This window comes from Ruegeria sp. AB11 (assembly GCF_056536325.1).
Genome location: NZ_JBQFJO010000002.1, coordinates 687,327 through 744,592 on the forward strand (window position 1 = coordinate 687,327; position 57,266 = coordinate 744,592).

At 54.7% G+C, this 57,266-nt stretch carries 51 protein-coding genes (2 of these 51 cut by a window edge); 25 read left to right on the forward strand and 26 right to left on the reverse strand.

What is annotated here, in order from left to right:
- Positions 1–961, reverse strand: the 5' portion of a protein-coding gene (locus tag ACR3EJ_RS22680) for a UDP-glucose dehydrogenase family protein (protein WP_170475271.1). 362 nt of this gene lie to the left of the window's left edge; only the first 961 of its 1,323 coding nucleotides appear in the window; its start codon is at positions 959–961; the stop codon falls past the left edge of the window.
- A 355-nt stretch (positions 962–1,316) separates the two neighbouring features.
- Positions 1,317–2,198, reverse strand: a complete 882-nt coding sequence (locus tag ACR3EJ_RS22685; protein WP_170544001.1) for a LysR substrate-binding domain-containing protein — start codon at positions 2,196–2,198, stop codon at positions 1,317–1,319.
- Positions 2,199–2,387: 189 nt separating this feature from the next.
- Here ACR3EJ_RS22685 and ACR3EJ_RS22690 point away from each other — a divergent pair, with 189 nt between their 5' ends.
- The 4 genes from ACR3EJ_RS22690 to ACR3EJ_RS22705 are packed head-to-tail and all read left to right on the forward strand — an operon-like array spanning position 2,388 to position 8,701.
- Positions 2,388–4,841 carry a GcvT family protein gene (locus tag ACR3EJ_RS22690; RefSeq protein ID WP_170544003.1) on the forward strand — a complete coding sequence of 818 codons (2,454 nt, stop codon included), beginning with the start codon at positions 2,388–2,390 and terminating at the stop codon, positions 4,839–4,841.
- Between the two features lie 15 nt (positions 4,842–4,856).
- Positions 4,857–6,377: a trimethylamine methyltransferase family protein gene (locus tag ACR3EJ_RS22695; RefSeq protein WP_170544005.1), complete on the forward strand. Its 1,521-nt coding sequence runs from the start codon at positions 4,857–4,859 to the stop codon at positions 6,375–6,377.
- Positions 6,378–6,437: 60 nt separating this feature from the next.
- Positions 6,438–7,451, forward strand: a complete 1,014-nt coding sequence (locus ACR3EJ_RS22700; protein WP_170544007.1) for an Ldh family oxidoreductase — start codon at positions 6,438–6,440, stop codon at positions 7,449–7,451.
- A gap of 11 nt (positions 7,452–7,462) precedes the next feature.
- The gene (locus ACR3EJ_RS22705) at positions 7,463–8,701 is read left to right on the forward strand and encodes an NAD(P)/FAD-dependent oxidoreductase (protein WP_170544009.1); all 1,239 of its coding nucleotides are present in this window, start codon (positions 7,463–7,465) and stop codon (positions 8,699–8,701) included.
- On the opposite strand, the gene ACR3EJ_RS22710 is transcribed toward ACR3EJ_RS22705, so the two are convergent.
- Genes ACR3EJ_RS22710 through ACR3EJ_RS22720 form a run of 3 tightly spaced genes read right to left on the reverse strand, consistent with a single transcriptional unit; the run spans position 8,682 to position 11,260 of the window.
- Positions 8,682–10,070 (reverse strand): MATE family efflux transporter, encoded by a 1,389-nt coding sequence (locus ACR3EJ_RS22710; protein WP_170544011.1) that lies wholly within the window; start codon positions 10,068–10,070, stop codon positions 8,682–8,684. The genes ACR3EJ_RS22705 and ACR3EJ_RS22710 overlap by 20 nt on opposite strands.
- Before the next feature lie 12 nt (positions 10,071–10,082).
- Positions 10,083–10,670, reverse strand: a complete 588-nt coding sequence (locus ACR3EJ_RS22715; RefSeq protein WP_010441577.1) for a helix-turn-helix domain-containing protein — start codon at positions 10,668–10,670, stop codon at positions 10,083–10,085.
- An 11-nt stretch (positions 10,671–10,681) separates the two neighbouring features.
- Entirely contained in the window at positions 10,682–11,260 is a 579-nt protein-coding gene (locus ACR3EJ_RS22720; protein ID WP_010441576.1) for a carboxymuconolactone decarboxylase family protein, read from the reverse strand.
- 317 nt (positions 11,261–11,577) lie between these two features.
- On the opposite strand from ACR3EJ_RS22720, the gene ACR3EJ_RS22725 reads away from it, so the two are divergent.
- From ACR3EJ_RS22725 to ACR3EJ_RS22740, 4 genes are read left to right on the forward strand one after another with little or no spacing between them, the layout of a single operon-like run.
- Positions 11,578–12,324, forward strand: coding sequence for an amino acid ABC transporter ATP-binding protein (locus ACR3EJ_RS22725; protein ID WP_311201795.1), 747 nt, complete (start codon positions 11,578–11,580; stop codon positions 12,322–12,324).
- A gap of 1 nt (position 12,325) precedes the next feature.
- Complete coding sequence (locus ACR3EJ_RS22730) at positions 12,326–13,168, forward strand: amino acid ABC transporter permease (protein WP_170475255.1); 843 nt, start codon at positions 12,326–12,328, stop codon at positions 13,166–13,168.
- A gap of 36 nt (positions 13,169–13,204) precedes the next feature.
- Positions 13,205–14,038 carry a transporter substrate-binding domain-containing protein gene (locus ACR3EJ_RS22735; protein WP_010441573.1) on the forward strand — a complete coding sequence of 278 codons (834 nt, stop codon included), beginning with the start codon at positions 13,205–13,207 and terminating at the stop codon, positions 14,036–14,038.
- 54 nt (positions 14,039–14,092) lie between these two features.
- Complete coding sequence (locus ACR3EJ_RS22740) at positions 14,093–14,974, forward strand: amino acid ABC transporter permease (protein WP_170475251.1); 882 nt, start codon at positions 14,093–14,095, stop codon at positions 14,972–14,974.
- A gap of 7 nt (positions 14,975–14,981) precedes the next feature.
- Here the strand turns inward: ACR3EJ_RS22740 and ACR3EJ_RS22745 are convergent, their stop codons facing one another.
- The 3 genes from ACR3EJ_RS22745 to ACR3EJ_RS22755 form a co-directional block, all read right to left on the reverse strand.
- Positions 14,982–15,299 carry a non-heme iron oxygenase ferredoxin subunit gene (locus ACR3EJ_RS22745; protein WP_170544013.1) on the reverse strand — a complete coding sequence of 106 codons (318 nt, stop codon included), beginning with the start codon at positions 15,297–15,299 and terminating at the stop codon, positions 14,982–14,984.
- A gap of 3 nt (positions 15,300–15,302) precedes the next feature.
- A complete protein-coding gene (locus tag ACR3EJ_RS22750) occupies positions 15,303–16,247 on the reverse strand; it encodes a fatty acid desaturase family protein (RefSeq protein ID WP_170544015.1) in 945 nt (314 codons plus the stop codon).
- Positions 16,248–16,400: 153 nt separating this feature from the next.
- Positions 16,401–17,486 carry a hypothetical protein gene (locus ACR3EJ_RS22755; protein WP_170544017.1) on the reverse strand — a complete coding sequence of 362 codons (1,086 nt, stop codon included), beginning with the start codon at positions 17,484–17,486 and terminating at the stop codon, positions 16,401–16,403.
- Between the two features lie 95 nt (positions 17,487–17,581).
- Between ACR3EJ_RS22755 and ACR3EJ_RS22760 the strand changes: the two genes are divergently transcribed.
- Positions 17,582–18,511 carry a LysR substrate-binding domain-containing protein gene (locus ACR3EJ_RS22760; protein ID WP_170544019.1) on the forward strand — a complete coding sequence of 310 codons (930 nt, stop codon included), beginning with the start codon at positions 17,582–17,584 and terminating at the stop codon, positions 18,509–18,511.
- A gap of 95 nt (positions 18,512–18,606) precedes the next feature.
- Positions 18,607–19,656, forward strand: a complete 1,050-nt coding sequence (locus tag ACR3EJ_RS22765; RefSeq protein ID WP_170544021.1) for an aromatic ring-hydroxylating oxygenase subunit alpha — start codon at positions 18,607–18,609, stop codon at positions 19,654–19,656.
- Positions 19,657–19,691: 35 nt separating this feature from the next.
- Here ACR3EJ_RS22765 and ACR3EJ_RS22770 read toward each other — a convergent pair whose 3' ends face one another.
- Positions 19,692–20,480: a phytanoyl-CoA dioxygenase family protein gene (locus tag ACR3EJ_RS22770; protein ID WP_480423590.1), complete on the reverse strand. Its 789-nt coding sequence runs from the start codon at positions 20,478–20,480 to the stop codon at positions 19,692–19,694.
- 286 nt (positions 20,481–20,766) lie between these two features.
- On the opposite strand from ACR3EJ_RS22770, the gene ACR3EJ_RS22775 reads away from it, so the two are divergent.
- The 6 genes from ACR3EJ_RS22775 to ACR3EJ_RS22800 all read left to right on the forward strand — a co-directional run bounded on the left by ACR3EJ_RS22775 (position 20,767) and on the right by ACR3EJ_RS22800 (position 27,081).
- Complete coding sequence (locus ACR3EJ_RS22775; protein ID WP_170544023.1) at positions 20,767–22,017, forward strand: FAD-dependent oxidoreductase; 1,251 nt, start codon at positions 20,767–20,769, stop codon at positions 22,015–22,017.
- A 13-nt stretch (positions 22,018–22,030) separates the two neighbouring features.
- Positions 22,031–22,288: a sarcosine oxidase subunit delta gene (locus ACR3EJ_RS22780; protein ID WP_170544025.1), complete on the forward strand. Its 258-nt coding sequence runs from the start codon at positions 22,031–22,033 to the stop codon at positions 22,286–22,288.
- Positions 22,275–25,142, forward strand: a complete 2,868-nt coding sequence (locus tag ACR3EJ_RS22785) for a 2Fe-2S iron-sulfur cluster-binding protein (protein WP_170544028.1) — start codon at positions 22,275–22,277, stop codon at positions 25,140–25,142. The genes ACR3EJ_RS22780 and ACR3EJ_RS22785 overlap by 14 nt, the downstream gene beginning before the upstream one ends.
- A 1-nt stretch (position 25,143) precedes the next feature.
- Positions 25,144–25,641, forward strand: coding sequence for an aminomethyltransferase family protein (locus ACR3EJ_RS22790; RefSeq protein WP_170544030.1), 498 nt, complete (start codon positions 25,144–25,146; stop codon positions 25,639–25,641).
- Between the two features lie 13 nt (positions 25,642–25,654).
- Positions 25,655–26,068, forward strand: coding sequence for a RidA family protein (locus ACR3EJ_RS22795; protein WP_170475228.1), 414 nt, complete (start codon positions 25,655–25,657; stop codon positions 26,066–26,068).
- Positions 26,069–26,148: 80 nt separating this feature from the next.
- Positions 26,149–27,081, forward strand: coding sequence for an AEC family transporter (locus tag ACR3EJ_RS22800; protein ID WP_170475226.1), 933 nt, complete (start codon positions 26,149–26,151; stop codon positions 27,079–27,081).
- Between the two features lie 14 nt (positions 27,082–27,095).
- On the opposite strand, the gene ACR3EJ_RS22805 is transcribed toward ACR3EJ_RS22800, so the two are convergent.
- The 7 genes from ACR3EJ_RS22805 to ACR3EJ_RS22835 all read right to left on the reverse strand — a co-directional run bounded on the left by ACR3EJ_RS22805 (position 27,096) and on the right by ACR3EJ_RS22835 (position 34,936).
- The gene (locus tag ACR3EJ_RS22805; RefSeq protein WP_170544032.1) at positions 27,096–28,385 is read right to left on the reverse strand and encodes an amidase; all 1,290 of its coding nucleotides are present in this window, start codon (positions 28,383–28,385) and stop codon (positions 27,096–27,098) included.
- Entirely contained in the window at positions 28,382–29,575 is a 1,194-nt protein-coding gene (locus ACR3EJ_RS22810; RefSeq protein ID WP_170544034.1) for a YlbE family protein, read from the reverse strand. Before ACR3EJ_RS22810 ends, ACR3EJ_RS22805 begins: the two co-directional genes overlap by 4 nt.
- Positions 29,572–30,198 carry a hypothetical protein gene (locus ACR3EJ_RS22815; protein WP_170544036.1) on the reverse strand — a complete coding sequence of 209 codons (627 nt, stop codon included), beginning with the start codon at positions 30,196–30,198 and terminating at the stop codon, positions 29,572–29,574. Before ACR3EJ_RS22815 ends, ACR3EJ_RS22810 begins: the two co-directional genes overlap by 4 nt.
- Positions 30,198–30,830 (reverse strand): hypothetical protein, encoded by a 633-nt coding sequence (locus tag ACR3EJ_RS22820; protein WP_170544038.1) that lies wholly within the window; start codon positions 30,828–30,830, stop codon positions 30,198–30,200. The genes ACR3EJ_RS22815 and ACR3EJ_RS22820 overlap by 1 nt, the downstream gene beginning before the upstream one ends.
- Positions 30,827–32,209: a Rieske 2Fe-2S domain-containing protein gene (locus ACR3EJ_RS22825; protein ID WP_170544040.1), complete on the reverse strand. Its 1,383-nt coding sequence runs from the start codon at positions 32,207–32,209 to the stop codon at positions 30,827–30,829. The genes ACR3EJ_RS22820 and ACR3EJ_RS22825 overlap by 4 nt, the downstream gene beginning before the upstream one ends.
- A 243-nt stretch (positions 32,210–32,452) precedes the next feature.
- The gene (locus tag ACR3EJ_RS22830) at positions 32,453–33,913 is read right to left on the reverse strand and encodes an aldehyde dehydrogenase family protein (protein WP_170544042.1); all 1,461 of its coding nucleotides are present in this window, start codon (positions 33,911–33,913) and stop codon (positions 32,453–32,455) included.
- Positions 33,914–34,936, reverse strand: a complete 1,023-nt coding sequence (locus ACR3EJ_RS22835; RefSeq protein ID WP_170544044.1) for a succinylglutamate desuccinylase/aspartoacylase family protein — start codon at positions 34,934–34,936, stop codon at positions 33,914–33,916. It lies immediately after the preceding gene.
- 125 nt (positions 34,937–35,061) lie between these two features.
- On the opposite strand from ACR3EJ_RS22835, the gene ACR3EJ_RS22840 reads away from it, so the two are divergent.
- The 3 genes from ACR3EJ_RS22840 to ACR3EJ_RS22850 are packed head-to-tail and all read left to right on the forward strand — an operon-like array spanning position 35,062 to position 37,273.
- The gene (locus tag ACR3EJ_RS22840) at positions 35,062–36,156 is read left to right on the forward strand and encodes a pyridoxal phosphate-dependent aminotransferase (RefSeq protein ID WP_170544046.1); all 1,095 of its coding nucleotides are present in this window, start codon (positions 35,062–35,064) and stop codon (positions 36,154–36,156) included.
- Complete coding sequence (locus ACR3EJ_RS22845; protein ID WP_170544048.1) at positions 36,156–36,704, forward strand: decarboxylase; 549 nt, start codon at positions 36,156–36,158, stop codon at positions 36,702–36,704. The genes ACR3EJ_RS22840 and ACR3EJ_RS22845 overlap by 1 nt, the downstream gene beginning before the upstream one ends.
- The gene (locus ACR3EJ_RS22850; RefSeq protein WP_170544051.1) at positions 36,701–37,273 is read left to right on the forward strand and encodes a thiamine pyrophosphate-dependent enzyme; all 573 of its coding nucleotides are present in this window, start codon (positions 36,701–36,703) and stop codon (positions 37,271–37,273) included. Before ACR3EJ_RS22845 ends, ACR3EJ_RS22850 begins: the two co-directional genes overlap by 4 nt.
- Here ACR3EJ_RS22850 and ACR3EJ_RS22855 read toward each other — a convergent pair.
- The 5 genes from ACR3EJ_RS22855 to ACR3EJ_RS22875 all read right to left on the reverse strand — a co-directional run bounded on the left by ACR3EJ_RS22855 (position 37,260) and on the right by ACR3EJ_RS22875 (position 42,941).
- Positions 37,260–38,150, reverse strand: coding sequence for a LysR substrate-binding domain-containing protein (locus ACR3EJ_RS22855; RefSeq protein WP_170544053.1), 891 nt, complete (start codon positions 38,148–38,150; stop codon positions 37,260–37,262). The two genes, ACR3EJ_RS22850 and ACR3EJ_RS22855, sit on opposite strands and share 14 nt — an antisense overlap.
- 69 nt (positions 38,151–38,219) lie before the next feature.
- Positions 38,220–38,801: a helix-turn-helix domain-containing protein gene (locus ACR3EJ_RS22860; RefSeq protein ID WP_029621947.1), complete on the reverse strand. Its 582-nt coding sequence runs from the start codon at positions 38,799–38,801 to the stop codon at positions 38,220–38,222.
- Positions 38,802–38,974: 173 nt separating this feature from the next.
- Positions 38,975–39,754: a carnitinyl-CoA dehydratase gene (locus ACR3EJ_RS22865; RefSeq protein WP_170544055.1), complete on the reverse strand. Its 780-nt coding sequence runs from the start codon at positions 39,752–39,754 to the stop codon at positions 38,975–38,977.
- Between the two features lie 3 nt (positions 39,755–39,757).
- Positions 39,758–41,773, reverse strand: a complete 2,016-nt coding sequence (locus ACR3EJ_RS22870) for an acetate--CoA ligase family protein (protein ID WP_170544058.1) — start codon at positions 41,771–41,773, stop codon at positions 39,758–39,760.
- Positions 41,774–41,780: 7 nt separating this feature from the next.
- Positions 41,781–42,941 (reverse strand): acyl-CoA dehydrogenase family protein, encoded by a 1,161-nt coding sequence (locus tag ACR3EJ_RS22875; RefSeq protein WP_170544060.1) that lies wholly within the window; start codon positions 42,939–42,941, stop codon positions 41,781–41,783.
- A gap of 96 nt (positions 42,942–43,037) precedes the next feature.
- Here ACR3EJ_RS22875 and ACR3EJ_RS22880 point away from each other — a divergent pair, with 96 nt between their 5' ends.
- Positions 43,038–43,955, forward strand: a complete 918-nt coding sequence (locus ACR3EJ_RS22880; RefSeq protein ID WP_170544062.1) for a GlxA family transcriptional regulator — start codon at positions 43,038–43,040, stop codon at positions 43,953–43,955.
- 8 nt (positions 43,956–43,963) lie between these two features.
- Here the strand turns inward: ACR3EJ_RS22880 and ACR3EJ_RS22885 are convergent, their stop codons facing one another.
- Entirely contained in the window at positions 43,964–46,399 is a 2,436-nt protein-coding gene (locus ACR3EJ_RS22885) for a GcvT family protein (protein ID WP_170544064.1), read from the reverse strand.
- Positions 46,400–46,585: 186 nt separating this feature from the next.
- On the opposite strand from ACR3EJ_RS22885, the gene ACR3EJ_RS22890 reads away from it, so the two are divergent.
- On the forward strand, positions 46,586–48,103 hold the full coding sequence (locus tag ACR3EJ_RS22890) for a trimethylamine methyltransferase family protein (protein WP_170544066.1): 1,518 nt from the start codon (positions 46,586–46,588) through the stop codon (positions 48,101–48,103).
- Positions 48,104–48,118: 15 nt separating this feature from the next.
- Here ACR3EJ_RS22890 and ACR3EJ_RS22895 read toward each other — a convergent pair whose 3' ends face one another.
- Positions 48,119–49,093: a LysR family transcriptional regulator gene (locus tag ACR3EJ_RS22895; RefSeq protein WP_170544068.1), complete on the reverse strand. Its 975-nt coding sequence runs from the start codon at positions 49,091–49,093 to the stop codon at positions 48,119–48,121.
- 277 nt (positions 49,094–49,370) lie between these two features.
- Between ACR3EJ_RS22895 and ACR3EJ_RS22900 the strand changes: the two genes are divergently transcribed.
- Positions 49,371–51,059, forward strand: a complete 1,689-nt coding sequence (locus ACR3EJ_RS22900) for a Na/Pi cotransporter family protein (protein WP_170544070.1) — start codon at positions 49,371–49,373, stop codon at positions 51,057–51,059.
- Positions 51,060–51,128: 69 nt separating this feature from the next.
- Here ACR3EJ_RS22900 and ACR3EJ_RS22905 read toward each other — a convergent pair whose 3' ends face one another.
- On the reverse strand, positions 51,129–52,106 hold the full coding sequence (locus ACR3EJ_RS22905; protein ID WP_480423597.1) for a LysR family transcriptional regulator: 978 nt from the start codon (positions 52,104–52,106) through the stop codon (positions 51,129–51,131).
- A gap of 175 nt (positions 52,107–52,281) precedes the next feature.
- Between ACR3EJ_RS22905 and ACR3EJ_RS22910 the strand changes: the two genes are divergently transcribed.
- The 3 genes from ACR3EJ_RS22910 to ACR3EJ_RS22920 all read left to right on the forward strand — a co-directional run bounded on the left by ACR3EJ_RS22910 (position 52,282) and on the right by ACR3EJ_RS22920 (position 55,444).
- Positions 52,282–53,277, forward strand: coding sequence for a taurine ABC transporter substrate-binding protein (locus ACR3EJ_RS22910; protein ID WP_010441535.1), 996 nt, complete (start codon positions 52,282–52,284; stop codon positions 53,275–53,277).
- Between the two features lie 98 nt (positions 53,278–53,375).
- Complete coding sequence (locus ACR3EJ_RS22915) at positions 53,376–54,182, forward strand: taurine ABC transporter ATP-binding protein (protein WP_010441534.1); 807 nt, start codon at positions 53,376–53,378, stop codon at positions 54,180–54,182.
- Positions 54,179–55,444, forward strand: a complete 1,266-nt coding sequence (locus ACR3EJ_RS22920) for an ABC transporter permease subunit (RefSeq protein WP_170544074.1) — start codon at positions 54,179–54,181, stop codon at positions 55,442–55,444. The genes ACR3EJ_RS22915 and ACR3EJ_RS22920 overlap by 4 nt, the downstream gene beginning before the upstream one ends.
- Positions 55,445–56,060: 616 nt before the next feature.
- Here ACR3EJ_RS22920 and ACR3EJ_RS22925 read toward each other — a convergent pair.
- Both ACR3EJ_RS22925 and ACR3EJ_RS22930 read right to left on the reverse strand, forming a co-directional pair.
- The gene (locus ACR3EJ_RS22925; RefSeq protein WP_170544076.1) at positions 56,061–56,987 is read right to left on the reverse strand and encodes a carbohydrate kinase family protein; all 927 of its coding nucleotides are present in this window, start codon (positions 56,985–56,987) and stop codon (positions 56,061–56,063) included.
- Positions 56,988–57,025: 38 nt separating this feature from the next.
- Positions 57,026–57,266, reverse strand: partial view of a family 1 glycosylhydrolase gene (locus ACR3EJ_RS22930; RefSeq protein ID WP_170544078.1) — the 3' end only. Its footprint extends 1,616 nt past the window's final position; 241 of the gene's 1,857 nt are visible here — the last part of the coding sequence; the start codon falls outside the window, past its right edge — the gene reads right to left on this strand; the stop codon is at positions 57,026–57,028.

Genomic DNA, 57,266 nt, shown 5'->3' on the forward strand with positions numbered 1-57,266 from the left:
CACCCAGCACCGCAACCGTTTTGCCGTTGAAGTTGTCGTCGCAGGCTTCCCGGATCTTTTCGATCATCCGCTTCTTGACCTCGTCATTGACGCGGATGACGGTTTCGGTGATCTGCATTGGATGCGCGTGATCCTGCCCGATCCGTGCAAGTGCAGCGGTATCTTTCGGGAAACAAGAGCCACCATAGCCGGGCCCGGCGTGCAGGAATTTGTTGCCAATCCGTCCATCAAGACCGATGCCACGTGCGACCTCCTTAACATCGCCACCGGCACGTTCACACAGCCCCGCAATTTCGTTGATGAAGGTGATTTTTGTCGCCAGAAATGCGTTTGCGGCGTATTTGATCATCTCGGCACTTTCCAGATCGGTGGTCAGGATCGGGAAATCCCGCAGATAGAGTGGGCGATATATTTCCGCCATAACCTCTGCCGCGCGTTCGCTTTCGACGCCTACAACAACACGGTCAGGGCGCATAAAATCATCGATTGCTGCACCTTCGCGCAAGAATTCTGGGTTCGAAGCTACATCGAAACTCGCCTTGGGATTGGCAGCTGATACGACTGCATGAACCTTGCGATTGGTACCTACCGGGACAGTCGATTTGGTGACTACAACCGTATATTCAGTGATAGCTTGCGCGATCTCTTCGGCGGCAGCCATCACATAAGTCAGGTCAGCATGTCCATCGCCGCGTCGAGTTGGCGTGCCAACTGCGATGAACACAGCATCTGCTCCATCGACCGCTGATGTTAAGTCGGTGGTGAATGTCAGACGACCCGCAGCCACATTCTTGGCCATAAGTACATCGAGGCCTGGTTCATAAATCGGCACCTCACCGGCCTGAAGCATTTCGATCTTGCGCTCAGATTTATCGACGCAAACAACGTCGTGCCCGAAATCTGAAAAGCAAACTCCGGACACCAGGCCGACATATCCGGTACCAATCATAGCAATACGCATTAATCAAATTCCTTCTTTTTCCCCGCCAGCGGTGCGCTTCCGGTTGGAACCACACACTTAACCATTGCTCAGCGTATGGGCGCAGTACCGATATTGGTGTCCGGAACATTTCACCTGGATGCAACTCTTCGCGACGGAATATGCCCTTTAGGGGGGGATGTTCAAGTGAGTTTGTTTACTCTGACGGTCATGTCCAAACCATTGAATAAGAGCATTGGTTGTTTGTCCGGTGAAGAATGACCGATAAGTGACAATAGGGTTTTTGCTGCTGCCAATAAGGTTAGGGTGACCGACAACGATAGGTGATCGCTCAAAACAATCGGGGCATAAAGGTATCGCTCGGATCGCGGTGTTCTTAAATCGCCTCACCCAACCATTTGAATACGAGCTTTGCGCGGTCGGATGAGGTGTTGTGCAGTTTAACGTAAAAATCCAGTTGTGATGAAATGGTCTGCGGCAACAACTTAACGAGTTTGCCGGATGCGATTAGCTCCGAAGTCAAGCCCTCCCATCCCAAAACTGCCCCCATATCGTCCTGAGCGGCTTGAAGCGCAATCGTGTAATTGTTGACGCGGTGGGCGGAGTTCAAAGGGCCCTCATACCCCAGTTTTTGTGTCCACGCGCGCCAGTCAGTCCATCCGGTATCCGGGGCATCGAGATGAATGAGTGGAAGCCCCGCGATTTCGTCGACCCGCTCAATCGGGTTTTGTTCTGCAAACCGGGGGCTGCACAAGGCCATGATGTTGTCATGAAACAGAGTCTTGAAAATACCTGTTTCACGGCTGGAATCTCCGTAATGGATGCTCAAATCACACTTCGAAGAGTCGACGCCCAGATCTGTTACAACCTGTGTAACGGAAACATGTCCGTGTTGTTTCCAGAATTGGGCAAGGCGTGGCGTGAGCCAGAGTGAGCTTACCGCTGTTGTCGAGCGGATCGTCACTCCTTTTTTGTCGTATTGGCGCCGCAATTGCCCAAGGGCCTCGCTGATCCCTTCTAGGCTGCGTTGCAGTGAGACAAGTAGGTATGCCCCACTTTCAGTCAGTTCAACACCGCGATGATGGCGCACAAACAACCCGCATTGCAGTTCGTTCTCGAGCGCTTTGACCTGATGGCTGATCGCGGCCGGGGTGACATTGAGTTCTTCAGCCGCCGTCTTGAAGCTGACATGCCGGGCGGCTGCTTCGAAGCTGATCAGCGAACTAAGAGGTGGTAGATCGTAGGGACGGTTGGGCAAGATGTTTTGACCTGTGATGGATCTATTGCCTGATAAATTAAAGGAGATCGTCTGGCTATAGGCTTATTTCATCTAACTCAGAGTGAATCTTTTTGCAATTGTCGGCCAACGGTTCCCGATGAAAATGCTCCCCAACCGGTTTGCAATGCGATCCCTTGTTGGTCGTGCACAGTTTGAAGGAGTTGCGGAATGCAGTCACATGCAAAAGTCGTGGTTGTCGGAGGAGGTTGCGTAGGGGCGTCGATCCTTTACGGGCTGACAGAACATGGTTGCACAGATGCGGTCATGCTGGAACGTACAACACTAACCTCCGGCTCGACTTGGCATGCAGCGGGTCTGTTGGTGACCTTCGTGCGGTCGCACAATGTGTCGAAGATGACGATGGAAACCATCCGCATCTATACTGAGGTTGAAGAAAAGATGGGCAGCTCGGTCGGGTTGCGGAAGGTTGGTCAACTGCGGGTCGCCAATACTGAAAAGCGCTGGGACGAGTTCCAGTCTTATATCTCGATTGCCGAGGCGGCTGGCGTACCTTGCAAGCTACTGACCCCTGAAGAGATTGCCGAAGTCCATCCGTTGCTAAACCAGAGCCCGGACATTCGGGGTGGTATCCTGCACACCGAAGACGGGTACGTGAACCCGGCCGATATCACCATGGCGCTCGCCAAGCTGGCACGCGATGCAGGTGCCAAGGTTTACCAGAACACCGAGGCTCAGGCCTATGAAAAGCTGGACAACGGCCATTGGAAAGTGACCACCAGCCAGGGTGAAATAACCTGTGAACATCTGATCTTCGCCACTGGCAACTATGCCCGCGAAAACGCACGCCGTGTGGGGTTGGATCTGCCCTGTATTCCGATCGTTCACCAGTATTGGACCACCGAGACCGTACCGCTGCTGAAAGAGCGCCGGGCGGAGGGCCTGCCAGAATTCCCGATCCTGCGGGATGAAGATTACGGCGCTTATATGCGCGAAGATGTGGGCGGCATCCAGTTCGGGCCCTATGAATTCACCAAAGACCTCAAGCTATTTGCCGAAGACCGCGTGCCACCGGAATTTGGTGCTGATCTACTGCCCGAGGATTTCGACGCCGTGGAAACTCAGTGGGAACGCGCGATTGAAAGGGTGCCCACACTGGGCGAGGTTGGGATCAAAGCCAACACCCGCGGTCCATTTCAGATGACACCGGACGAGCTGCCTTTGGCCGGTCCGGCGCCGGGACATGAGAACCTCTGGCTGGCCGAAGGCATGCCCGGTGGCATTCTGTGGGGCGGGACGGTTGGCAACCGTCTGGCCAAGTGGATCGTCGATGGCGATCCGGGCATGGATATGTCGGAACTCGATCCGCGCAGGTTCTCGGATTATGCCTCCAAGCGCTGGACCATGGATAAGGTGCGCGAGACATGGGGCACCCATATGGATGCGCATGTGCCGGGCGAGGACTTCCCCGATGCGCGTCCTATGAAGACCGTCGGGTCATATGATCTGCTGACCGCACAAGGAGCAGTCTGGACCAGCTTCAATGGCTACGAATTCCCGCGCTGGTTCGCCAAATCACCCGAAGAAGCGATCCCCGAACACAGCTTCCGTCGCACCAATCATATGGAGCGGGTTCAGGAAGAGGTGCGAACTACACGTGAAGAAGCTGGTTTCATCGAAATGTCTCCGATGGCCAAATTCACCGTTCGCGGACCGGGGGCTGCACAGTGGTTAGACAGCATCATGGCCAACAAACTGCCAAAAGTGGGCCGCATGACCCTGTCGCTGATGCTGAACGACAAGGGCGGCATGGATGCGGAATACACCATCGTGCGCTATGCCGACGACGATTTCTACCTGATCTCAACACCGAACTGGCGGGCCTATAACTGGGACCAACTACAGCGCGCGCTGCCGCGCGACGGGTCTGTCGTGATCGAGGATATCTCAGAGCAGCTGGGCGTGATCGCACTAGCCGGGCCCAAGGCACGCGAAATCTTACAGCCGCTGACGGACAATGATCTGTCAAATGAAGCCTTCCCGTGGCTCTCGGCGCAGATGGGTGAGGTGGGCTATGCCAAAGGTGTGCACCTGCTGCGTGTCTCGTATACCGGAGAGCTTGGATGGGAACTGCATCACCCGGTTGGGTATAATCGCCACCTCGTTGATCTGCTGCTGAAGACCGGCGTGAAACCCTTCGGTCTTGAGGCGCTGGAATCGATGCGACTTGAGAAATCCTATCGCGCCATCAATCGCGAGATTTGCAAGGACCTGACACCCTATGAGGCCGATCTGGGCCGTTTCGTGGCGATGACAGAAAAGATCGGCGGGCAGGTGGCCGAACGTGACTTCATCGGCAAAGCCGCGCTGCAGAAGCAGCAGGCCGATGGCGGATACAACACGCTGGTCACACTGAAGCTGCCGTTCTGCGATACCTCGGTGATGTTCGACGAAGGCGTCTATGCCGATGGTAAGTTGATCGGGCGGGTCACCTCGGGCGGGTTCTCGTATTACTGCAACCACGACATTGCGATGGCACTGGTGCCACAGGACATGACGGCACCCGGCGCCAAAATGCAGGTGCTTATCCACAATGAAATGCGCGAGGCCGAAGTGATCGATACCTGCGCCGTTGATCCCACCAGCGCCCGCGCGCGCGCCTGATCCGGAGGAATTGAGATGGCAGAAGTCAAAGCACGCTCGGGCCGTGGCGGCGGACGTGCCGCGCGGGTCAAGGCTCGCACCAACCCGCCCCCCGTCTACCTGTCGACGCTCAACCGCAAGGTGGGACCAATTGATCTGCTTGGCCCCGAAGGCGTTGAGAAGATTCACAACGCCGCAATGACGATCCTTGAGACAACAGGCATTGAATTCCGTGACCCCGTCGCCTTAGCCGACTGGAAGAAGTACGGTGCGGATGTGCAGGGTGAACGGGTGCGTATCGGGCGCGAGATGCTGATGGACCTGATCTCGGCCGTTCCCCCAGAGTGGGGCTATGCTGCGCGCAACCCGGAACGCTCGCTTCGGGTGGGCAATCAGCATTCGGTCTTTGCCAACGCTTATGGTGCGCCGTTTGTCTACGGTCTGGATGGCGTGCGCCGCCCTTCGATGCTTGAGGATGCACATAATTTCTTCAAGCTCAGCCAAATGAGCCAGTCGATGATGGTGCCGGGTATTTTGCCGGTTGAGCCGCAGGATGTGCCCGTCCCGCAACGCCATCTAGAGTTGGTTCATGCCGCACTGACCTTGACGGACAAACCGATCAAAGGTTCGGTGCTGTCGGAACAGGCGGCACTGGATTCGGTTGAGATGACTCGCATCGTGTTTGGTGAGGAATTTGTCGACAACAATGTGGTAATGGCGGCCCTACTGAACTGCAACACACCGCTCGTCTGGGATGAGACCATGTTGCAAAGCTTGCGCGTCTATGCCGCTGCCAACCAGCCCTGCCTGCTGTCGCCCTTTGTCCTTGCCGGGGCAAGCACACCTGCCAGCCCGCAGGGAGGTGTCGCGCTGCTGATCGCCGAATCGCTGGCGGGAATGGCTTACAGCCAGATCATTCGGCGCGGAGCACCGATGGTATTGGGCGTCGCGATCATGGGCGTTTCGATGAAGACAGGCGCACCGATGATGGGGTCCCCGGAGCCCGGCTTGATGAACCTTTTGGTGGGTCAGATGGCGCGGTTCTACGGTGTGCCGTGGCGAACCTGCACCATGTGGACCGGATCGAAATCCCCGGATATGCAGGCGGCGTTCGACACCGCAAATACCATGTGGCCGGTGCTGCTGGGCGGTGCGAACTACATCGTCCACTCGGCGGGCTTTCTTGAGGGCGCGCTTGGGGTCAGCTATTCGAAATGGGTGCAGGACGCATTGCAGTTAGAGAACTTCCACCGTTTCTTCAGTGGCCTGCAAGAGGAAAATCTGGACGCTTTGCTGGGCGACATCGAAAACATCGGACCCGGCGGACATTTCCTAGGCACCGACCACACGCGTGAAAACCCCATGCACATGAACCACTTGCAAAACAATGACAGTTTTGAACAGTGGGAAGCTGAGGGCTCGAAAACCGCCGAAGTCGTTGGTACGGAAGAGGCGCAGCGTATGCTAAACACCTATGTGCGGCCGCCAATGCCGGATGATCAGCGCGGTGCGTTGGATGAGTTCGTCGCCAAAAAGCGGTTGGAATACAGCGCTTGATTAATCTGGAAAGCGGGCGCTAACGTGCCCGGTTCATAACCCAAGGACAGGATCACGCACATGACCGATGACTCGACGACAACGCTCTCACTCGACGAGGTAAGGGGGTTGGCCAGGTCTGTCTTTGTGGCTGCGGGAGTGGATGAGCACGGTAGCGCAGTATTGGCCGATCTTGTTCGAATGAGCGAACGAGACGGGCCACGAAGCCATGGCCTACGAATGTTACCTGTTTATGCGCAGAGCTTTGCTTCGGGCTACGCCAACCCCGCCGCCAACCCGAGTGTTGAACGTATCGCTCCGGGTGTTTTGCGGGGGGATGGCGACAATGGTTATTACCAGATCGTGGCCGCCAAAGCGCGGAACGAGCTTATTGAGATGGCGCGCGAGAACGGGATTGCGGCATTCAGTTGTGCCAATTGCCACCATCTGGGGGCGTTACGGTTCGATACCGGTCCGTTAGCTGAGGCTGGACTGGTCGCGCTAGGTGTCGTGAACTCGCTTTCCATGGTGGTGCCACAAGGGGGCGTTCGCCCGGTTTTTGGCACCAATCCGATGTCTTTTGCCTGCCCTCGACCTGGGGGTGAGCCGGTCGTCTGGGATCAGGCATCGTCCATGGTGGCACTTATGGATATTCGCATGGCAGCTGCGGAAGGGCATGATTTACCACGTCCTGCAGGGCTTGATCCAGAGGGACAGCCGACACGTGACCCCAACGCCATACTGGAAACCCGCAGTTTGTTGCCATTTGGTGAACACAAGGGAGCAGCGATTGCATTCCTGATCGAGGTCCTCGGTGCAGCACTGGCTGGCGGAACCTTGTCCGTCGATAACGCCAAGCGCGAAGCGCACGGGGCGTTAAATATCAAAGGCGGCAACACGCTGATCGCAATTGATCCGGCGCGGTTTGGCAACGAAGCGTTCGGAGATTATGTCCAGCGCATTTGCGCCGAGATTGAAGGTAATGGCGATGCACGCGTCCCCGGAGATGGAAGGTTGAAGAATCGCGCTGCTGCCGAAGCGGATGGAGTTCGTGTCACTGCCGAATTGATGGCGCAACTGCGCGAACTTCAGTAGAGGCCGCACGAATGTCTCGGGTCGTTGTAATCGGTGGCGGTGTTGTCGGAATTTCCTGTGCTTTAACACTGCAGTCGCAGGGGCACTCTGTCACGGTCGTTGAACCCGGACCGGTGGGTGAGGGGGCAAGCTGGGCCTCCTGCGGCTGTATCGCAGTTGGCGAGATCGTGCCTTTGTCGCAGCCGGGGATGCTGATGAAAGTGCCGGGTTGGTTGCTGGATTCCGAGGCCCCGCTTTCTTTGCGGCCAGCCTCGGCATTGAAGCTGATGCCTTGGTTTGCGCGGTTCACAGCCAATGCGCGGCGTTCGAAGATGCGGGCGATTACCGCCGATCTGGCACGTCTCACCTTTGCAGCCACTGATGATTTCAAAGCGCAACTCGCGGATGTTGGTCACCCAGAGCTTTTGGTTGAGCGACCAGTGATCAAGCTGTTTGATGATGACAATGACCTTGCGATCATGCGCGCTGCCTTTGATCTCGCGCGTGAGTTCGGGTGCACCATCGACCAGGTATCAGGCCATGAAGCGCATGAGATGGACCCCGCTATTGCGCCCGATTTCAAATATGCAGCGTTGTTACGGGATTGGAGCTTTGTGACGGATCCAAAACTGTTGGTCGAAATTCTGATGCAGAGCTTCACCCAACGGGGCGGGGAAATTGTCTCGAATGCAGCGATCGACTTTACGCGTGATGGTCAACATATCCAAAGCGTGCATACCGGCGACGGTCGCACGTTGAGCGCGGATGAGTTTGTAGTTGCTGCAGGCACGCATTCGCGCGTTTTGGCTAAGAAGTTGAATATTTCACTGCGCATGGAGGGTGTCATAGGATACTCAACTGCTTTGCACGACAGTGGAATCGATCTGCGCCACACGGTGTTTTACGCAAAGGGCGGGTTTGGCATCACGCCTTATGAGGATGCGCTGGCCGTGGCAGGCACCGCAGAGTTTGCGGACTTGAATGCGCAGCCCGATTGGAACCGGGCCGATGTACTGGTCAAACGTGCGCAGCGTGTATTGCCGGGGTTGAGGACTGAGAAATTTGAGCGCCGCATGGGTCGTCGCCCTTTTACGCCTGATACACGCCCGATCATTGGCCGCAGCAGGCGTCTGACCAATGTCACTTTTGCTACGGGCCACGGGCAACTGGGTCTGACATTGGGAGCGACGACTGCGCGACTTGTTGCAGATGTAATCGCTGGCAGGGCACCGAGCATCAATATACAGGCCTTCAGCCCGGATCGGTTCTAAAACTAAGCCAGAGCCCGCCCAATTCCTTATGGGCGACGTAAGATGCCACCAAAAGCCCGATCATCCATCCAGTGATCACGGCACAGGCGGTTCCAAACCAGACACCGATTTCGTTGAAGCCGAGAATGCCTATAAAAATCCAGACAAAAAAAGCGACGCCAAATCCCTGACGATAGAGGCTGATCCATACTGTCCAGATTGGGCGTTTTAGCGCCTGCAGCAGCGAGTTGATTGAAAACAGCATCATATAGAATGGAAGGATCAGACTATCGACACGTAGATAGCTGAGCCCCACGCGAATAACTTCGGGATCTTCAGTAAAGAAACCCAGCAGAGACCGGCCAAATATCCACAGGATAGGGGCCGCAATAGCGGTCATGACCAGCCCGACTTTCCAGCAATAAAACAGGGCTTCACGCACCCTTTCATAGTCCCGTGCCCCGAAATTCTGAGACGCGATGGGAAGCAGCGCACCAGTGACCCCGAGCACAGGCAATAGTAGAATCTGCTCCAACCTAATAGCGACACCGAAGCCCGCAATCGCGTGCTCGCCGAAGATTTTCAACGCGAACTGCACGACGAAACCTGATAGAAGCATCACGATGAACGATGTGGCCGTTGGAAGGACTTGAACTGAGATTTCCTTGAACTTTTGCAGGCGCGGAATGAAATTTCTTGCCCGCATGCGCCTCATTCTTCGGCGTCTGAGCACCTGGCGGATCATGAACACCATCACACCGATTTGGCTGATTACCGTAGAAATGGCGAGGCCATCGAACCCGATGCCGGTGATCACGCCCGGGATACCAAAAATCAACAACGGATTGAGACCAATATTGGCAAAAAACGCAACGATAAGAGCGCGTTGCATCGAAACCGCGTCCCCATGTGCTTGAAGAATTCCGTTGCATCCAAAGGCCAAAAGGAACCCGGGCAGGGCCAGTAATAGCCAGTAGAAATAGCGTAATCCCGCTTCCCGATATGGTCCCGGTTCCGAAACCAAATGAATAAGTGCCGGGCCGTACCAGAGCCCTGCCAATGCCAAAACTCCGGCTGCGATGAAACCGTAGATCATCCCTTGAGCTGCAAACCGCCGTGCCGCGCGATTATCACCGGCACCCAAGGCATTACCGACGAGCGCGCTCATTGCTGCGCCCAATCCAACTCCGACTGAGATTGCAATGAAGAATGCCTGAAAACCCAATGCCAGGCCTGCTTGCGCACTGGTCGAGAGGAGCCCCGCAAAGAACATATCTACGACGTTGTAGAGCGTGTTGAACAGCATCCCAATTGCCGCTGGGATGGCTAAGGTTCGAAAATGGGCTGAAATCGGCCCGCGTGTCAGATCAATCTCGGTTGGGGCAGCCATCTCAGTAAGCCCCTAAGGGCGCTCGGCTTGAACGGTGAGGAAGACGAACTCGGGTGTCAGAACCTCTTCAAAGCCGTGGTTCAATTCCGCATCAACACTAATACTATCCCCGGCTGAAAGCGTGAACCTTGCTTCGCCATAGCGATAGACTGCCTGCCCTTCGAGGACCTGAACAAACACAACGCCGTGCCCGACATAGGTGGGCGGTTGTCCCTCATCCCGTAACAGCGTTACGCGACGGGCCTGGAATCGCAGGTCTTTCCGAGAATGCAATGCGAGGTTGACATATTCATGCGAATGTCCACCGGCCAAGCGAGTGGACTTCAAACCTTCGCCATGGCGCACGAGGGTATAGTCGGTGTGATCAGTTCTTGCTTCGCGAAACAGTGAAACGATGGGGACTTCTAGTGCTTCCGCCAATGCCGCAAGAGTGTCAATCGAAGGTGAAACCAGCCCATTTTCGATACGGCTGACCATCGCAGCCGAAATACCCGATTGTTCGGCAAGCCGGCGGGCGGATTGCTTCCGGCTTTGACGCAGCTCCCTCAGAGAGGCGCCAATGGCACGGTCAATCTGTCTTCCCGGCGTGTCAACTTGCATGAAACGTTCCGTCAATCTTCGCCGTAATAGCCTACGACGTCTCCTTTTGTTGTGACACCCAGACCATTCAGCAACCGATTGGCATAATTGAAATATCCCACGATTTGATTGATTTCGAGGATCTCACCGTCTTCCCAGCCAGCATTTTTCAAGGCGTCTACATCCGATTCTTCCATGGTGCCCGGCGACAGCGTCAGCTTCTCAGCATAGCTCAACGCTTCCAGATGTGCGCCCTCGAACGCATCCTGAGGGCGATGCGCGGTAAGCGCAGCCTCAATTGAGTCGGCGCGTGCGTCGTCACCGATCAGATGACGGGCGTTTGCCCAGTGGTTGGCATAGGAGTAAGGGCACGTGTTCAGCGTGGAAACGTAGGAGCTTATGACTTCCTGAAACCACATAGGCACTGAATTGGCGTCATCATGAAGGCAGGCGCGATACAAAATGACGTGCCCTTTCATGGTGTTGGGACGTAGCGAATGGACACGCATCACGTTGTCCACTGTCCCATGCGGTGTACGCGCTAAATCAAGGGTATTCTTCAAATGTTCGTCGGCATCTTCGTCAGATATCATCCGAATCCAGGCAGACATTCATTCGTCCTTCTATAGTTTATTTTCGTATTTCGAGGCGGCGACAGAGCGCCCGTTGAGTTTTTTTATTGACGAATATTGCACATTAAGCAACCATATTGATTAGCGCGCAACAGATTTGAGGATTCTGAAGCTTTGCCAGATTGCTCCGCTTTGCCAAATTCAAAGCTGCAGATGTCTTGTGCCAACAGGCATGACGACGGATCGCGGTTGATCAAATGCGCGCAAAGTCGAAATGCGCCTGGTTTGTTGACGGGCAATACTCGCAACCTCAAAGGTCAGCTATTGCGTCTGACCCGGATATCGACAGGTTCGGCATGACTCAGCCCTCCCCCATGATAGAAGTGACCAATCTTGATAAGTATTATGGCACTTTCCATGCACTCAAGAATATCGATCTGACTGTTCATCAGGGTGAAAAGGTTGTGATCTGCGGCCCGTCTGGGTCGGGAAAATCCACGCTGATCCGTTGTTTCAACGGGTTGGAATGGCATAACTCTGGACGTCTCGTGATTGATGGCATCGAAGTTTACAAAGACGCAAAAGAAATACGTGAGTTGCGGCAAGAAGTCGGAATGGTGTTTCAGCAGTTTAACCTGTTTCCGCATTTGACCGTGCTTGAAAACCTGATGATCGGGCCGATGAAGGTGCGAAAGATTTCCAAAGCTCAGGCCGAGGAAACCGCACGCAATTATCTTGATCGTGTTCACATTCCCGAGCAGGCCGACAAGTATCCGGCGCAATTGTCGGGTGGGCAACAACAGCGCGTTGCCATCGCGCGGTCCTTGTGCATGGAAACCCGGATCATGCTGTTTGATGAGCCGACCTCTGCGCTTGATCCAGAGATGATTAATGAAGTGCTGGATGTGATGGTGGAACTTGCCGATACCGGTATGACCATGGTTGTTGTCACCCATGAGATGGGGTTTGCCCGTAAGGTCGCTGACACTATGGTTTTCATGGAGGCCGGGCAGATCGTGGAAATTTCACCTCCAGAACAGTTCTTTACCAACCCGTCCAGCGAACGCTGTCGCCTGTTCCTGAACCAGATATTGGAGCACTGACGTGACCGATCTGGGCATATCACGGGGAAAAGGGCAGTCTTTGCCGAAACCGCCCTTCTATAAGCGGTTCTTTGGCTCGGTGTTTGTCTCGGTCGCGATTTATGCAATCATCGTTGGGCTAATTGCCTATGGCTCGTACGTTGGCGCTCAGGGAATGGGGTATAACTGGCAATGGTACCGGGTGCCTCAGTTCCTCTACCGCAACACAGAAATCGGCTTTGAGTGGGGTGAGATACCCATAGGGTTGGTCGCCACGATCAAATTGTCTGTCATTTCTTTCCTGTTGGCCACTGCTATTGGACTCCTGGTCGCGTTGTTGCGTCTATCCGGCCTGGTAATTGGTACGGCTGTAGCAGTTGGCTTCCTTGAACTTATCCGAAACATTCCTCTGCTGGTTCTGCTTTATCTGTTCTACTACGTGCTGGGTCCGATCTTTGGTTTTGACCGGTATACCGCCAGTATTCTGACCTTGGCGGTGTTTCATTCGGCGCTGATATCCGAAATTCTGCGGGCTGGGATTAATGCCATCCCAACTGGTCAGTGGGAGGCGGCTAAATCCATCGGGATGACCCCCTATCAGACCTATCGTTACATCATCCTTCCGCAATCTATTCGGTTTATGTTGCCGCCGATGACGGGCGAGGTTGTTCACCTAATCAAATCCTCGGCCATTGTCAGCGTCATTGCCGTCGCCGAGCTGACCACCTTCGGACGCAACATCATATCCGACACTTACATGAGTTTTGAAATCTGGTTCACCATCGCACTGGTCTATCTGGTGGTGACCCTGATCCTGTCGATCGGCGTAAGTTATCTGGAGAAGAAATATGCCGTCGACCAATAACCACAAGAATTTAACCGGACAACAAGGAGAACCAAGATGAAGCTATCTCGCAGAATGCTCGGGGTTGCCCTGGGCGCGGTCGTGGCAACTGGCATGGCGACCTCAAGCTGGGCGCAAAGCGCAACTCAGGAACTGTCCAGCGAAAGTGTAATTGAAACGATCAAACAGGATGGGGTGATCCGGATTGGCCTGTCGCTGTTTGTACCTTGGTCGATGCGTGACAAGAACGGCGATCTGATCGGGTTCGAACTGGATGTCGGCCGAAAATTGGCCGAAGACATGGGCGTTGAGGTCGAATTTGTTCCAACTGCCTGGGATGGCATTATCCCGGCCCTTGTGTCTGGTAATTTCGACGTGATCATCTCGGGCATGTCGGTGACTGCTCAGCGGAACCTGACGATCAACTTCACTGACCCTTATGCCTATTCTGGCTTGGCCATCCTGGCCAACAAAGAGTTGACTGCAGGTATGGCGCGTGAGGACTTGAACTCATCTGACGTTACCTTTGCTGCGCGTCGCGGTGCAACGCCGGCAACCGTGATTGCCAAGGCATTCCCTGAGGCTAATCTGCTGTTGTTTGATGAGGATGGCGCATCGACTCAGGAAGTTCTGAATGGCAACGCCCACGCCACAATGGCATCGCAGCCAACCCCCAACCGCGAGGCGGGGCGCAATCCAGAAACACTGGTTGTGCTTGAAGGTGAGCTGTTCGACCCGCGTGGTGAGGCGTTCGGGATGCGCAAAGGTGATCCCGACGCGATGAATTTCTTCAACAACTGGATTGCACAGAATTGGCGGTCCGGCTGGCTGGAAGAGCGCCACAATTACTGGTTTGCCACTGAAGAGTGGGCCGACCAGGTCGCCCAATAACCACTCTGACTGGGGGCGGACCCACCGCCCCTGGTCCTTATGCGGAGCGCTTTGGTGCAGGAATTCCTTAGAAAACTCAGATGGCCCGACTATGTGATCGTGGCGGTTTTGATAACCTTCTTTGGGTATATCTGGCTGTCGATCGAAGGTACGCTGAATTACAAATGGCGTTGGGAACTGATCCCAAGCTATATTGTTGGCTGGCATTCCGGGCGCGAAGAGTATTTTGCAAATCTGCTGCTGCAGGGTTTAGCAGCGACAGTTCGCATCAGCATCTATTCGGGTATTCTGGCGCTCATTCTTGGTACAATTCTGGGAATTGCACGCTGTTCGGCCAATCTGACCATACGCATGCTGGCGCGCACATACCTCGAGTTTCTGCGTAATGTTCCCCCCGTCGTCGTTGTTTTCATCTTTTTCTTTTTCTTATCTCAACAGCTGATCGATGCGCTGAACCTTGAACGTTGGGCGCGCGGTATTGCTCGGCAGGAAAACAACCAGATCTGGACCTTCTTCTTCGGCGAAATGCGTCGCTTTCCTTCGCTTGTTTCAGGCGTGATCGTTCTGGCCCTGTTTGAAAGTGCATTTGTCGGCGAAATCGTGCGTGCCGGAATTCAGTCGATCCCGAAGGGTCAGCGCGAGGCGGCACGCTCGATCGGGATGAGCCGTATGCAAGAGCTGCGCTACGTTGTGCTGCCGCAGGCGATGAAAAAGGTTGTGCCACCTCTGGCCAACCAGTTCATTTCATTGATCAAGGACAGTTCGATCCTGTCGCTGATCTCGGTGCAGGAACTGACTTACAAAACCGTCGAACTGGTCGCCTCGTCCCGGATGATCTTCGAGGCGTGGATCACAACTGCGGCGTTCTATTTTGTTGTCTGCTTTGGCCTCAGCCGCATCTTTGCGCGGCTCGAGAAGCGATCTGAAAAGCGCTAGGTTCAGGTCACATTCGGACCTGAACCATCCCGTCCTGCACTCGTGTTTCAAATACGCGCATCGCGCGGGTTGCTGGTGCTGAAACAGGCTTGCCGTCCCGGACATCGAATGCACCTTGATGCAATGGGCATTCAATCACATGGCCATCAAAATAGCCGTCGCACAAATCGGCCCCACCATGGTTACACAAAGCCAGTGAGGCGTAGACACCACTGGGTGTATCGTAAACCGCAATCATACGAGGCCCGATTTCCACGCGCGTGACCCAGTTCTGCTCTAGTTTTGAAACTTCTATTACATCGCGCCAGGGTTTTTCTGTTTTCATCACTCAGGCCCTTGCATTCCGCTGCATGATCTGACGCAGAATGTCGCGATGCGCGGCCAGGTACCCGCCTTTTTCGACGAAGATATGATCCTTTAGCTTTTCATGCAGGCGGGGCAGAGCGTGGAATGGGACCGAGGCGACATAGTGATGCTCGGCGTGATAGTTCATGTTCCAGCACAAAAAGGACATCGGTTTTGATACGAGATTGGTGCGGGTATTTTCTGACATCTGCGCCACGGTGGGCCGCCCAACATGTTCAGTCATGCGCACAAAGCGCATCACTGGCTCACCCAGAAACAGTGGTATGATCCAGTACCAGATCAAGCCCCACCAACCGGTGACCGCCATGGCCAGCAATATCGTTGCGTAGATGGCCAACATCCGGCGCGCGTCCCAATAGACCGATTGATGTTCTTCTTTGGGAATAAATCGCAGTTCAACGTCGCTGAGTTTGCCAAAGGCATGCCGGAACAGTTCAGTGAATTTGCCGCGCCAGTAGGGTAGGGCAGATAAATACAGAAAATATTGACCAAGTGTTTTCGGAAGCGGGATCAATTCGGGATCTTCTCCGGTCAGTTGGGTATAGGTGTGATGGTCACAATGCTCGTACCGAAAGAACCGGTGTGGCAGGATGATAATCAGGCCGCAAATCTGCCCGACCAGATCGTTCAGCCAGCGGGTACGAAACACCGTGTAGTGGACACACTCATGTTGTAGTGAGAAATGGTGAACCAGGACGACGCCCTGCAGAAACATCGCGGGCCAGATCAACCAACTGTTCCAAGCCAGGGTGATCAGAGTTGTGGTGCAGGTCAGTACCAAAATCCAAAGTGCAAGATGACGCAATCCAGGCGCGTTCGAGCGTTGCATGAATCCTTTGAGTTCTTCGCGCGTCAGTTTTCCTTCGGCCAGTGCCTGAGTCAGCGGCGTGACGATAGCTTTTGACATGTGATTTCCATGAGTTTGCCGGAGCGGGGGTCTTGCCCTCTACGCATATACCGGCACCGGAGACGGGAGTGCTCCGCACCATAGGACCAACTCGATCAGGTCCTATTAACAAGATTATTTCGACAGGTGATGATTCGATCAAGCCGCGATTGATCAGCTCGCGACCCTTAATCCGATATCAGGGTCGGGATATTCGAACAGGCTTGCGGCACAAGGGTATTGATCCAGAATGGTTTGCCCGTTGGGCAACCGATCCGCATGAAAAACGCCGTTGTTCCAGTAGGTCACGCCGTCAATCTCGATTGTCGGGTCGATGACATTCCAGCTGATTTCACCGGGCGCGTAGGCCCCGCAGGTGTGGAAGTGCAGGATGCGCGGGTTGCCAAAGGCAGACCCGCCCCAGCGCTCGTAGTTGTCGCGCATGTCCCATGGATAACCACAGCCTGGGTGAATGCCTGCATGCCAGGAATGAACGAAGCTACGGTCGATACCTAAATCTCCTGCGACCCGGTCATAATGTGCTTCGGCTTTGAACGCATTGGCAGGGTCGCCTTCGAAACGCAGCAACTGCCCGTTCTCCATTATTGCAAAGACCGGGCGGTCGAATTCAATCGTATAGTCGTCATAGTATTTCGAACCTGTTCCCGTCAGAAAACTGATAGCTACGCGACCTGAGAAACTGTAAGCCGGAACAGGGGTAAAGACGGACATTGGAAAGCGCAGGATCGAGGTGTCACCTGTTGGTTTCAGGTTCATAATCGGTCGGCCACGAACATCAGTGCCCAGCGGGCAGGTCAGGCGTACCTCAGTCGATGAGTCCAGCACTGCGTTGATATCGGCCTTAAGATCCATGAACGCATCGTGGTGGCCATTAGAAAAGCCCGAGCCCAGCATCTCTTTGGACAATGCAAAGCTGACAATAATCTTTTTGCCCTGCGGCATATCCGAAAACCGCAACTGATCCCCAAGCCGGGCAAGGAACAGAATAATGTCTGCTTCTTCGAACCGGGCCATGAGATCAGGTGTCAGATGCGGATTGTCGGGGTTAAAGCCAACATCGACGGTATCGACGGTCATTCCCAGCTTATGGGCTACTCGACTCACGACATCTACGCATTCGGCATCGAAGTACCCAAACTCAGGTGGCTCATATGCAATCAACAACTTGTCGCCCGTAGATGCGCGGGCGCAGTTGATCAGCAGATTTTGAGCGCCCCGCTCCGGCGTCATATCAGACATCGACACATCCTGATTGCTAACTATCTCAAATTTACGATCCGATGTGGGAGCTAATCCATTTGAAAGTATTAATGGCTCACATTAGGGTCACTAATATGATCCTGAACCTGCCCTATTCTGCATTGCGCGCCTTTGAGGCGGTCGTGCGCCATTCTGGATTTTCTCCTGCTGCCGACGAGTTGGGGGTCAGTCAGAGCGCGGTTAGTCAGCATGTCAGGACACTGGAAGAGTGGTTGGGCAGGGATTTACTCGTGCGAGGTGCGCGGCAATCGCGTCCAACCCGGGAAGGCGAACAACTAGCGCTGGCTATTGCAGAAGGATTGGGACGCATATCAGAAGTGTGCGCCCAATTGCGGGATCGCACACGCTCGGATCGAACAATAGTCATCTCATGCCTGCCTGGATTTGCTTTTAACTGGTTGTTTCCAAGGCTACTGCACTTCGATCTGGCGCATCCTGACCTTTCAATATCAATTGCGACCGACACCGGTTACCACCCGTTCTCCGGAGTGGATTCAGATATCGGTATCCGATACGGGCTTGGAGAATATCCGGGGTTGGAAGTTGATTTATTGATGCGGGAAAGACTGTTTCCGGTTTGCGCCCCTTCACTTGCCTCATCGCTGACAAGCATACAGGATTTGGCGCAACATACGTTGCTCGTTGATGAGAACCTCCATCACGGCACATCCAGCCCTACTTGGGAATTCTGGGCACGGCAGAGTGGCTTGACCATGCCTTCATCGCCGCGGACACGCCGATTGGGGCAGTCAAACATGGTCATTCAGGCCGCTATCGAAGGGTTGGGCGTAGCGTTAGGCCGCGAGCCATTGGTCATTGATGCACTATGTGATGGCAGGCTGGTTCGTCCGTTTTCGGAAATGACCTTGTCGCCTTTATCATATTGGCTTGTGCGACGCCCAGAGACAAAGGATAGCCAGAAGGTCAACGAGTTTCTGAACTGGATAAAAGCCGAAGCAGCAGCTCAGCCAGACTTGCCAACGCTTGCGCCAAATTCGAATTAGCCCACCTTATATCTTTTATTACCAATCCGGCATGGCGTATTGCCAATCGAATGCCATAATGCCCCTAGCTACCGGATCGATAAGGAGAGCAGCCCATGTATCTCAGGAATTGTTGGTATGTCGCCGCCTGGAGCAAGGATATCGGCCGTGAGCTGAAAGCGGAAACCTATCTGGGTGAAAATGTTGTGCTTTATCGACAGCAAGATGGCACTCCGGTCGCGTTGGAAGATGCTTGCCCACACCGTAAGCTGCCATTGTCGAAAGGGAATCTGATAGGAGACACCGTAGAATGCGGCTATCACGGGTTGACCTTCGATTGCTCGGGGAAATGCACGGATAGCCCGACACAGCGTGGGATGACGCCCCGCCGCGCGGTCGTGAAATCCTATCCGGTTGTTGATCGCTATCGCCTGCTTTGGATTTGGATGGGCGATCCCGAGTTGGCCAACCCTGATCTGATTTTCCCTATCGAGAACTTTGACAACCCAACCTGGGGCATGACCGATGGCGGCGTGATGGACATCGATTGCCACTACCTTTGGGTCTGTGACAACCTGCTTGATCCCAGCCATGTGGCTTGGGTTCACGTCTCCTCATTTGCAGGGGCCGGAACGGATGAAGAGCCCCTGAATGTTGAAAAAACCGATCGAGGCGTGATCGTTTCTCGTTGGATCGAGAATAAGCCGCCGTCGCCTTACTATTCCAAGCTGGTCGCATTTGAAGGCGATTGTGATCGGCTGCAGCATTATGAGATGTGCCTACCAGCGATCGGATTGAACAAATCCATCTATACGCCGGTCGGCACCGGCGGCTATGAAAAAGATCCGGTGGAGAAGACCTTTATCAATATTTCGTATAACTTCATGACACCGATAAACGAAGATGAAACCAGATATTTCTGGTTCCAGCATCGTAATTCTGACCCTGACAATGCAGAGGTTTCGAAATTCATGAACGATGGTGCCCGGATGGCATTTATTGAGGATAAAGAAGTATTGGAAGAGGTGCACAAGGGCATGAAGAACGCAAAGACGCCTCATATCGATCTGGGCCTGGATGCCGGAGCAAAGATTTATCGGCGCGTTTTGGATCGGGCGATTGAAGCTGAAACAACGGTAACCGAAAGCGCGCTAAAGCAAGCTTGATTTCTGGTTCGGGGCCGGATCGCCGGCCCCGTATCTTAGGCATTTTCATAGATGATTGGAAACCGGCCCCCTGCAAAGGGTGCGCCGGGTTTCAAACTATCGTCATGTAGCCATTCTGTAACCGAATCCCGAGGTTCATAGGTCGCACCTTCGACAGCAAATCGAATTGCGTATCCGCGCCTGCGACGTGTCGAAGTCCGATTGCCCATAGCCGAATGCACGGTCATTCCGTCAAAGGCGAGTGCGTCGCCTGGTTTCATGTTTTCAAAGTGGAAGATGTCATATTGGGCACGGTCGGCCTCAAAATCCGGCATGTCTATGTAATCCGGATTATCTTCTTCCAGATAGTGCAGGAAACCGCCTTGCTGATCGGTTTTGAAAGGCCGGTATTTTGCACCCCATGCATGTGATCCACGCACAAATTCCAGTGCTCCATTGTCGGGGTCAACCGGGTCAAGCGCGATCCACATTGTCATGATTGGACCTACCACGGGCCAATAGGGCTGATCCGTGTGCCATCCGGTTTGAGTCCGCGTTCCCGGCTCTTTTACGAAAATCTGGTCATAGATTAACGATGTCCACGGACTGCCTGATACCTCAGCTACGCGTTGTCCGATATCCGATGTCAGGCAATAGTCCTGAAAAGTGCCGGGGTTTTCACGCATGTTTTTGTACGCAAAGTATCGGTCACCTTTTGTGACTTCGGTATCAACTGCATCCTGCAATTTGCTCAGCCAGTCGTCTGACAGGATGTTCTTTAACAATACGACGCCGTCGCGCGCATAAGATTCCTGTGTGTCCTTAAGTTCATTTGGCTTGGTCATCCGATCCATCCATTTAGTTTCCACTCCGTTTCCGGGCGGGTTCGTAAATTGGCGCGAAGCGCCGCGATCCACGTGGTGTCAGTAAGATGGAGAACTGCGGCAATTGATGATGAAACAAGGCCACCGCGACCGGGCAGACCATTTGCCAGCGAGGTTCCGGTGAAACTGTTTAATGCGGAAGTTCATGACTCACCGTACAACAATTTGGTCAAACGGCCAATAGTTTTGCGTGATGGTAAAATAATTTATTGACCGTACATTGCTTGTGGTCAATATTGGGATCACCATGCAAAAATATTCTGTGTTCTCGCTCGCCCGGAATGCACTTTCAGGGCACCGAAACTGGTCGCGGGCTTGGCGTTCCCCCCCGCTCAAAGACCAGTATGAGGTTGTTGTGATAGGTGCTGGGGGGCACGGTCTTGCGACCGCCTATTATCTCGCCAAAGAATTCGACATTACAGACGTCGCTGTGGTTGAAAAAGGTTGGCTAGGTGGTGGCAATATCGCTCGTAATACGGTGACCATCCGATCCAATTACATGCGGGACGAGTCGATCCCCTTCTACGTCAAATCCGTCGCCATGTATGAGGGTCTGACGCACGAACTGAACTTCAACATGATGCATTCGAAGCGCACCATGGTGGATGTTGTGCAAACCTGGCCCAAGTTGCGCGAGCTCAGGCGACGGCAACTGGCAATGGATATTTACGGATCGACTTACGAACAGATATCGGAGATCGAACTGCGTAGAAGAATACCCGCGCTGACCGGGGGCGGCCCGGATGCGCGTTTGCCTGTAATTTGCGGCATGGTGCATACGGATGCTGGCGTGAACAGACATGATGCAGTGGCGTGGGGATATGCGCGCGCGGCTGATGCGCTTGGGGTCGAGATACACCAGCAAACCGCAGTTCAATCTCTGATCCGCGGGGCTGATGGCCATATCAGCGGTGTCGAAACCAATCGCGGTAGGATTCGTGCCAAAAAAGTTGTTGTCGCCGTCTCAGGCCATACCACAACGTTGATCGAAACCGTCGGGCTGAAGCTACCTTTGCGCACGATGAACCTGACGGCATTTGTGTCCGAACCGGTGAAACCATTAGTGGACGTCATAGTAAACTGCCCTGACAGCGGGTTCTATTTTAGCCAATCCGACAAGGGCGAGATGGTGATCGGCGGTGCACCGGATATGGGTCAGAGTTTCCGACGCGATATTAAGCAGAACGTGTTCGAAGACACGGTAACCGCAATGCTTTCCCTGTTCCCGTCGTTCAAGAAACTCAAACTTATGCGGCAATGGGGCGGGCATCTGGACATTGCTCACGATGCCTCACCCATTATGGATCAGACAGACTTGCCCGGTTTGTTTGTGACAGCCGGTTGGTGGGGCGGATACAAGGCCATCCCCGCAGGTGGGTTGACGCTTGCCCATCTGGTGGCCAAGGGCGAGCCTCATCCACTGATGTCTTCGTTTACGCTCAACCGGTTTCGCCATCTGGATTTTGTGATGGAAGCCGGGACAACCACGGCGCGTTAGGAGGGTAAGGTTCATGATGCTAATTCCTTGCCCATTCTGCGGCAAACGTAATGAAAGCGAATATATCTTTGGAGGCGCGGTCGGTGCAGACCGCCCCGACCCGAACAGCGTTAGCGACGCGGATTGGGTCGAGTATCTGACCGTGGTGCCAAACCCCTTAGGCCCGGTTCAGGAACGGTGGTGGCATGCGCGAGGTTGTGGCGAGTGGGTCACGATTTGGCGTGATACCCGGACCCATGACATCGTGGAGGCCCCAGATGACTCAGAATAACCGCTGTGCATCTGGTGGGCGGATTGATCGAAGCCGAACTCTGCGATTTACCTTCAATGGCAAATCCTATGAGGGGTTTGAAGGCGATACTCTTGCCTCGGCCTTATTGGCCAACGGTGTTCGTGTTACGGCGCGCAGTTTCAAGTATCACCGCCCTCGTGGCATTGTTGGTCATGGTCCCGAAGAACCCGCGACACTGGTGGAGCTGGATGGTGAGGATGCCTCGGGAAACCGCCCGGCAACCACCGTCCCTTTGCGCGACGGGCTAAGCGCGCGTTCGGTGAATTGCTGGCCATCGCCCGAGTTTGATATTGGCGGTGTAAATCAACTGCTCAGCCGTTTCATACCGGCCGGTTTTTATTACAAGACTTTCAAATGGCCCAATTGGCATCTTTTTGAGCCTTCAATTCGCAAAGCTGCCGGGTTGGCTGCTGCACCGGCTCAGCCGCCATCCTCGGGGCATTTCGAAGCGCGCCACGCCCATGCTGATGTCTTGGTCGCTGGCGCAGGCCCCGCCGGATTGAAGGCAGCGCTTAAGGCAGGACGGGCGGGTAAGCGCGTATTCCTAGCCGACGAAGGCTCAGAGGCAGGCGGCAGCCTGTTGAACCGCGATCTTTCCATCGATGGGCAACCTGCAATGGGTTGGGTGGAGGCTGCCGTTCAGGAGCTGCGCAAGATGGCCAATGTCACCCATCTGCAGAATGCGACTGTCTGGGCATATCGCGAACACAATTTGCTGATTGTAAATGAGCGTAATCCTTTACAGGGAAGCATCATTGAGCGTTCTTGGCGCGTGAGGGCGGGGGAAGTGGTTATCGCCACAGGCGCAACCGAACGTGCCATGGTATTCAGCAACAACGACCGGCCCGGGGTTATGTTGGCATCGTCGGTACAGGCTTACTGCAACCGATGGGGGGTAACCCCCGGAAAAAGAGTGGTCCTGTTTACCAACAACAACAGTGTATATGCGGTCGCCTCTGATCTGATCGCGGCAGGGGTGCGGGTTGAGGCTATCCTCGACAGTCGCTCAAGCGTGCCTCAGGCCGCACTGGAATTGGTGCCCGAAATCACTGTGCAATCTTCAACCGTTGTTGGAGATGTGCGCGGTCATAAAGGGGTCAAAGCAGTAAAAGCCGTTTCCACATCGGGTTCTGTAAACTGGATTGAATGCGATTTGCTTGCGCATTCAGGGGGATGGAACCCGACTGTACATTTGTGGTCTCAATCTCGCAGCACGCTAAGGTTTGACGAAGATTTGGCTGCCTTTCTTCCATATCAACCAGTGCAGAACTGCACAGCGGTTGGCGCTGCGGCTGGGCAACTGACACTTGATCAGATTATCGATGGGGGTGAGGAACTTCCATATGAGATCGAACCTCTTTGGCGGGTAGACCTACCTGACCAGCGCGGAAAGGCGTTTCTGGATATTCAGAATGACGTGTCTGTCAGTGATGTGCATCTGGCTTTGCGTGAGGGCTATGACAATGTCGAACACGTCAAACGCTATACCACCGGCGGCATGGGTATTGATCAGGGTAAGACCGGGAACATCAACATCATCGGCACTGTTGCGATGCAAAAAGGTGTGCCGTTGCAAGAGGTTGGAACAACCACTTTCCGCTCGCCCTACACACCTGTGTCCTTCGGTGCGATCGGCGGGCTACGCGAGGATTCGGTTCTGTTCCCCTATCGGCACACGCCAGTCACCCAGTGGAACAAAGACAATGGCGCGGTCATGTATGAGGCCGGTGCGCGTTGGCGGCGACCGGGTTTTTTCCCTCAACAGGGTGAAGGCCTGCAAGACGCAGTGAACCGTGAATGCCGTGCCGTTCGGGAAGGCGTTGGCGTCTATGATGGCTCACCGTTAGGGACATTCGAGTTGAAAGGCCGCGATGTCCCGCAATTCCTGGATTTTATCTATGCGAACGTGATGTCTTCGCTGACGCCTGGCAATGGTCGTTACGGGCTGATGCTATCGGATGATGGGCTGATCCTGGATGATGGCGTGGTGTTCCGGCTTGATGAACACAGATGGCTTGTTTCCACCTCTACCGGTCATGCGGATTCAATAAATCAGCATATGGAAAAGCTGCTTCAGACAGAATTCCCGGATTGGCAGGTGATGATCACGACAGTGACAAGCCAATGGAACAACGCCACGATTTGCGGCCCGCGCGCGCGCGATGTGATGCAGGCTATTGGCACAGATGTCGACCTCTCGCCCGAGGCGTTTCCATTCATGTCTTTCAGGGATGGGTCCGTCGCAGGTTTTCCCGCGCGCATCGTTCGCGTCAGTTTCACGGGTGAACTTTCCTTTGAAGTCAATGTTGCCCCACGCCACATGGCGGCGTTATGGGCCAAGGTGATGGATGCAGGCGCCCCCTTTGGGATCCTCCCGGTAGGCTCGGAATCGAGCCACGTGCTGCGTGTCGAAAAGGGTTTCCTGTCGCTGGGACACGAAGTCGACGGCACAGTGGATGCCCTTGACCTTGGGATGGGTTGGGCAATGTCGAAGAAAAAGACAGACTATCTTGGCAAACGCTCGATACAGCTGCGTCGCGAAGGAAAAGCAACTCGGCGGGAGTTGGTGGGCATTCTACCCGAAGATCACAACAGGCAAGTGCCAGAAGGCGCGCCGCTAACCACCGGAGGTCGTAAAGAGGCCACCGAAGGCCTTGTAACTGCCTGCGTCTGGAGTGTTGTGAATGATCGCTGGGTCGGGTTGGCATTGCTGAAGAATGGTCATAGCCGACACGGGGAGACTGCTCATGTCCGCCTGAAAGAGGACGTGATCCCGGTCAAAATCACCAAGCCGGTGTTCCACGATCCCGACGGCAAGCTCTTGAGGTCCTGAGATGACTTATGACGTGGCAATAGTGCGCCAATCCCTAAACGCGCTGTTTGATCTCAAAGGGAGTTCAGCTGCCATTCAAAACTGGGCAGCTGATGTTCTACCGACACTGCCAGAGCGGCCAAACTCGCGGTCAGGTCAAGCTTCAGTCGAATTGTATTATGTCGGGCGAAACCACTGGATCGCGCGCGCTCCACTGGAGCAGGAAGCCGAACTGGAGAAACGCCTCAGCCCAACCAATTGCCCGGCGGAAATCAGCATCGTGCGGGTTTCGGATACGCTGACATTTTTTCGAGTGACCGGTCCGCAAGCGGATGAAGTGATGTCCATTGCGTGTCCGTTGGATATACATGAAACTGAGTTCGGCGAAGAAACCGTGACCTATACTGAATTGTTTGGCCTCAAAGCACTAATTATGCGGTGTGAAGATGGTTTTGAATTTGCCGTAGAGCAGAGCTTTGGCGATATGGTCGAGGATTATCTTTCCCGTGCCGTCGCTTAGAGGGAAAAAGCGAATGGCACGAACACATATTCACAAATATCAAACCCGCTATCACGCTCAGGCGACCTATTCCAAGGCGATCCGGGCGCGGGGCGATTTTGTCTTCATGCAGGGCCAAGTTGGAACCTTGCTGGATGGGACACTCATCGGCGAAGGTGATCCTGGTGCCCAGGCGGATCAGGCCTGCCGCAATATTCAACGCTGGATGGAAGAGGCCGGAGGCAGCCTTGCCGATGTTTGCAAGCTGACGGTCTATGTCACTGATATTTCCTACCGGCCCGCCGTTTACGAGGCGATCAACCGCTGGTTCGAGGGCGTGCATCACTGTTCGACCGGGGTTGTCGTGCAAGGCTTGGCCGATCCTTCACTGTTGGTTGAAATTGATGCAATGGCTGTGATCGACGAAGACACGGACGGAAGCGCTTGAATGGGTGGCGGTCGAGTTGTGTAGAATATCACTGTATGACAGTATATCGAAGTGCAGCCCAGATTTATTATTGATTTGAGATGCTTACAATTCTGACTTCGATATTACCGATCTTTTTGATTATCGCGTTGGGTCTGGCCCTTCGTAAAGGCGGAATTCCCAGCACCGATTTCTGGAACCTGAATGACAAGCTGGTTTATTGGGTTTTGATGCCCTGCCTGTTATTCACGAAGATCTCGTTATCGCCGTTAGATAAATCTGCGCTTGGCCTTTATTCGATGACCATATTGGGTGGGTTTTTGGCGGCGCTGGTATTTGCAGTCATCAGTGCCCGTCTGATGGGATATGCGGCACCGCAGGCGACGTCGATCTTGCAGGGAAGTGCGCGACATAACTCATTCATAGGCCTTGCGCTTGCAGCCAATCTTTACGGTCCAGTGGGGTTTGACATCGCTATTCTGGCGACAGCCATACTGGTGCCTATCACCAACATCGTCATGGTGGTCATGATGGTGGGGGCATTGAAACAGGATTCTGCGACCCGATTGCCGATCGCTATCCTGCGTGAGCTTGGGCGAAACCCCTATGTCATCTCGATCCTATTGGCGATTGGGGCCAACCAGATGATCGGTGACCGCATTCCTGTTGTCCACGAGGTGGCTGACATTCTTGGGGCGGGCGCATTGCCCATTACTCTGCTGGCTGTTGGCGCAAACCTGCGTGTCCGGGCGATGGCGGCGAGTGCGCTGCCTCTAATGCTGGCTATTGTCGGCAAGATGATGGTGTTTCCGGTTGCTGCGCTCTGTATCGGAATACTTGTCGGGTTACCTCAGGATGTTTTGCAGATTGCAGTGGTCTATTCCGTGGTGCCTACGGGGGCTTCATCGTACACTTTGTCCAAGCAACTAGGCGGGGACGCGCCTTTGATGGCCGCAATCGTCACGCTTCAGACCTTGATAGCAGCCGTTAGTATACCAATTTCGTTGACGATATTGTTGCCGTTAATCGGTTAGACGAACCGAAAAATTCAACCCAATGGGTTTAGGATGTTACCGACCCATTGCGCAATATCCAGTAGCCGGGCGTCATAGCCCTTTGGCGCGACAAGCTGTATCCCTAGTGGCAATCCATTTTGGTCGGTCCCAAATGGGATGGCGATCGAAGGAACCTGCAAAAGGTTCCACATGCGCGAGAACAAGGGATCTCCGGTCGCCTCCAGGCCCACCGGGGCCGGACCTGGCGCAGACGGCACCAGAAGGGCATCGGTATCCCCAAAAATCTGTTCCAATACTAAACCAGCTCGATCACAGAGCATCAGAGCATGCTGGTAATCCACCTCGCTGATCTTTAACCCGGCTTCGATCAGCGCGCGAAATTGAGGACTGATCGCGGGCAATCCCATTTCGAATTCATCGCGGCGCAATCGTGCGGTCTCATATGCCATTACAGTGTGATGTGCCGAGGTGAGTTCAGAAAAAATAGCAGGGTGGGCAATTTCGCCAGATTCCGATCCTGCGGCTGCAATGGCGGACATAGCACGGGTGCAGGTGTCACGCATCTCAATCGAGCCATCCATCCAGTGTGGTCCGCGCATCAGGCTGATCCGCGGCAAACTGTCCTCAAAACGCGCTCGTTGAGGCGGCTCGATGCCGCGTAGAACCGCATCGGTAAGTGCAAGATCATATGGATGACGGGCGAGTACCCCAAGCGTATCAAGGCTTGGTGACAACCCCATCACACCGGAAAGCGGGTAGCCATGGATCGTAGGGCGAAATCCATAAACTCCGCAATATGCAGCCGGTCGGATCAATGATGCCGCCGTCTGCGATCCAAAGGCCAGCGGAGCCATGAAATCAGCGACCGCTGCAGCGGAACCCGATGATGAGCCGCCCGGAGTATGGCCTGGATTGTGCGGGTTCGCAGTTTTGCCGGGCCGGAAATAGGCGAACTCGGTCGTAACTGTTTTGCCGATAGGAATGGCGCCCACATCGAGAAGCATTTGAACACAGGCCGCGCTCATTACCGGTTGTCGATTAGAATACAAGTCACTGCCCCAACCGGTCGGCATGTCATCGGTATCGATGATATCCTTGATCACGAATGGGACACCATGGAGCGGCCCGTCAGATTGCCGAGTATCGGCAGCCAGTGCCCGATCCATGGCGCGATCTGCATCAAGGTACTGAAATGCCCTGACCACAGGTTCGCGAAGTGCGATCCGTTCGAGATGTGCTTGCATGACCTCAGAGGGTTTGACCTCTCCTATCCGGATCATTCGGGCCAAGTCGTGCGCGCTGCGGCGGCATAAATCACTCATGCCTTGAGTACTTTCACCGCAGCTGAAAATGGATCGACCGGCATGTCATAGATGCCGCCACCCAACCGACCGGCCTGACCCAACCTATCAAGTATGCCAAGCCCAACTGTTGGACCAGAACCTTGCGCCACCGCTCCGCGCGCAGTTGAGCCAAGCCGAATATCCAGAGAACGAAAATAGGGATGAGAACCTGCTGACAGACCTGTCACCCGTGCGTTGGAATTGTCAGGTAGATAAGCGCCGAGAAACTTTTTCTGCTCGAGGCTAAGTTCGATGGCCATGGCACCAAGGCCAAAGGCCTCGACTACGGCGCTGTCTCCGATGGCGCCCAGGGCACGATCTTCGGGTAAGTCGGTATCGAAGCGACCCTTGGGCGGTGCTGCGGGAACAGTAAACCACCGTCCCGGCAGGCCCGAGATCTGAATGCCAACCTCTCGCCCATTACCACCTGCTGCCGTCACAAAACTGGAGCCTTCGACACCTTCGGCAAGCTTCATCATCAGCTTGGTCGCCGCCATCCAGAGATTCAGGAACAGCGAAGGAGAGTTCGCCATGAACTCCAGAACATCTTCGTCATTGATGCCACCAGGTGTGCGATCCTTAAGTTCATCAACCAGCGCTTCTGTTGCTACGGGTGTTCGCCCGTGGCAATCATCGCCACCTACCAACCCCGTAACCGCCAATGGAACCAACGCAATCCCTTCGGCCAGACCGTTTTGCAGCGCATCCAGAAAGCGCGTGTTCAGCCAGCGGATATGTTCGAGGACAGCGTCCGAGCGCAGACCCAATCGCAGCGACGGGCGTGCACCACCATTGATCGGGGAGAAAACCCGCGTCTGACCGCGCCATGCGTCGTAGACCGAATGCAACGGCATGGAGGCGGACACCACGGCTGCCAGCGGCGTGACGACGTCGTGATCCTGTGCCGGGCGTAACGCGATCTCACCTGCCATGATCATCGCTTCGGCCTGATCGAAGTCGCGGGACAGACCTTCCCAAACTGCAGCAACACAAGCTGAATTGAGGATCGGAGCGGTGATATCTGTGGGGCGCGAAAAGGCTGGACCTGCGTGCAACAGTACATTTTCTGGCAGGTCAAGCGCGTCAGCTGCGGTGTTGAATCGATTCCAGACCGGCTGCGTGACCATCGCCCGATCAAAGGCCAACTGGTCTGACGGGTGCAGGGTCATGATCCCTCCGGAGGAATGATCCAAGTTTCCGAGAAATAGAGAAATGCGGTTGTGGTCTCGTACCCGGCCTGCACGCGCGTACCCAACTTGCCCGGCAACACGTGGCCATTGACGATGATCTGGGCCGCATGGGCAGGAACCAGTAGCGAGAACATGTTTTGCTCACCCGATGCGACCTCATGCGGGGACAGTTCCAATGCACGAGGTGCTTCGAAGCCTTCCCAAATCAGCTCAACCGTCAAAGGGCCGCCTGCAATTGTTTCGGTATACCGATGGCTCATCGGGTCGCCCGAACTGCGCACGGCATGTGCCCCAATTTCAGGCAGGGTTGCGAACGAAGGCGCATTGGCAAAGGCAGCCAGTTTACTGATAAAGTTCTTTTTCAGGAACGCGGTTAGTTCGGGATTGTCGCTGAGGATGACATTTGGGGCATTCGGTGGACCCTCAACCTGATCAGGCGATCCCAGAAGCAACAGCACCTGCCCCTGACCGACCGGAGACCAAGCCACCCGAAAGAATAGCGCCATGGCGCTAAAATTGCCATTCTCGTCTTTAAGCAGGATGCCCGGGTTTTCGCCTGTCCAGTCAACAACGCCGGGGGTGATGGGCTCGTTCAGGGGCATCAGGTGTCCTCCGCAGGGGTAACCCAGGTTTCCGAGAAGGCCAGAAAGGCCGTGCTCATCGTGCGTCCAAAGAATTGGCGATCTGCCACCTGACCGCGCAGGGCGGTGCCGTTGATCCTGACCTGAGCCTGTTTGGCCTCAAGAAATACGGAATACATCTCGTGTTCTTTGGTCGCCGAGTTTTCGCGTGTGACTTCCACCGGCAGCGGTGGCCCCATATCCTGCCAGATCATGTCCAATGTCACACCCGAACCACGCAAGGTCTCGGAATAGCGTGTCTTGAGGTCGCTGGGCCGCTTTTCAACGCTGTCACAATCCAGCCAGGTCATGGCCTGCAAGCCCGGTTTGCCAACAAATGTTGGCATCTTGGATACCCAGCCTTCAACGATCCAACGCATCATACGCTGGTTGTCGGTCATGATCAGGTTTGGGACTTTCGGCCAGCCGCGGGCCTCGTCCGGAGCGCCCAATACAATTGCTGCATGACCACGCCCATATGGCGACAGAACCACGCGAAAGAACAACGCCAGCGTATCGTAATGGGCCTGATCGGGCTGCTGTTTCAGATAGATGCCCGGGTTCTCGCCCGACCAATCAACCCGCCCCGGGTTGTGAGGGATTCGCGTGCTCATGACCAGCTTGCCTCGTATTCTTTCAAAGCATTTTCGATGAAAGTGCGGCGCTCAAACCCCTGCAGATGATCGCCGGACCTCAGAATATCAGCAACCTTGAACGAGACTTCTTTCTGCAGGGCGCCATCATCACGACCTTCCTGCAACGGGATTTTCAACACGGTATCCCCGGCATAAGTCGGGATTATACCCTTGAAATTGTCAGTTGGCTGTGCAGGTGGAGTTCCAGTTGCCAGGGCCCGGATCGCGTTGCGCAACATCCGGCGCGCCTTGGCCACGCCACGATCTGTGAATGACAGATTCTCTCGGGCATGGATGTTGATTGGGCCCTGGCTGACCCAGGCATCATAATCACCGGGATCGCGTTGCCGCATTTCATAGGGGCGATCCGGACCCTGGCCGTAGAAATCGGTTTTGCCAAAGCCCACTTCGTCCCGATTGGTCATGCCGCGCGGGTCGTCGTTGAACCGCTCTTCCCGAAAGTGACGCCATGCGATGACCATGGTGTTGGTGTCATCAATCGGAGTGATCCATCGTGACAGCCCACCGCGTCCAAAGTACCTTGATCGATCCGGAATTGGGAAATGTCCGCCATTCTGAGTGAACGATGGCAACATGTGGTCATGTACTCGCACCCAGATGAAATCACCATCCCGACGCACATTGGTATAGAAATCGCCGGTCTGACTATCGTGAAACTCAATCATCGGCATAAGCGCGAATGCTTCGTGGAACTGCACCCGCGCAGCCTTGGTGTGCAGATAGACCACATGAAACGGGTCCCACGCGTTCTCCATCACCTGTAGCCAGTTGCAGGGTGACTTGATGAGATACGGTACCAGTTCATCACCTTCATCATCGAAGGTATCCATAACCGGGAAAGGCGGGGTCTTATCTGCCGGACCCATATAGGCAAAAGCCAACCCTTTGTATTCGATGATCGGATACGCACCGAGACAGGCCTTTTTCTTGACCTGAGACGCAGGGGGTTCGCATGGTGTTTCCAGAACTGTCCCATCCAACCCATACTTCCAGCCATGGTAAGAGCAGCGAATGCCGCCTTCTTCCACGATGCCGAATTCCAGGCTCATGTTTCGGTGACAGCAATGCAGATGGGTGCATCCCAGCCTGCCATTTTTCTTTTCGCGAAACAGGATCAAATCCTCGCCCAGAATTCGGAGGCGATAAGGAAGATCTCCAATTTGATCAGTCATGGCGACGGGCATCCAAAACCGGCGCAGATACTCGCCGCAGGGTGTTCCAGGACCAACCTCGGTCAATTCCGGGTCGTAGTTTTCTAACCAGACACCTTGCTGATCGTGACCGCGAAAATTCCCTTTTGGAACCGTGAATGGGCTGTTGTCAGATGGGGTGTTCATTTTTGGCCTTCCAGTCGTCGTGGCTTACGCACCCAGCGATTGGCTTCTGCATGTCTCGAGCTTCCACTCGGGAATGACCTGCCGATGTCTCATGCCGGATACGGCTGGACGCTGCAGTGCGCGAATGCTCTACAAATCTAGCGCTCTCTAATACATTATATTTTTTTATTGATAGTGCCATCCATATGTCAATTAGTTATTTCTTCGCAATTCTGCGCCCCGCCAATTTTACGGCCAACACAATTAAAGGAACGGGTTGGATACAGGTGTTGTTCCGGTCCAGATTGACTTGACCTGCAGGAAATCGGTGATTGCGCCCGGTCCCAGTTCCCGCCCATATCCCGACAGTTTGACGCCACCGATCGGGCTACCTGGATCAACGCTGCGGTAGTGGTTGATGTAAACGGTGCCCGCACATATCGCTTCGGCAACTCGGGCGGCTTTCGCTGCATCCGTGGTCCAAACCCCGGCGGACAGTCCATAGTCGCTGTCATTAGCGAGCGCGATGGCTTCGTCCTCGGATTCAAAGGTGGTGATTGAAAGCACAGGGCCGAAAACCTCTTCTCGCCAGATCTGCATGTCCGGAGAGACCTGATCAAAGATCGTTGGCCCGACATAGTAGCCGCCAATCCCTTTCACTGTTTGGGTGCCGTCCAGCAGGCAATTGGCGCCATCTGCCTTTGCTTGTTCGATCATCGCAGTAACCTTTCTCAGATGCGGCTCATTGGCGAGCGGTGCAATCTGAGTGTTCGGGTCAAATGGGTCGCCAGGTATCAGTGAACGGGATCGTTCCAGCAGTCTCGAGATCATTGCGTCTTTGATCCGGGCTTCGACAATTAGCCTAGAACCTGCGACACAAGTCTGGCCATTTGACAGGAAAATGCCGGACATAACCCCGTTGATCGCCGAATCCAGATCACAATCGGCGAACACAACCTGAGGCGACTTGCCGCCCAGCTCGAGCGTTGTGGGCACGACCTGACCCGCGGCAGCCTGAGCGACCTTGCGGCCACCGATATCTGAGCCGGTGAAACTTACTTTGCGTGTCAACGGATGCCGAACAAGTGCCTCGCCAATTTCGTTGCCCCATCCCGTCACCACGTTCAACACACCCGGTGGAAGACCCGCCTCGCGGGCAAGTCGGGCGAATTCCAGGGTTGAGGCTGACGCCATTTCCGACGGTTTGACCACAACCGTATTTCCCGCGGCCAGAGCCGGAGCCAGCTTCCATGCCAGGATCATCAGGGGCGAGTTCCATGGTGTAATTGCGACCACCACACCGTAGGGCGACCAATGTCCTTCGCTTGTGACCCCAAGCGTGGAATTACTCTGCGGAACAGGGGCTAGTTTGCGCGCTTCGGCAGCAAAATGACGATACCAGGTATGCAATCCAGAAAATTGACCACGTACCTCGGTAATGCGCTTGCCATTATCCAGAATCTCCGGGTCAACAAGTTCTTCCCAACGCTCCTCAAGCACATCAGCCATAGCATCAAGCATGTCGGCGCGCCCTGATGCATCTAACTGAGCCCATGGGCCTGTGCGGAATGCAAGGTCGGCATCTCGTATCGCTACATCTGCCTCGGATGTGTCGCACTTGGCGATATGGCTCCAGACCTGTCCGGTTGCAGGGTTGATACTGGGTATGGTGTCCCCTTGCCAATCTATGAACTTGCCTGAAATGAATGGAGTGTAGGATCGCATTCAGTCTCCTTTCGACGCGTTCTGAGCTACCAGCGCCAGCAGATCGCCGCGACACACCATCCCGCGATTGCCATGCGCGAGCACAAATCCGCTGTTGGGAAAATTCAGTTTCAGAGCGGGTCGGCCAGGATTATCGGGAAAACGCAGATGCCCCGCCAAATCACCCGCCTGAACCTCTTGCCCAGCACAGACATATCGGTCGAATAAGCCATTTTCGGGGGCATAGAGTGAGTCATGCGGGGAGGCGATCTCAACCTGCCGCGGGGGTGTTCCAATACCAGAGCTGCCTTCTAGAAGCCCGAGTTCGGTTAGGCAGCGCATCAAACCTGTTTCTGCGACATCTACAATTTCGGGTGTGATATTGCCTCCACCGCCTAGCTCGGTTGCGATCATAGGAACACCTGCACGCTCGGCTGCTGCGTTGACTGAACGATTGTCATTATGTGCGCCCAATACCCAGATCAGCGGCAATCCGAACGCGCTGGCCAGATCAAGGTTCGCTTTGGTCAGCTTGGGGTCAGCACAGCGCGACGCCAGTGCGCAAGGTGTAAAGACCGAAGCCTTGCCGCCCGAATGCAGGTCGATTACCGCATCAACACGTGGCAGCAGCACTGTTTCCACATAGTGCGCCAACATCGCCGTTGGCCCGCCATCGGGGTCACCGGGAAAGGCGCGGTTCAGGTTTTGTCCGTCCAGCGGAGATACGCGTGAGGAGCTGGCGACTGCCGGAGCGTTCAGGGCTGGTATCATGATGATCTGCCCGGCAATCTGTGAGGGGTCCAGCCGCTCGGCTAGCCGCAATATTGCAGCGGGGCCTTCGAATTCATCACCATGAGTTCCACCTAGCAGCAGAACCGTCGGGCCGTCAGATCCGCGAAGACTGGCGATCGCAATGGGGTGATATCCCAGTGGCACGGTGTTGTCTGACCACTTCAGCATTAAATCCCCGGTCTGTTTGCCCGGGGAATCCAGATTGATGGTTGCATGCACTCTGCTGGGTTGCGTTTGTTTCGCCTCTGCCATGGCAGGTCCTTTGTTCAATATGCTCCCCATATACCATAATATTTTTGCAAGTGAATTGGCATATGAATAATTATGTGTGATATATTGAGTTGAGCAGCGTGATTGATCCGTTTCGAGGAAGCAATATGACCATAGTTCTGGCAAAATCTGGAATCGAAAACATCAAGCCACATATGGTGGGTGCGCCGATAGAAGCCGGGCAACCTGCGACCGTGCTGTTGAATTCCAACGAAAGTGTTTTTGGACCCAGTCCCAATGCGCGTGCGGCGGCGCGCGCCGCCATGAGCGATATTGAGCGCTACCTAGAGAACCCTGATCGTGTTCTTGCGCCTGCTATCGCGCGGCATTTCGATCTGGACGAAACATGGATAACAACGGGACAAGGTTCGGATGATTTGCTGGCCCGATTGGCCAGAGCCTATTTGGGGCCGGGCACCGAGCTGATCCGAAGCGCAAACGGATATCTAAAGGTTCCAAACTACGTTTATGCAAATGATGCCGATGTAATTTCAGTCGCTGATGACGGCTTCAAGCCCTCGGTTGATCGAATGATTGATGCCGTGACCAATCGAACGCGGATTGTTTATCTTGCGAACCCGGAAAACCCCGCTGGAACCTATTTGAACGGATCTGAGGTGAGGCGACTACACGCTGCGTTGCCCAAGGACGTGTTACTGGTGATTGATGCGGCATACGAAGAATATGTCGACGCCGAAGACTATGAACCAGCGCACAAGCTGGTGGAAGAGGCCAGCAACGTTGTTATGTGCCGGACATTTTCTAAGATCTACGGCTTGGCCGGAGCGCGGGTAGGATGGGTGTTTGGCCCTCCGGATATCCTCGATAGTATTCGTCGTATTGCCTTGACTTTTCCCGTTGCTTCACCTTCGGCGGTTGCTGCGATTGGAGCGCTTGAAGATCGGGCGCACACACGCTTTGTGTTTGATGCCAATCAGCGTGGGCGCAAGTGGCTTTCGTCGGAAATGCAATCGCTGGGTTTGACGATAGTCCCAAGTCAGACCAATTTTCTTTTGGTCCATTTTCCTGATCCGGTGAAATCTGCAGAAGGGGTCGACCTCTTCTTGCGCCGGAATGGTATTGCAGTAAGGCGTTTGGCATCGGCGGCCTACAAGGATTATATTCGCATAACCATTGGGCGGCCCCATGAACTGCAAGCTGTGCGAGATGGTATTGCTGAATTTTTGAATGGGGCGGGCTAATGGGCGGATCACTTCAACCTGCCGCAAGTGCTCGGGATATTGCCTTTCCGTCGGGGGCTGGCATCATCGCCTGCATAAAGCAATCGGATATTCGGGAAATTGTTGCCCTGCCGGATATCGTCACAAGTGACGGCCTACTTTGGCCGATTTCGAAAGATCCCGATTTTCGCCTGACCCGCATCTGTAAAGAAGATGAGGGTGTTAGCATCTGTGGGGCGATGTCCTACAATGGCACTCGGGCGCTATTGATGATGCAGCAAACCGGGTTGATGGATTCTCTGAACGCCATTCGGGCAATTGGCATGGACTATGAGTTGCCCATCGTGATGATGGTCGGATTGCAGGGAAAAGAGCCCGATGTGCAACCCGACCAATCAGCTTCATACGGAGTGCGTATTATCCAACCGGTGCTGGATGCGATGGAAATATCGCACTCACTGATCGAAGAGCCTGAAGATATTGATCATATTCCGCAAGCCGTCGATGAGGCATACAACGCGTCGTGCCCCCATGTATTCCTGATTGGACGGAGCCCGGAGGCAACATGATCATTGACCGTGATGATGCGCTTGCTGCGTTGATACCCCATGTGAATGAACGGGATGTCGTTGTGGCCGTATATCAAAGCTGCTTTGATTGGCTGCAACTCAATCCTCGTGATCTGAACTATGTAGCGGTCGGAGCAATGGGTCAGGCCAGTTCACACGGTTTAGGTTTGGCGTTGGCCAATCCAGACAGGCGCGTGATTGTCTTGGATGGGGATGGCAGCCTGTTGATGAATCTGGGTTCTCTGGTCACGATAGCAAACTCAGGCGTAACCAATTTGTATCACTTCGTGGCGGCCAACCGGGTGTATGAGGTGAATGGCGCGCATCCGCTGCCCGGCGCTAATCGGATAGATTTCGTTGGGTTTGCGCGTTCAGCCGGATATGCCGGGTCGCAGGGTTTTCGCGAGCTGAAACTGTTTGCAGACGCGTTACCATATATTCTGAATACGCCGGGCCCTCAGTTTGTTTCGATGGAGATTCAGCCGGGCAAATCCTATCCACGCGACTATGACTATATTCACAGTGCAAAGGCGCGACAAAGCTTTCGAGATGCGCTCAATCGGAGCTAAGCGTGTCCTTCGCTATTTCGAGAAAGATATTTGCAACAGCGGATAGTGGTCTGTTGTTGGACCAGAAAAGCACTGTTTGAAAATTTAGCGGTGCAGCAAACGGCAGTACAGCGCATCCTGGAACGGTTTCGGAAAGGCCTTTGGACATTCCAACAATCGACACTCCAAGCCCTCGCGCGACAAGACGACAGACGCCATCCGTAGTTCGAGTTTCATATTTTAGGCTACGCGAAATCGATTTGGCATCGAAAAAGCGGTCGACCTCGAACCGGAAGCGGGATGACCCCATGTAGGATATAAAACTCTCATCCGCCAAATCTCGTGCGTGAATGACGGATTTGTCTTCTAGCCGGTGGCCCTTGGGCAAGACGCAGTATACATCGTCATCCGACAGCATCAGGCTGTTAAAAGATGGGTTAGACGGGACGCTGGACGTAATCCCAAAATCAAAACTCTGCGATACCAGCCATTCCACTGAATCGTCATTGGCCTCAAATTCCAACCGCGCCATAGCCTCGGGGCAGGCCAATGCGAATAAGCTGATCAGATCAGGGGCCAGTTGCGTTGCGAAGGCTGGGGTGGTCACCAGGCTTAGCCGCGCGTGTCCAAAACTGCCGATCGCTGTCGCCGCCTGCTTGATATGTTCCATACCGCTGACGGCTTGGCGCACTTCCTGTACAAGCAGCCGCGCTTCGTCTGTTGGAACCAGGACCCTTCCTGAGCGTTGAAACAGAGCAAATCCGACTTCAGCCTCAAGATCTGCGATTAGCCGACTAACTGCAGGTTGCGAAATGCCCAGCATTGTCGCGGCTTCTGTTACAGATCCGGTCGATACCACGGATCGAAATGCATCGACCTGTCGAAAGGTAATTTTCATTCTCTAGGTCTTTTCACTCCCGGGTCACTTAGGCAAGGGTTCAGGCACGGTGACGCCAGCAGATGGTCATTACTGTGGCCGGGTTGAAACGGTAATGAACTCGATCTCGTCCGATAGGATTTCGTGTACTCCGTGTGGTAGTTTGGCGTCAAAGCTAAGCGTGTCGCCCGTCGCCATCAGAAATTCTTCGGCACCGCACAAATACCGGGCACGCCCTTCGATCATATAAATGAATACGTGTCCCTCGTGTTGGTATTTGGGCAAGGTGTTTTGGTCTTGCTTAGAAATACGGATGCGCGCGGATTGAAAGGACCCGCCCGGCCCGCTGTGCTTACCCAGTGTCAGGTAGTCATGTGCGTGGTCATGCGTGATCCGCCGTGACGGCAACCCTGTGCCTGCGGGAACATGGTGAACGTCTGCCGTGTGCTCGGAATGGCTGAACAACGCCATCAGAGATACTGACAAGGCATCGGCCAAAGCCTGCAATGTGCCAAGAGAAGGCGAAACGTGGCCGTTCTCGATTCTGCTGATCATCGCCGTCGACAGGTTTGCCTGAGTTGCCAGTTCTGTGACGGTCAGGTTTCGCTCTTGCCGCAGTCTTTGCAGAGTGCGACCGATCTCCAGTTCAGTCTCTGATTTTTTGTCCTGCATCAGGTCACGTTGATCCCAAATATATGCATAAAGCAATTTGTGACCTGATTTTCAGGCGTGTAAAGTATGATCTACTCAAAAATTGAGCTGACTTTGATGAACTAGCTCGACCTGTGTGATCAAGGGCTGTTCTTCTCGGATTCATTTACGTAGTTAGAAAACGAATGGGTTTGTTATTTCCCTTTCCAGACCGGGTCGCGCTTCTCAGCGAAGGCCCTTGCGCCTTCAAGCTGATCTTCACTGGAGTAAAGTACATCTACCGTACGCAACTGCCGTTTGGTGATGCGATTCATCGCATCCTGAAACTTGCTGTCTTCGGCTTCGCGCACAACTTCTTTGATCGCTGCATAGACAAGTGGTGGACCCGAGGCGAGCAGGCGCGCAAGCTCCCAAGCGCGATCCATGAGCTGATCGGAAGGCAAAATCTCATTGACCAATCCCCAGCGGTGGCCTTCTTCGGCATCGAACCAGCGACCTGTCAGAAGCAATTCCATTGCGATGTGATAGGGGATGCGTTTAGGCAGTTTGACGCTGGCGGCATCCGCGACGGTGCCAGACCTGATTTCAGGCAAGGCAAAGGTAGCGTGTTCTGCGGCCAGAATCATGTCAGCTGAAATCGCAAGTTCCAACCCACCCCCGCATGCAATTCCATTGACGGCGGCGATGACTGGCTTGTTGAGGTCGCGCAGTTCCTGAATCCCTCCGAAACCACCCACACCATAATCCCCATCCACCGCGTCGCCGTCGGCGGCCGCTTTCAGGTCCCAGCCGGGGCAAAAAAACTTTTCGCCTGCACCAGTCAGAATGGCGACGCGCAATTCGGGGTCATCGCGAAACTCAGCAAAGACCTGCCCCATGACGCGGCTGGTGGCCAGATCGATGGCGTTGGCCTTTGGGCGGTCCAGAGTAACCTCAAGGATTGCGCCCTCGCGGCGGGTCTTGATCGGGTCCATATCTCAGGCCTTTCTGATTAGGGCATCCACTGCAACCGCGCGGGTCGGCGTGCAAAGAAGCGGGTTGATTTCGACCTCGCCAAGCGTATCGGCATTGTGCACGACATAGTTCTGAACGGCCAGAACAGCGGCAATGATCTCATCCATATCAGCCGCTGGTTGGCCGCGATATCCGGCCAGAAGCGGGGCGATCTTTAGCGCGTCGAGCGCGCCACGAATATCATCGGGCGTCGTCGGTATCAGCAGCGAAGCGGTATCACGCAAGATCTCGGTCAGGACACCACCCGCGCCGAGGGTCAGAACAAACCCATGGGCGGGGTCGCGCACGACGCCGACCAGCAGTTCGGCCACGGTTCCCGAGATCATCTCTTCGATCAGGATCTCGTCGGTTCCGATTTCTGCGGCAACTTTCGGCACGTCAGAGGCCTGAACTCCCAGTCTCACGGCGGCGTGTTCGGACTTATGGGCAAGTCCGACGCCCTTGACGGCGAAAGGCGCGCTCATCTCGTGTGTCGCGCATTGGGCTTCTTCTGCGCTCCGAACCGAACGGTTCTGGGGCACACACAGGCCATGTCCTGTAAGTGCCTGCTTGGCGTCCGCTTCGGTCAAAGTTCGTTTGGCTTCCAGGTCGCCTGGCAAGCAGATTGGTTCGTGCGAAGGCGCACAGATCTGACCCGCGGCCCGAGTAGCAGCGAGAGTTTCACTTAAGCCCATGAACGGAACCACTTCACCCGCCATCAAGGTTTGCGCGACATCCTCTGGCAGCAACTCGGGCAAGGTCGCCGCCACAGCAAATCGTGCGCCGGTTTCTTCCCGCACCTTGAGTGCCGCGTTCGTTGCACAAGCCCAATCCGTCAAGTCGGTGGTTGGATAGTCGACGATCGAGATGGTCAGATCAATATCGTCCCCGGTCATCCCGGCCCAGGCCCTCGCCATTGCTGCTTCGTCGCGCCAGACATACGTGTGATAGTCGAGCGGATTGTTCAGTGCGACCATCGGACCAAGCGCATCGCGCAATCGGGTTTCTTTGTCTTCGCTCAGTTTGGGAAAGCTGAGGCCTGTGCCAACTGCCATATCCGCGATCAGGCTTGCCTCGCCTCCGGAACAGCTGATCGATGCTATGTTGGCTCCTGTTAACGGTCCGTAGCAGTGCAGCAATTTCAGCGTTTCTAGAAACTCTGGGAGAGACTTTAGTCGCGGTATGCCAAGACGGTTCAGCAAAGCCTGCGCGCCCGCGTCGCTGCCTGCCAGTGAAGCGGTATGTGACACAGTCGCTGCCTGCGCCTGTTCAGACGCACCAATCTTCAGCGCGATCAGGGGAACGCCTTTCTCAAAAGCTTTGACGGCAAGGGCTTCCCATTCGCGAATATCCTTAAAGCCTTCGATATGCAGACCTACTGCAGTGACCCGCGGGTCATCGATTAGCGCTTCAGCGATCTCTGCCTGGCTGGTCTGCGCCATGTTCCCGCAAGTCACCATATATGCAATCGGCAGGGCACGTCGCTGCATCGTCAGGTTGATCGAGATGTTTGAGCTTTGGGTCAGAATGGCGACGCCGCGCTCAACTGGAACTGCTCCATGTTGGTCAGGCCATAACAGCGCCCCGTCCAACGCGTTGATAAAGCCATAACAGTTTGGCCCCAGAATGGGCATGGAACCTGCCGCTTTGATCAACTCTGATTGCAAGTCTCCACCCGTATCATCCTCGGCCACAGCTTCCGAGAATCCGGATGCAAAGCAAACTGCACCACCGCTGCCCATTTCGGACAAAATCTGTACCGCCTCAATCGTGGCGTGTCGATTGATGCCAACAAAGGCGGCATCCGGGGCGGAGGGCAGGTCCTCAAGCTGTGCGTAGGCTTTGTGCCCTGCGAGTTCAGCCGCCTTGGGGTGAACGGGCCAGATGTCCCCAGCATAGCCCATACGTTGGGATTGCTGGATAACCTGCTGGCACCACGCACCACCGCCGATGACCGCTATGGATTTCGGGCGCAGAAGGCGAGAGATATCCTTGCTCATCTACGCCTCAGGCACCCAGAGGCCGTAGCAGATCGCGGCTGATGATGTGGCGTTGAATTTCGCTTGTGCCGTCCCAGATTCGTTCGACCCGCGCATCCCTCCAGAACCGTTCGATCGGGAAATCGTCCATCAGCCCCATCCCGCCATAGATCTGTAGCGTGGTATCCGTCACCCGCGCCAGCATCTCCGAGGCGTAGACTTTGGCCGACGCAATCTCGCGGTTTGAGGGCAAGTCCTGATCCAGTCGCCATGCGGCCGAGAGTGTCAGCCAATCGGCGGCGTCGATCTCGGTGATCATATCGGCGATCTGAAAGCTAACACCCTGAAACTTGCCGATTGGTTGGCCAAACTGCTTGCGTTCAGCGGCGTAATTCAGCGCGTAATCAAAACAGCGCCGCGCCCGTCCGACCGAAAAGGCAGCAACCGTCAGGCGCGTCGCGTAAAGCCATTCGTTCATCACGGCGAAACCGCCATCAACCTCACCTAAAACCTGTGCGTCTGGCAGGCGGCAATTGTCGAAGTAAAGGATATAATTCTTGTAGCCCTTGTGGCTCACCGAATTGTACCCCTCGCGCACCTCAAAACCCGGCGTACCCCGATCCACAAGGAATGTGGTGATACGCTTTTTTGGACCTTTCGGGGTTTCATCCACACCTGTTGCGATGAACACGATGAAGAAATCAGCGTGTTCTGCGCCTGATATGAAGTGTTTCGAACCGTTTACGACCCAGTCGCCGCCATCGCGAACCGCCTGGCATTTCATACCTCGGACATCCGAACCCGCATCGGGTTCGGTCATCGCCAGCGCGTCCATTTTTTCACCACGTACAGCGGGCAACAGATAGCGTTCACGCTGCTCGTCATTGCACGCCATCAGAATGTTCTGCGGGCGACCGAAGAAATGGGTCAATGCCATGGACCCGCGACCCAGTTCGCGCTCAACCAGAGTGAAGTCGAGATGCGACAGACCTGCACCGCCCACTTCTTCAGGGAAGTTGCAGGCATAAAATCCCAGATCGATGCACTTCTGCTTGATCTGTTCGCCCAATTCGGGCGGGACTTGGCCGGTCCGTTCGACCTCGGCCTCATGCGGATAGATCTCATTCTCGACAAAACTGCGCACGGTCGAGACGATCATGTCCTGTTCTTCGGATAAGCCAAATTGCATAACGCGGTTCCCCTGATGCCTGATTGGGAATGAAACGGCATTGTCTGGGCCTATGACATGCACTAATCGTAGTTTATCATGCAGAGTTAGAAAAAATTGACTCAGACCTACAACTTTTTGCTGTTCGATGGTTTCTCGAACCTGTGCCTTGCCAACATGGTTGAGCCGCTGCGCGCCGCGAATACTTTGGCGGGGCAGCATCTCTATGCCTGGCAATTCTATTCGCCTGACGGTGCAACTGTGGAAAGTTCCAGTGGGTTACAGGTGGCACCTCACGGTGCCATCGGGGCCGCAGTGGGCGATGCTCTGATCGTCATGCCGTCATATGGATATCTGGAGCATTCCGTTTCAAAAACGTTGCGCGCTTTGCACCGTGCGTCAAGTCGACATTCTCGGCTGGCTGGATTGGATACCGGAAGTTGGTTGCTTGCAGATGCAGGTCTGTTGAACGGGTATCGCGCAACCATTCACTGGGATGAATTATCGCGGTTCGAAGAGGCATTTCCAGACGTTGATGCCCTGCAAGAGCGCTTTGTGATCGACCGCAACCGGATCACCTGTTCCGGCGCTATGGCGGCTTATGATCTGGCCACGGCGCTGATCCTTGCGGACCATGGGCCATTGCTGTCGATGGAGGTCGCGCATCTTCTGATGAACCGCGGTGAACCAAGCGCTGCTTCGCCACAGATGAAATCCGAAGACAGGCTTGTGAATAGGGTGCTGGGCGTCATGCAAGGCACATTGGATGCACCGGTATTGATAAAGGATATCGCCCGCCAACTCGGGTGTTCTCAAAAGAAGATCGAAACCCGTGTTTTGGCCGAACTGGGTGTAACACCGCAGGCGCTCTATCGTCGCTTGCGTCTGAATCTGGCGCGCAAACTTGCGGTAGAGACCCAGCAATCCGTGGCCGAAATCGCCAGTCGTTGCGGGTATGAAAACCCCAGTGCCATGACGCGTGCGTTCCGGGCTCAATTCGGGCAGACACCGACTGCTTATCGGAACGGCGGGTAGCTTCCGGATCAGCTACGCACGCGTGAGAGGTCTGGGTCATAAGGGGAAGGTGCAATCACCTCGGCACCGATTATTTCTCCGCACAGATCAAGCTGCAAGCGGCTACCGGGTTCGGAAAATTCTTGATTCACAAAGCCGTAGGCAAGGTTTAGCCCTGTTCGGTGGCCCCAGTCACCTGACGTGATCGTGCCAACAACCACGCCGTCCAACATCAGCGAGGCGCCACCATGTGCAGGTGCTATGGTTGTCTCGATTTTCAGGCTTACCAGTTTCTTTTGCGGACCGTTCTCAAGGCGTCTCTGCAACGCGTTTCGGCCAATGAAATCACCCTTGGTCAATTTCACGAACCGATCCAAACCCGTCTCGAACGGATCGAATTCTGTGAGCAGATCGGCTTTCCAGTGCAAGAATCCTTTCTCCATCCGCATGGACTCGACGGCGCGTGCCCCAAAGAGTTTCATGCCATGTGTCTCACCCGCCTTTCTGAGCGCCAGATAGGCCGCATAAAGCGAGGTGTTCGGGACATGTACCTCGTAGGCCAATTCCCCTGAGAAACTGATATTCAACACGGTTGCTGGTGCGAACCCGACAAAGCACTCTCGAACAGACAGCCAGGGGAAGGCGTCTCGCGACCAGTCTCCTCGGGCACAAGCAGACAGCACGTCGCGCGATTTGGGTCCGGCCAGCACCAGTATAGTCTGATCATTGGTGAGTGATCGGATTTGCACGTCTTCGCCATCAATCAGATGCGCCTGCAGCCAGTCCATATCGTGGTATTCGCTGGCGGCGGCAGACCCATACCAGACCCGCGCCGGGCCGCGATCGCTGGCGGGCAGATTGGCGATTGTGGTCTCGGCTTTGACCATCCCCTCGTGGTTCAGCAGATAACCAAGGCCGACCCGCCCGTCGCGTTTCGTCACCGCGCCGCACATCATCCGATCCAGAAACTCATGCCGATCGGATCCGGTGATTTCCAGCCGGTTGAAGCCGCTAACTTCGGCCAGTCCGACATTTTCCTGAAGGTTACTGATTTCCGCTGCGACGACGTCAAACGTCTCATCAAAACTGAAACTCAGTGTTGGGTGAAAGTCAGACGCTGGCTTGATGTAGTCGACCCGCTCCCAGCCGTTGACCACTGTAAATTCGGCCCCTTCTGCTGCGAAGATCGGGGTCAGCGGTGTGGTTTTGGCAGGGCGGCCGGCAGGCCGGTGTTCGTGAGGAAAATGAAAGCGGAATTCATTTTGGTAGTCCTCGATTGCTTTCAACGCCGTCAACTCCACATTGGTGTGGCCGGTAAACCGGCGCGGATCAAGGCACCACGTGTCATAGCAGGCTTCGCCATGAACGATCTGTTGGGCCAGCAGCCAGCCATGGCCACCCCCTTCGCCCAGACCTGCGCGCAGGCCGATGATGCAGAAAGCGTTGCGCTTGCCGGGAATCGGCCCGACCAAAGGTGCGCCGTCAATCGTATAGGTGATCGGACCATTCACGACGGTGTGGATGCCGACCTCCATCAGTGCGGGCATGCGAGCAAACGCACCTTCCAGCACATCCGTCACGCGGTCCAGATCGTCCGGGCACAGCGCGTTGACAAAATTCGGATCGATCCCGTCCATGCCCCAGGTTTTGCAATCCTGCTCATAGAAGCCGACCAGCAAACCGTTCTTTTCCTGACGGCAATAATAGTCACTGATCGGACAGCGGAGCAGGGGCATGCGATGACCTGCTTCGCGGATTGCCGCGATCTCTTCGGTCAGGAAATACTGATGCTCCATCGAGGCAACGGGGTGGTGTACACCCATCATCGCGCCCACTTCGTTGACCCGATAGCCGCAAGCGTTAACCACTATATCGCAATCAATATCGCCGTGTTCGGTGTGCACCGTCCACGTATCGTCCTTGTGCTGCGTCAGCCCGGTGACCGGAGTGTTGCGATAAACCTCGGCCCCGGCTTTGCGCGCACGGCGTGCCAGAGCTTGGCACAGCTGTGCCGGATCGATGTCGCCATCAAGCGGATCCCACAGCCCACCCAATAGGTTATCAGTCGAGATCAGCGGGTGGCGGCGGGCGCATTCTTCGGCATCTATGACCTCAAAATGCACATCCATTCCGCGCGCCATGGAAGCAAAGTGGCGATACCCCTGCATTTGCTCCGGCGTGTTGGCTAGCCTGATACCGCCGTCGCCATGATGGTAGTTGATCGGGTAGTCTGGATCCTCGGCCAATTCCATGTACAGATTGATCGAGTGCGTTTTCAGTCCAACCATAGTCTGATTCATGCCAAAATTGGTCACCTGCGCAGCCGAATGCCAGGTTGTGCCGCTGGTTAGTTCGTTGCGTTCTACCAGTACTACGTCAGTCCAACCCTCGCGAGTTAGATGATACAGCGTCGAACAACCGGCGATACCGCCGCCAATGACGACCACTTTGGTGCGCGATTTCATAAAGGACCCTCCGGCTCGTATATCCGGGATTAGCCTGTTATGCGAAGCGGTCCACAAGGGTTGGGGTCTTAGCTAGCAAATTATCGAAAATAAAAACGCATTATTTTCCAATAAGGCGAATGCAATTGAAACTGGCGGCAAGCGTTCGCTTGAATTGGCCAACTAGATGCGGTTGGAGGATCACATATGGCTGCGCCGCAGGTGAAACGGTCTGGTCGAAAGGGGCGTCTTGCACAGCGGGCTGAGAAGCCCGCGCTTGATCCGTGCCCACCAGGTCAGCCCGGTGGAGCCTACAAGCCGCTGACCGGGTTCGAGCTGGAACGGATTTACAACACGGCTCTGGAGCTTCTGGAAAAGCTGGGGATTGGAGATGTGCCAGATCGTTTGCGCTCCGATTTGTTGGCTATTGGAGCATGGGATAGCCATGAGGGTCGTGTCCTGTTCCCGCCCCAACTTGTTGAGCGTGCGATTGACCAGGCTGCCAAAACCTTTGTTCTGCACGGGCGGGATGAAACCCGATCCATCGAGGTCGGCGGCAATCGCGTTTATTTCGGAACCGGAGGGGCGGCAGTTCAGACACTTGATCTGCACAGTGGGCGCTATCGGCCTTCAACCTTGCAGGACTTGCATGATTTCACGCGTCTTCAGGATGTTTTGCCAAATGTCAGCTGGTTCACCCGCTGTTGTGTTGCAACCGATCTAGAGGAAACCTTCGATCTGGATGTGAACACAGTATATGCGTTGCTAAAGAACACAACAAAGCCAACCGCGACTTCGTTCACGCTGGCCCAGCACGTCGCTCCGATTGTCGAAATGCTGGACATCGCAGCCGGAGGCCCCGGAGAATTCGCAAAGCGCCCGTTTATGAAAGCACACATTAGCCCGGTTATCTCGCCGATGCGTTACGGCGAAGATGCGGTGGATGTGGTCTACGCCTGCATCGAGCACAATATCCCGATCTCATGCATCACTGCGGCGCAGGCCGGGGCGACGGCACCCGCAACCCTGGCTGGCTTTTTGGCGCAATCATTGGCGGAAACGCTCGCCAGTTTGGTGATGGTCCATGCGATCCAGCCGGGATTTCCTATGGTCTTTTCAAACTGGCCTCTGGTGATTGACCTCCGGACCGGCGCGTTCTCAGGCGGCAGCGGCGAAACGGCGGTGCTGAATGCGGCATCGGCCCAACTGTCCAACTGGCTTGGGCTGCCGTCGGGCGTGGCCTGTTCCATGTCCGATGCCAAGGCAATCGATGCACAATACGGGATGGAGAAGGGCCTGACCTCGATGGCGGCGGCGCTGGCGGGGGGAAATCTGATCTATGAAAGCTCGGGTATGACGGCCTCGTTGTTGGGCGCGAGTTTTGAGGCGTTTGTGCTAGATGATGAGATGCATTCGCACACCTACCGCGCCCTGAGGGGTATCGAGGTGACAGACGAAAATCTGGGCTTCGACGCGATCTGCGAAGCCGTGCTGGGCGAGGGTCATTTTCTGGGTGGTCAGCATACTTTTGCGGCCATGGAGCGGGATTACTTCTATCCCTCGCTTGCAGACAGGGATGAGCCCCGAACCTGGGCAGAAAATGGGGCGCAAGATGCCTGGACACGCGCACGCCATCGGGCGCAAGAGATTTTGCAGACCCACACCCCAAGTTATCTGACTGACGAACAGGACCTGCAAATTCGGGAGCGGTTCAAGATCATCTGAAAGCTGATCCAGCTGCTACTCGATCAGCTTGAAATTATCCGCCAGCCAAGGGATATCAGTGCTCAGCGGGGCAATGATGCGGTCATTGATCAGTGATCGGGTTTTGGCATCCACAAGCTCGATCACCGACCTCGAACAATCCGGCGTTGCGACCAGCGCCAGAGTGCGCGCAAAGCTTTTGCCCGGAAACGGGTGCATGCGCAGCTTTGATTGAAACCGCTTTGCTCGAGAATACAGCAGCGGCGTTGTGATGGTCCAACCCGCACCAGATGACACCATCGACATCAGTGTCTGGTTATTGCTGCATTCAAACCTGTGAGAGGCCGAAATCCCCATCCTGCGTAGTTGGGATTCAATCTGACGCGCGATAATCAGATTGCTGGAATACCGTAGAAACGGCAATTTGGTTCGACCCTCAACAATATCTTCCAAAGATTTGTCATTCACCTTGGGCAAAATGATCACAAATGGATCGCGCAGAAGGGGCCGATCCTGCAGATCGCGCATACGCTCGCTGGGGGTGGTGGAAATCCCCAGATCCAACTGCCTGTCGCGCAGCATGTCGATAATCGCGTGGCTGGAATCTGTATGGTACATGAAATCGCAGGCGTGCATGTTCGCGAATAGATAGACCGCCAGTTCCGGAATAATGTCGCTGTCGAAATCCTCGATCGTGCCGAAACGCAGATAGCTGGCCTCGGTGATGCTTCCTGCAGACGCTTCGGCCTTGGCCTTTCGGATCAGGTGCAGCGCATCGTCGATATTGAGCAGGAAAGACCGACCTTTTGGGGTCAGAACCATGGGTCTGCGGGTGTGGTCGAACAGCTCAACGCCCAGATGGTCTTCGAGATTGCGCAGGTGATGGGAAACGGTGCTGATCGTCAGCCCTGTTTCCTTTGAGGCCGCCTGCAGCGACCCTTTCTGCGCGCATATCTGAAACAGTTCCAGCCATTTGAGGCTGAGGTCTTTCGGAGCAGACTGACGCGGCATTCTAAATCCTATGGATACAGGCATACCTGCGTATAATTAAGCGGCTCATGCGAACATTGATATTAATTTGTCAAAATCCGGCACCCGTTTCTCTAATACCAAACGCTGATTTGAATATCTGCAATGCGACTTGCAATTGATCTGCCCTGCCAAATACATTTGCACTTCGAAGCCAGCCGCTAGATGTCGTATCGCCACCATTGTTTGCCTCGTTTGTGCTTGAATTTCATAGAATTTGGACGTTAAACAGGCCGATGCAGCAGAAAGACCGCACCGCATGGCAATACTAGTATTTCTTACTCAACTGGCCGGAGCCACAATGCTCTTGCTGTTTGCGGTTCGAATGGTCCGAACAGGGATCGAGCGGAGTTACGGCGCCTCGTTCCAGCGTGTGCTGACACGAAACAACAGCATGATGGGTTCCAGCCTGACGGGGATGCTGTTGGCAGTTGTTCTGCAGAGCTCGGCTGCGGTGGCGCTGCTGGCCTCAGGGTTCGCGGCGGGCGGATATTTGGCTTTCCCGGCCGGTCTGGCGATTGTATTGGGGGGTGACCTTGGTTCCGCCCTTGTGATTCAGATACTGTCATTCCGTCTTGACTGGCTCGTGCCGCTACTATTGGCCATCGGTGGTTGGTTATTTGTCAAAACCGAACGAAAGCGGCCACGTCAGATCGGTCGAATTCTGATGGGTGTCGCCTTTATCTTGATTTCTCTGCGGTTTTTGCGTGAAGCCATGGACCCGATCCGGGACAGCGCGTTCTTGCCCGCAATCGCTGACTATCTCGTACGCGATTATGTGACTGCATTCATTGTCGGAGGTGCGCTGGCCTTTGTCATGCACAGTTCAGTTGCGGCCATTTTGATGTGCGTCACGCTGGTCCAGATAGGTGCATTGCCGTTCTCTGCCGGATTGTCATTGGTGCTAGGCGCAAATTTGGGCAGCGCGCTCATTCCAGTTTGGTTAACGCGTGGGATGGACATACGTGCCCGGCGCATTCCTTACGCAAATCTTGCGCTTCGCGGGGTCTGGGCCCTGCTATGCCTGTTTGCCGCGAACTTGGCTTTGCGCGCTGGGATGATCGGCAGCGATTATCAGGGGCAGATGCTGGTCAATGCGCATTTGGCGTTCAATGCTTCGCTCCTGATCTTGTCTTTACCCTTCTGTGGAATGTTGCAGGCTCCGTTCATGCGGCTACTACCGGATGAAAAACCAGTCGTAGAAGCCAACCCGCTCGCTCGGCCCGCAAGCGCCCTTGATCCACAAGTGGCGGGATCTCCAACCCTGGCGATCTCGGCCCTCAAACGCGAGTTGGTTCGAATGGCTGATCTTGTACAGCTGATGTTCAGCCCCTTGCTGGGGCTCTACCGATCTGGTGAACCCGAGCAGATCAAGGCAATTCAGGCTATAGATCAGGATGTTAACCAATGCTTGACAGATATCCGGGCATTTGTCGCAGCATTGCCTGCGGACAAGATGGATTCGAAAAACTCTGATGCAGCCCGCGATATGCTGGAATATGCAGTCCGGTTGGAAACAGCAGGCGACGTTGTGGCAAAGCGCCTGACGGTGCTGACCGGTGAATTGCGGGAAACAGGGAAGCAGTTTTCGCCAGAGGGATGGTCGGAAGTGCAACAGATGCACGAGAAAATACTGGCCAATCTGAAACTGGCGACAAACGTCATAATTTCGGAAGATCTGGAAAGTGCACGGCTTCTGAACTTGGAAAAGACTGAGATCAAGCGTGCCGAACGTGACAGCAGAAAACGTCATTTCCGCCGTTTGCAAAATGGCATGGCAGAAAGCTTCGAAACCAGCGATGTGCATCTCGAGACCCTACGGGCGCTTCGTGAATTCAATAGTCATATAGCCGCTATTTCGACGCCGATCCTCTACTCCAGCGGTCAGTTGCTTGAGACAAGGTTGATCGAAGAATTGCCCCCCCGTGAGCAAGAGGCTGAAACCTAGCGGGTACATGACGGCTGCAACGTCTGCCGTGCTGAAACATCCGTCGGCTAAGCTCGTATGACGAGGCGTTTACAATTCGGCCGGAGTGGGGATTGTTCGGAAATCATCTTCCAACCACTGGAACCGCGATATCATAGGTTCGGTGACGTGTTGACGGATCAGCTTTTGCAATACGTTGTGGATCAACCGGGTCGTCGATGACGGATATACATCCGTTGTAAATAACGACACGGTGCGGGCAAAACTTTTGCCGGGAAAAGGCATCGCCCGCGTGTTTTTGTGGAAGCGACGCGCACGATAGTAGCTGGCGGCGGTTGTGATGGTCCAACCACTGCCTCCTGCGACCAGCCCGATAATGGATTGATTGCACTCAAGTTCGAAGCGGTTGGGCAAAATTATCTTGCTGCGCGTAAGCTGCATCTCAATAAGCTTGCCGATGGCGAGATCCCGCGAGTATCGCAGAAACGGCAGAGTACTATCCGGGTTGGCAAGGTCTTCAACCGGACAGTCGAAGGCGGGTGGAATTATCACGATGAAGGGATCACGAAGTAGGGGAAACTCTTTCAGCCCCTCGACATGGTAGGAAGGTCGGGTTGCGACACCTGCATCCAAACCCTGCGATTGAAGCTTGTCGATGATCTCGTGGCTTTGGCGCGTAAAGTGGCGAAAGCTGCATCGCGGCAGCCGAGCCGAAAGAAGAGTAAACAAATCGGGCGCAACACGGCTGTCGAAATCATCTATCAAACCTAAACGCAAATCTGTTGCATGCTGCCAACTGCCCGAGCGCAGCTCAGCCTCACCACGTTTCAGAGCCATCAGGCCTTCGTGGACATGTCGGGAGAACACTGTGCCAGCAGGCGTTAATCCCATCGGTCGGCGGCTGTGATCCACTAGTTCCACGTCCAGAGCCCGTTCAAGGCTGCGCAGATGATTTGAAACCGTGCTGATTGACAAACCGGTTTCAACAGACACCTTTTGGATCGACCCCAATTTCGAGACCAGTTGAAAGATTTCAAGCCATCTGAGGCTAAGTGATTTTTTGGTCACTGCAGGCCCTTCCAAAGAACTATTTATCAAAAGCGAAACAAAGTTACGGTTTTTTCGCAACATGTTTTTTGATTTACGAAATTGAGCCTTACCGACTATGGTTTCTCTTACTGATCCGTAGTCGACCATCGGAAATGGTCGAACTGACGGAACCAGCAGGGAGAAAATAATCGAAATGATCAAAAAATATCTGCTTACAACGGCCTATGCCGGGATTGCCGCTGTAACCGCCTCACAAGCCGCAGCGCTTGATGAAATAACGGTTGCGTACTTTTTGGAATGGCCGATGCCGTTCCAGTATGCGAAAGCAAACGGGACCTATGAAGACGAGATGGGGGTCAAGATCAATTGGGTGTCCTTCGACACGGGCACTGCAATGTCTGCCGCCATGGCTTCAGGCGACGTTCAGATCGCGGTCAGCCAGGGTGTACCACCTTTTGTCGTAGCCACGTCTGCCGGTCAGGATCTGCAGGCCGTGGATGTTGCGGTAAGCTATTCGGACAATGACAATTGTGTCGTCGCTGAAGCGCTTGAAATCGACAAGACAAATGCAGGTGAGCTGAATGGCAAGAAGGTTGGCGTTCCGATTGGGACCGCCGCGCATTATGGCTTCTTGTCACAGATGGACCATTTTGGCGTCGATCTAAGCTCGCTGGAAATTGTCGATATGGCTCCTGCCGATGGGGCAGCCGCCTTTGCGCAAGGCAACCTGGACATGGTGTGCGGCTGGGGTGGTGCGCTGCGGCGCATGACCGAGCACGGCAATATCTTGCTGACTGGTGCTGAGAAGGAAGAGCTTGGCATTCTTGTTTTCGATGTGACCAGTGCTCCGTCTTCCTTCATCGAAGAAGAACCGGAACTACTCTCGAAGTTTCTCAAAGTGACCGCGGACGCCAATGCGCAATGGGCCGCTGGGGACAACAAGGATGATATGTTGGCAGTCATCGCCAAGGATGCAGGTATGGATCCAAGCGATGCTGCAGCAACGATCGCTACATTCAGTTTCCCGACGGCCGAAGAGCAATTGTCGGACAAGTGGCTAGGTGGTGGTGCCCAAGACTTTATGAAGGGCGTCGCTAACGTCTTTGTATCAGCGGGTAGCATCGATTCCGCGCTGGATTCCTATGAAGGTGCTGTGAATGCAGATCCGCTGAGCTCAGCCTCAAACTGAGATCGGGACGAACATTCGACAACTAAAATAATGCAGATCGCTGGGGACTGGTCCGGTTGCGGGCCGGTCCCCAGATGCAACAGCAGGAAGGAAACAGAATGCCTGAATTGGACATCGTAGACCTGTCCATGCGTTTTGACTTGCCTAACGGTACTTCAGTGCAGGCGCTCCAGGACGTATCGCTTAGTCTGAAAGAAGGTGAACTGGTCTCGGTTCTTGGCCCATCAGGATGCGGCAAGACAACATTACTGAACATTGTTGCGGGCTTTCTTGCACCGACCTCAGGGCGCATTGAGCTGAATGGGCATTTGGTCAAAGGTCCGGATGCGGAACGCGGAATGGTGTTTCAAAAAGGCGCCCTATTCGAGTGGATGAACGTGCGCGAGAATGTGGATTTTGGACCACGTATGAAGGGCATGCCAAAAGCGGAACGAGACAAGATATCGGATCATTTGCTTGAGGTCGTGGGCCTACAGGATTTCAAGGAAAAGGCTGTTTACGAATTGTCTGGGGGTATGCAGCAGCGTGTCGCACTGGCGCGATGCCTGGCAAACGAGCCCGATGTGATCCTGATGGATGAACCGCTTGGTGCTTTGGACGCGTTGACACGTGAAAAAATGCAGGGCCTGGTTCTGAAGCTATGGAAAGAAACTGGTAAGACAATCATTCTGATCACCCACTCGGTGGAAGAAGCCCTGTTGCTGGGTGAGCGATTGATCGTCATGGCCCCGCGCCCTGGACGAATTCACAAGGAATATAATCTGCCATTTGCCGAGCGAGGTGTGAACGCTGACCTTCGTGACGTGAAAAAGTCCGAGGGCTTTGCGGAAACGCGCGACGAAATCCTTTCGATGATTTGGGAAATGGAAGAGGAAATCATGGGCCGGACGGAGCAAGCATCATGATGGTACTTCTTTTTTATATCGGCCTGTTCGGCGGCGCATTTCTGATCGTGCATCTGCTGCGCAGGGGTTTGCAAAGCCGTCAGGACTTTACGAGCCTCAAAACTGTGACGTTTGGCGATGAAAGTGCTGTACGCGCAGACCGGGCAGCGTCGATTATCTCGATCCTTGTGATCTTTGTGATTTGGGCCGCGTTTACCGGTTCAAAACTGCTGCCCATCCATGTCCCTGGCCCCTTTGTCGGGGATTTGCAGTTTACGTACACAGTCGAAGACGCAAACGGCAACACAGATGATGCCACGATCTATGTAAAGGTTCCCCCTTTTGGAGAGGAGGCGGAGGGCTTTGAAGTTGAGCCTGGTGACGGCTTTGCCAAGGATGTCGCCTTTGTCGCGCCCAGCGGTCGTTCCTCAACCATCTTGTTCGACAAAAATGATGAGGTGAAGCGCAAAGATGGCGCGAAGATCATCGCCATCAATGGCACGGCGATTGGCGAGGATGGTTCTGTTAGCGTGGGCGATGGCACAGTATCACTGACCGGAAAAGGCGCGATCAGCTTCACTCCCGCGCAGGGTATGCAGATGAACCCGATCTGGTTGCCGGCACCCGAAACTGTTGTCGCGCGCTTCTTCGAGATCGCCAGCGAAGGCTATCAGAACTTCTCGCTTTGGCAGCATCTTGGTTGGTCGTTGTTGCGGGTTATCGCGGGCTTCGTCGCCGGGGCGCTCATCGGCATTCCGCTCGGATACGCCATGGGATTGTCTGGCTGGTTCCGGGGCTGGTTTGACCCAATCGTAGAGTTCATGCGCCCTGTGCCGCCATTGGCGCTGATCCCATTGGTCATCATCTGGTTTGGCATCTGGGAGACCGGCAAGATCGTCCTGTTGTTCCTAGCGGCGCTTTGGATCATGACTATTGCTGCACGTGCAGGTGTGTCTGGTGTGAACATCTCAAAAATCCACGCGGCATACTCGCTGGGGGCGTCGAAGTGGCAGATCATGCGCCATGTGATTGTGCCCAACTCGTTGCCCGAGATATTCACCGGCGCACGCGTCGCCATGGGTGTATGCTGGGGTACTGTTGTGGCGGCCGAACTTGTCGCGGCACAGAAAGGGGCTGGTATGATGATCATCGCGGCCTCTAAATTCCAGCTGACGGATATTGTCATCATGGGCATCGTGCTGATCGGCATCATCGGCTATGGCATCGATATCCTGATGCGCAAGGCTGAAAACTGGCTGGTTCCGTGGAAAGGCCGGAGCTGACCTTCATCACCGAAGTCAGCTTTTGCTGAATTAACAACTAAGCTGCCTCCGAATAATATTGGGGGCAGCTCTTTATTTGAAGCTGGTCTATTGCCTCGTGTTGGTTGGCAGCAAAGCACTTCTTTGTTTCCATATCCAAAGAAAGTCCGATGTTAGATAGCGTGAGGATCTAGCTGCGCGCTCTCAGGGGAGCAAAATGTGGCAAGCACTTCATGGCGTATTGCGATATCGGTGTCGGGATATTGGCGGACGCCGATACACGGTTTCTGGATGGTCTGATCTCAAGGCTGAAGAGAATCTTTACCAATTGGTTAACGGGTGAGGTCGCACCAATCATACTTGGCTGGATCATGTTGGTGCTCTGTCGCTTCAGCCGACCGGGTCCTCAGCGTCGCCAGAGTGCCTGCAGGCCACAATCTCTCTCATATCGTGTACCTCAAACCTAGCGCCAATATATCCGTAGAGGAATTAAGTTGATCCGCAGATAGTAATCTGCTTGGGCAAGACCTGACTGCGTTGCAGCCCAACTGCCAAATTCACTACGTTTGAAGGGGCATAATATTCACTGAGGGGTGACCTCAAGATGTTTTCCATCACTTCCGGAATCTGTCCAAAATCAGAGGTCCTGCGCCCAGGGTGGGTTTGCCCCGGCGCGCGATACGGTCACCGCAGCAACTTTTGCCCCAAACTCCAGCGCGTCGCGTAAACTGTTTGACGGCAAGGCGCGCAGGGATGGCTTATCTAATTGACCCGCGCGACTTAGTGCGGCCAGCACGCCCGCATTGAATGTATCTCCGGCACCGACGGTATCCACGACTTTAACCCTCTGAACTGGTACCGAGACCTCAGTTCCATCCGCTAGATAGCCGGATGCACCGTCGCCCCCTTTGGTCACGATCACGACAGCAGGACCTGCTTGTAGCAGCAGTGGGACTTTCTCGGCATGGCTTTCGGGACCGGGGATAATCCAATCAAGATCCTCGTCTGATACCTTAATTATGTCAGTCTTAGCGATCATGTGGTTCAGTCGGGTCCGGTATCGGGTCTGATCCTTGATGAACCCCGGACGAATGTTTGGGTCCAGCATTACCGCACGCTCTGCGCCATGGCGTTCAAGCAAGGCAGCGTAGGCATCGGCGCAGGGTTCGCAGGCCAAGCTGATCCCACCAAAATACAATGCCGAGATGCCCGGTAGTTTATCGGGCATATCTTCTGGCCTCAGCATTCGCCCAGCAGAATTCTCATCAACAAAACTGTAGGTGGCATGCCCGTCTTTCAACTGCACAAAAGCCAGCGTCGTTGGACGATCCGAGCGAACAGCATGTGTAGTTGTGACGTGGCTGATTTGTAGGGCGGCTATTAGTTGTTCCCCGAACATATCCGTTGACAAACCTGTCAATAGACCCGTCGAGACACCCAAGCGCCCCAACGCGACCGCAGTATTGAAAATGGCTCCGCCGGAGTGAGGAACAAAACCTTTTGCACCCGAAACCGTTGGTTCTGCGATCATGTCGATCAGAGCTTCTCCGCAGCACAGGATCATCCTGCAGTCCTTCGTTGTTCAGAAAAGGCGTGGTTAGTTTAACGTGCGAGCGCATTCTTACAGAAATTGTTAGCGCCAACAATGCCAAATTCATCCTGTTCCGAAACATACAAGTTCATCGCTTTACGCAAATCATCGAAACGTCCGCCAGCGTTGAATGCACGTAGAAAATCCTGACCGAACAACCAACGGTTCTTTTCAGCCACCCCTCCAACTAGAAACACCCCACCTGTAGGCGTCAGGGCGACGGCAAGGTCTCCCATAAGTGCACCCAGATGT

What these genes read in the sequence shown, in the direction of transcription:
- ACR3EJ_RS22690 (WP_170544003.1), top strand. Translation starts at nt 2,388, where the DNA reads ATGCAGTCACATGCAAAAGTCGTGGTTGTCGGAGGAGGTTGCGTAGGG.
- ACR3EJ_RS22695 (WP_170544005.1), top strand. Translation starts at nt 4,857, where the DNA reads ATGGCAGAAGTCAAAGCACGCTCGGGCCGTGGCGGCGGACGTGCCGCG.
- ACR3EJ_RS22700 (WP_170544007.1), top strand. Translation starts at nt 6,438, where the DNA reads ATGACCGATGACTCGACGACAACGCTCTCACTCGACGAGGTAAGGGGG.
- ACR3EJ_RS22705 (WP_170544009.1), top strand. Translation starts at nt 7,463, where the DNA reads ATGTCTCGGGTCGTTGTAATCGGTGGCGGTGTTGTCGGAATTTCCTGT.
- ACR3EJ_RS22710 (WP_170544011.1), bottom strand. Translation starts at nt 10,070, where the DNA reads ATGGCTGCCCCAACCGAGATTGATCTGACACGCGGGCCGATTTCAGCC.
- ACR3EJ_RS22715 (WP_010441577.1), bottom strand. Translation starts at nt 10,670, where the DNA reads ATGCAAGTTGACACGCCGGGAAGACAGATTGACCGTGCCATTGGCGCC.
- ACR3EJ_RS22720 (WP_010441576.1), bottom strand. Translation starts at nt 11,260, where the DNA reads ATGTCTGCCTGGATTCGGATGATATCTGACGAAGATGCCGACGAACAT.
- ACR3EJ_RS22725 (WP_311201795.1), top strand. Translation starts at nt 11,578, where the DNA reads ATGACTCAGCCCTCCCCCATGATAGAAGTGACCAATCTTGATAAGTAT.
- ACR3EJ_RS22735 (WP_010441573.1), top strand. Translation starts at nt 13,205, where the DNA reads ATGAAGCTATCTCGCAGAATGCTCGGGGTTGCCCTGGGCGCGGTCGTG.
- ACR3EJ_RS22745 (WP_170544013.1), bottom strand. Translation starts at nt 15,299, where the DNA reads ATGAAAACAGAAAAACCCTGGCGCGATGTAATAGAAGTTTCAAAACTA.
- ACR3EJ_RS22750 (WP_170544015.1), bottom strand. Translation starts at nt 16,247, where the DNA reads ATGTCAAAAGCTATCGTCACGCCGCTGACTCAGGCACTGGCCGAAGGA.
- ACR3EJ_RS22755 (WP_170544017.1), bottom strand. Translation starts at nt 17,486, where the DNA reads ATGTCTGATATGACGCCGGAGCGGGGCGCTCAAAATCTGCTGATCAAC.
- ACR3EJ_RS22760 (WP_170544019.1), top strand. Translation starts at nt 17,582, where the DNA reads ATGATCCTGAACCTGCCCTATTCTGCATTGCGCGCCTTTGAGGCGGTC.
- ACR3EJ_RS22765 (WP_170544021.1), top strand. Translation starts at nt 18,607, where the DNA reads ATGTATCTCAGGAATTGTTGGTATGTCGCCGCCTGGAGCAAGGATATC.
- ACR3EJ_RS22770 (WP_480423590.1), bottom strand. Translation starts at nt 20,480, where the DNA reads ATGACCAAGCCAAATGAACTTAAGGACACACAGGAATCTTATGCGCGC.
- ACR3EJ_RS22775 (WP_170544023.1), top strand. Translation starts at nt 20,767, where the DNA reads ATGCAAAAATATTCTGTGTTCTCGCTCGCCCGGAATGCACTTTCAGGG.
- ACR3EJ_RS22780 (WP_170544025.1), top strand. Translation starts at nt 22,031, where the DNA reads ATGATGCTAATTCCTTGCCCATTCTGCGGCAAACGTAATGAAAGCGAA.
- ACR3EJ_RS22785 (WP_170544028.1), top strand. Translation starts at nt 22,275, where the DNA reads ATGACTCAGAATAACCGCTGTGCATCTGGTGGGCGGATTGATCGAAGC.
- ACR3EJ_RS22790 (WP_170544030.1), top strand. Translation starts at nt 25,144, where the DNA reads ATGACTTATGACGTGGCAATAGTGCGCCAATCCCTAAACGCGCTGTTT.
- ACR3EJ_RS22795 (WP_170475228.1), top strand. Translation starts at nt 25,655, where the DNA reads ATGGCACGAACACATATTCACAAATATCAAACCCGCTATCACGCTCAG.
- ACR3EJ_RS22800 (WP_170475226.1), top strand. Translation starts at nt 26,149, where the DNA reads ATGCTTACAATTCTGACTTCGATATTACCGATCTTTTTGATTATCGCG.
- ACR3EJ_RS22805 (WP_170544032.1), bottom strand. Translation starts at nt 28,385, where the DNA reads ATGAGTGATTTATGCCGCCGCAGCGCGCACGACTTGGCCCGAATGATC.
- ACR3EJ_RS22810 (WP_170544034.1), bottom strand. Translation starts at nt 29,575, where the DNA reads ATGACCCTGCACCCGTCAGACCAGTTGGCCTTTGATCGGGCGATGGTC.
- ACR3EJ_RS22815 (WP_170544036.1), bottom strand. Translation starts at nt 30,198, where the DNA reads ATGCCCCTGAACGAGCCCATCACCCCCGGCGTTGTTGACTGGACAGGC.
- ACR3EJ_RS22820 (WP_170544038.1), bottom strand. Translation starts at nt 30,830, where the DNA reads ATGAGCACGCGAATCCCTCACAACCCGGGGCGGGTTGATTGGTCGGGC.
- ACR3EJ_RS22825 (WP_170544040.1), bottom strand. Translation starts at nt 32,209, where the DNA reads ATGAACACCCCATCTGACAACAGCCCATTCACGGTTCCAAAAGGGAAT.
- ACR3EJ_RS22830 (WP_170544042.1), bottom strand. Translation starts at nt 33,913, where the DNA reads ATGCGATCCTACACTCCATTCATTTCAGGCAAGTTCATAGATTGGCAA.
- ACR3EJ_RS22835 (WP_170544044.1), bottom strand. Translation starts at nt 34,936, where the DNA reads ATGGCAGAGGCGAAACAAACGCAACCCAGCAGAGTGCATGCAACCATC.
- ACR3EJ_RS22840 (WP_170544046.1), top strand. Translation starts at nt 35,062, where the DNA reads ATGACCATAGTTCTGGCAAAATCTGGAATCGAAAACATCAAGCCACAT.
- ACR3EJ_RS22845 (WP_170544048.1), top strand. Translation starts at nt 36,156, where the DNA reads ATGGGCGGATCACTTCAACCTGCCGCAAGTGCTCGGGATATTGCCTTT.
- ACR3EJ_RS22850 (WP_170544051.1), top strand. Translation starts at nt 36,701, where the DNA reads ATGATCATTGACCGTGATGATGCGCTTGCTGCGTTGATACCCCATGTG.
- ACR3EJ_RS22855 (WP_170544053.1), bottom strand. Translation starts at nt 38,150, where the DNA reads ATGAAAATTACCTTTCGACAGGTCGATGCATTTCGATCCGTGGTATCG.
- ACR3EJ_RS22860 (WP_029621947.1), bottom strand. Translation starts at nt 38,801, where the DNA reads ATGCAGGACAAAAAATCAGAGACTGAACTGGAGATCGGTCGCACTCTG.
- ACR3EJ_RS22865 (WP_170544055.1), bottom strand. Translation starts at nt 39,754, where the DNA reads ATGGACCCGATCAAGACCCGCCGCGAGGGCGCAATCCTTGAGGTTACT.
- ACR3EJ_RS22870 (WP_170544058.1), bottom strand. Translation starts at nt 41,773, where the DNA reads ATGAGCAAGGATATCTCTCGCCTTCTGCGCCCGAAATCCATAGCGGTC.
- ACR3EJ_RS22875 (WP_170544060.1), bottom strand. Translation starts at nt 42,941, where the DNA reads ATGCAATTTGGCTTATCCGAAGAACAGGACATGATCGTCTCGACCGTG.
- ACR3EJ_RS22885 (WP_170544064.1), bottom strand. Translation starts at nt 46,399, where the DNA reads ATGAAATCGCGCACCAAAGTGGTCGTCATTGGCGGCGGTATCGCCGGT.
- ACR3EJ_RS22890 (WP_170544066.1), top strand. Translation starts at nt 46,586, where the DNA reads ATGGCTGCGCCGCAGGTGAAACGGTCTGGTCGAAAGGGGCGTCTTGCA.
- ACR3EJ_RS22895 (WP_170544068.1), bottom strand. Translation starts at nt 49,093, where the DNA reads ATGCCGCGTCAGTCTGCTCCGAAAGACCTCAGCCTCAAATGGCTGGAA.
- ACR3EJ_RS22900 (WP_170544070.1), top strand. Translation starts at nt 49,371, where the DNA reads ATGGCAATACTAGTATTTCTTACTCAACTGGCCGGAGCCACAATGCTC.
- ACR3EJ_RS22910 (WP_010441535.1), top strand. Translation starts at nt 52,282, where the DNA reads ATGATCAAAAAATATCTGCTTACAACGGCCTATGCCGGGATTGCCGCT.
- ACR3EJ_RS22915 (WP_010441534.1), top strand. Translation starts at nt 53,376, where the DNA reads ATGCCTGAATTGGACATCGTAGACCTGTCCATGCGTTTTGACTTGCCT.
- ACR3EJ_RS22920 (WP_170544074.1), top strand. Translation starts at nt 54,179, where the DNA reads ATGATGGTACTTCTTTTTTATATCGGCCTGTTCGGCGGCGCATTTCTG.
- ACR3EJ_RS22925 (WP_170544076.1), bottom strand. Translation starts at nt 56,987, where the DNA reads ATGATCCTGTGCTGCGGAGAAGCTCTGATCGACATGATCGCAGAACCA.